The sequence below is a fragment of the Clostridiisalibacter paucivorans DSM 22131 genome (assembly GCF_000620125.1).
In the GTDB taxonomy this organism is placed as follows: Bacteria; Bacillota; Clostridia; order Tissierellales; family Clostridiisalibacteraceae; genus Clostridiisalibacter; species Clostridiisalibacter paucivorans.
In genome coordinates, this window is the sequence record NZ_JHVL01000009.1 from 1 (window position 1) to 57,671 (window position 57,671).

Genomic DNA, 57,671 nt, shown 5'->3' on the forward strand with positions numbered 1-57,671 from the left:
CAATATCAATTCCTAAATATAACATAAAGAGCACCTCGTAGAGAAATATTTTAGATTGTGAGCCCACTCTACTAATAAGCGTTACCACCTTGTTGTATATTCGGAGAGAAGCTAAAAAGCAACCAACATCCAACTCATTCGTAAACTGCTTATTAGAGAGAGGTATCAGTCTTTCAAGTACGAGTTCAAAGACTCAAGGAGAGATCGATAATCCTCTCAATCTAATAATACAATTATCTCTGATTTTGAGAGATAAATAAAGAAGGTTTTATAGGTTTCCCTATTTGATAACCTAAATATATTATACAAGGAGAGAGATGGATGGCGTGGATAGGTTTTACTACAGCAGTATCGGGTCTTTTGTCTAGTCAAAAGAGCCTATATACAACAAATCACAATATATCTAATATGAATACTGAAGGTTATTCTAGGCAAAAGGCAGCACAAAATGCTACAAATCCTTTGAAATTACCAGGTATAGGCATGTTGGGAACAGGAACTACTATAACAGAGATAAATAGAGTAAGGGATTCATATATAAATTCTAAATATTGGGGAGAAAATGGACCTTCAGGAGAATGGAAAGTGAAACAAGAGACATTGGGTGAAATAGAGAAGGTATTTAATGAACCCTCTGAAAGTGCCATAAGAAAAAATATGGATGAATTTTTCAATGCCTTGGAGGATTTAAGTAAAAATCCTTCAGATAATGCATATAGACAGGCTGTTATGGAAAAGGCTGTTACATTGACAGAACATATAAATGAAACGGCCAATAAGCTATACAATGTACAAAAAGAATTAAATTTTGCCATATCGACCCAAGTTAAACAGGTAAATGACATGGCAGAACAGATACAGAGATTAAACAAACAAATATTTAATATGGAGATAGATGGTTCAAATGCAAATGACTTAAGGGATAGAAGAGATTATATAGTAGATAAACTATCGGAGATAGTAAATGTGCAGGTTGATGAGTCAACTGATGGTAAGTATAGAGTAAGTATAGGTGGGATGTCCTTAGTAGACCATACAGAGGTAAGTAAACTAAAATATCCTCCTAATATAAAAGAAAACCCTCTAAACCCCACAGAAAAATTAGTACAAGTACAATGGGAAACAGGAAACCAACCAGTAAACCTTAAAGGTGGAGAGATGAAGGGTTTATTGGAAATTAGAGATGGAGACGGCTTAAATGGAGAGTATAGGGGTATTCCTTTTTATATAAATAGATTAAATGAATTTTCTCAAAAGATATTCGAAAAAATAAATGAACAACATTATCAGGGACAAGGTTTAAATGGTAAAAGCAAAAAGTTCTTTTTTACTATAAATGATAAAATGACATCAGATTTAGGAGTAACAGATCCCAATGATTCAAATTATAAAGATTGGATAAAAGAGAATGTAAAAGCTGACAATATTTCATTATCGGGAGATATATTGGGAGATTTGGACAATATAGCGGCTGCTTCAACGGATCAAGGAGTCGAAGATAATGGGAATATAAAGGCTATAATAGAATTGAGGGAAAATAAAACATTTTTCGATGATACAATTCCCCAAGGAACACCAGAAGATTTTGTAAAATCTATATTATCCAATGTAGCAGTAGATGGTCAACAGGCAAAGAGGATGTATGATAATCAACGGGCTATAGTAGAAAATATAGTGATAAGAAGAGAGGCGGAATCAGGCGTGTCTCTAAATGAAGAAGTGGGAGATATGATAAGATTTCAGCAATCATATAATGCATCAGCAAGAATGATAACAACAATAGATGCCATATACGATGTGACTATAAATAGGTTAGGATTAGTGGGAAGGTAGGATATAGTTAGTAGTTAGTAGTAAAGAAACTTTGTTTCTTATCATTGTGCTACGGACTACAGGCTACGAACTACGGACCATATTTCTGAATTAATTTTTTTTGAGAAGGGAGATCTATTATGCGAATAACTAATAATATGCTTGTTAGAAATATGATGAGCAATTTAAATACAAATCTTAGAAGGATGAATAGAGTCCAAAAGCAATATCAGACAGGAAAAAAGTTTCAAGTGCCTTCTGATGACCCCATAGGAGTATCCAAGAGCTTAAAACTTAGTACAGATGTATCTAAGGTGGAGCAATATAAAAGAAATCTAGACGATGCTATGTCATGGCTAGACATAACAGAGGATGCAATGAATCAAATGGGAGAAGTAATTCAAAGGGCCAGAGAATTAACAGTAAAGGCATCAAATGGAACCAATGAAGATACAGACTTAAAAGCTATAGAGGCAGAAATTGGACAACTTAAAGAACAGATTGTAAAGATAGCAAATACTACTTATGCAGGAAGGAATATATTTACAGGATATAAAACTGATTCTAAATTATTAGATGATGATGGTAAATACATACCCAATACTTTAAATGCTGATGAAATATCTAGATACAATATAGGGGTATCTGAAGACATACCTATAAATACTGTGGGGATAGCTATATTTGGTAATGGAGATGCTACTAGTGGTGGAAACTTTGATGCTACTAGTGTAAATAATGGCGATAAGAGTTATGCAATAGCAGTATTTGATAATCTTCAGGATGCCCTCAAAAATGGCAATACAGAAGAAATAGATGATAATATAGAGAGAATGGATACTATAATGAATAATCTACTGTCTAAGAGGGCCCAAGTTGGAGCAAAGACCAATAGATTAGAACTTACAAAAAATAGGTTGGAAAGTGAAGAGTTGAACTTTACAGAACTGTTGTCAAATAATGAAGATGTTGATATGGCAGAAGTAATAATAGATTTTAAGACAGCAGAGAGTGTATATAGGGCATCATTGTCAGCGGGAACAAAAATAATCCAACCATCATTAGTGGACTTTTTAAGATAATGTTAGTCCGTAGTTTATGGCTAAAAAATAGAAATCCATAGGATTTCTACCATCAACTATGGACTATAAAAAAGGATGTGGTTATATGGGTTTTCAAATTAATACAGTTAGAGGTCAAATAGGTATTGAAACTCAAAAAGGACAGATGAATATACAACAGCCTAAAGGTGAACAATCCATAGAACAAATCCCTGCTAAAATGGAGATAGATAGAGAAGCTCCAAAGGTAATAATAGACCAATATCAGTGCTTTGCAGAGGCAGGACTTAAAAATATAGAAGACTTGATGAAGGAACATGTACAGTTATCGAAACAAGCAACCATGAAAGCAATAGCTAGAATAGCAGCTGATGGCAATAGGTTGGCAGAGGTACAGAATGATATGCCTAGTGCTATACCGGAATTGGCAGAAAAAAATTCATGGACAGAACAAAAGCAATTTGGATTTGACCTAATTCCCAAAAGCAGACCTAAAATAGATGTGACAGGTCATCTAAATATACATTGGAACTTAAATGGGGCTAAAATTGATTATAGACCTCAAAAACCCATAGTAGATATACAAAAAAACAAAGTAAATATATATATGAAACAATGGCCCAGTATAGATATTAGATATGTGGATGAGAGGTTGTAGAGACAGTTAGTAGTTGGTAGTTAATGATTTAATGATGAAATCCACAGGATTTCATCATTAAACTAAGAACTAAGAACTAAGAACTAAGAACTAAGAACTAAGAACTACCAACTACGAACTTACACTTTACTATACAATGAATAAATGGAAAGAAGGTGTTAGGGTGGAGTTAAATACTAAATATTTTGGAAAAATAGAAATAGAAGAAGAGAGAATTATTACTTTTCCTGATGGAGTACCAGGTTTTGAAGATTCTAAGGAGTTTGTAATAATAGAAAATCCAGAGGATGATATACCTTTCAATTGGCTCCAGTCAATAGATAATCCCAATCTAGCATTCGTAATAATAAATCCTTTCATATTTAAATCTGATTATGATTTTGAAATTCCCGATTTGGTAGTAAAAAGATTGAAAATAGTAGAACAAAAAGATATATCAGTATATACCATAGTAGTAGTTCCAGAAGATATAAATAAAATGACAGCAAATTTATCTGGCCCTGTGATAATAAATGTGAATAAAAGATTAGGCAAACAGATAATACTAGACGATAACAGGTATCATACAAAGCATTTAATATTGGAAGAATTAAAAAGTAAAGGGCAGGTGAAATAGCCATGCTTGTACTTACTAGAAAAAAGGATGAGAGCATAATAATAGGAGAAAATATAGAAATAGTAATTACTGAAATAGAAGAGGGAAAAGTAAAATTAGGCATAAATGCACCTAGAGATATAAATATATATAGAAAGGAAATATATGAAGATATAAGAACAGAAAATAAAGAAGCAGCCAATAATAGAGATCTAGACATGGATGTTATAAGGAGAATTTTTAACAGGTAAATGCAGTTAGTAGTTCGTAGCTAGTAGTTAGTAGTTGATGGAATAAGCAGAGAACCCAAATCTTTATTATGATTTGGAGTGAATCGCTTAGTGGTAAAGTAAAGAGTCTAAAGAAAGTAAAAAGGAAGTTAGTAGATATTAGTTAGTAGTTAGTAGTTTATGGAATAAGCAGAGAACCCAAATCTTTATTATGATTTGGAGTGAATCGCTTAGTGGTAAAGTAAAGAGTCTAAGGAAAGTAAAAAAGAAAGTTAGTAGTTAGTAGGTAGTAGGTAGTAGTTGATGGTGGAAATCCACAGGATTTCATCATTAGACTACTAACCACTAACCAATAACTACTAACTATTTTATATTTTCATAAAATCTAATTGATTTTACTACGAACTACAGACTACGGACTACTAACTATACTTGTTTTACTTTCTAAATATTGGGTATATTTACTATATTGATGAATGAATCAATATGGGGTGATACTATGTCAAGAAATGAAGAAAGTATATTATTTGCACCAGAAGATGAAGTCCACAGTCTTCCTAAAGACACATGGAAGATAATGATAGTAGACGATGACGAAGGGGTACATGAAATAACTAAAATGGTATTTAAAGACTTTATTTTTAACAATAAGGGTTTGGAAATTATCAGTGCATATTCGGGTGAAGAGGCAAGGGAACTTATATCAAGATATCCTGATATAGCAGTTATCCTTTTAGATGTGGTGATGGAGGAGGATGACTCAGGTCTTAAAGTGGTGGAATATATCAGAAATGTATTAGAAAACAAATATGTGAGGGTTATACTTAGAACTGGCTATCCAGGACAAGCCCCTGAAAAAGATGTAATATTAAAATATGATATAAATGATTACAAAGAGAAGACGGAATTGACAGCTACAAAGCTGTTTACAACTTTGATATCTGCCCTTAGGGGATATAAAGATATAATGGTTATAGAAGAAAATAGAAAGGCATTAAAGAAGATGATAGAGGCATCTCCTAAGATATTTGAATTACAGTCTATGGGAGATTTCATATCTGCGGTTCTTTCTCAAATGATATCATTGATGGATTTAGGCAAGAATGCAATATATTGTAATACTAGGGGATTTGCCGCCACAAAATATCAAAATTCTAATGATTTTTATGTCATGGCTGCTACAGGGGATTTTGGAGATAAAATAAATAAAAATATATTTGAGTTTTTAGATGAAGAAATTCTTTATAGAATAAAGGAAGCTATAAACACAAAAAAGAATATATCCGAGGGAGAGAACTATATAGTATATTTTGAAAACAAAAACCAAATAGAAAACATTATTTATGCTGAATGTAGTCAAAATCTAAAGGAATTTGACCATGAACTTATGCTTTTGTTTTGTAACAATATATCCATAGCATTTGACAATATATATCTAAATAAAGAGATAGAGGACACTCAAAAAGAGATAATATACACTTTGGGAGAGGTTACAGAGGCTCGGTCAGAAGGCATGGGTAACCATGTGAAGAGGGTATCTAAATATTGTGAATTATTAGCAAAAAAGTATGGATTGTCCGAAGAAGAAGTACAGATAATAAAAATGGCAGCCCCTATCCATGATATAGGAAAGGTGGCTATACCTGATAATATATTACATAAACCTGGGAAACTGACATCGGAAGAATTTGAAATTATGAAGACCCATTCAGCATTGGGATATAATATGCTTAAAAACTCCAATAGAAGGGTGTTAAAGGCAGCTTCCATAATAGCCCACCAACATCATGAAAAATATGATGGGACAGGTTATCCACAAGGATTAAAGGGAGAAGATATCCATATATATGGTAGGATATCTTGTATAGCAGATGTATTTGATGCATTGGGCAGTAAAAGAGTATATAAAGACCCTTGGCCATTGGAAAAGATATTAGACTATTTTAAAGAAGAAAGCGGTCATCTTTTTGACCCTAAATTGATAAAGATTTTCTTTGAAAATATAGAGGAGATTATCAGTATAAGAGATAAATTTACTGATGAGGAAAGAAAATGAATAGAAGGTCAAAGATAATATTGTGGCTAATTATATGTTTAAATCTCATAATTTCTCCAAAAGTATGGTCAACATCTATATCTGTTGCTGATGCAATTAAAAAGTTTGATTATAATAATGGTTATGAAAATAAAAAGATAAGGATATTGGCAATCAATTCTTATCATGAGGGATTGCAGTGGACAGATGATATAATGGATGGAATAAAATCGGTATTAGATGGAGATGAAGAATTCCATATAGAGTATTTGGACACTAAAAGGATAAACGATGAAAAATATTATGAAAAAATATATGAACTTTTCAAATATAAATTCCAGAATTCAAATTTTGATGTGATAATAGTGTCAGATTATGATGCATTGAATTTCATGATGAGATATGGTGACGATCTATTTGGAAATATACCTGTGGTGTTTTGTGGAGTAAATGGTACCAGGGATATACTAGATGAATTAAGGCCCAATATGACAGGGGTAGTGGAAAACTTAGACATAATGGAAACATTGGATTTGGCATTTGATTTACACCCAAAAACAAAAAAGGTATTGGTAGTATCAGATGAAAATTCCGCAGGAAGGTTAAATAAAGAAGAAGTAAAATTAGTAGAAGAAAAATACGACTATATAGGTTTTGAAGTAACGGAGGATATGTGCATAGATAGTATTTTAGATACAGCTTCTAAAATGAGTAAAGATGATATTATATTTATGCTTTCCTTTACTAAGGATAAAAAGGGAAATGTATATGGATTTCAAGAGGTATCCAATCTATTAGATGAGGTATCTGATACCCCTATATACGGTACATGGGATTTTTCATTAGGACATGGTATAGTAGGGGGTAAGTTGGCCAGTGGATTTTATCAGGGGAAAAATGCAGGAATATTAGCAAGGAGGATAGTTAGTGGAGAGAGACCAGAAGATATTCCTGCAATAAATGCAAGCCCAAATAAATATATGTTTGATTATGAAGAATTAAATGAATTCAATATAGATATAGAAAAATTGCCGAAAAATTCAATAATCATTAATAGACCATATTCTTTTTATGAAGAGAATAAGATAATCATAAATATTACCATAGCATTTATAGTTTCATTGATACTTATAATACTGTTATTACTTACTAATATAAGAGATAGGAGAATAGCACAGAGGGAAGTAGATAGTGTAAATAAGCATTTAGAAGAGTTGGTATTAGAGAGAACAAAAGAATTAGAAGATACAAATAAAGAATTAAAAACCACCCTTGAAACCTTGAAAATGACCCAAAATCAATTAATAGAATCAGAGAAAATGGCGGCCCTGGGAAATCTAGTAGGGGGAGTAGCCCATGAAATAAATACACCTGTGGGTATAGGAGTAACTGCAATTACCCATTTAGATATTAGAACTAAAGAAATGCTTAAATTATTAGAGACAGGAAAGTTAAAGAAATCAGATTTAGACAAATACCTACAGGACAATAAAGGTTCCGCCAAATTAGTGTTAAATAATTTGAATAGGGCAGCAAGACTAATAAATAGTTTTAAGCAAGTAGCAGTAGACCAAAGTAATAAAGAGTATAGGAAAGTCAATATAAAAAAGTACACTAAAGATATAATACTGAGTTTAAGACCAGAGCTAAAGAAAACAAATATAAAAGTAGAATTAAATGCTCCTAAGGATTTAGAGGTAAAAATGAACCCAGGAAATTATTCTCAAGTTATAACTAATCTAGTGATAAACAGCATAAGACATGGATATAAAAAGGGAGAATATGGTAAAATAGCCATAGATATAGAGGAGAAGGAAGATAAGATAATAATAACCCATACTGACTATGGTAAAGGTATAAGCAAAGACATAATAAAGAAAATATTTGATCCATTTTTCACCACAGCCAGAAATCAAGGAGGCACAGGGTTAGGACTAAATATAATCTATAACATAGTAGTGCAAAAGATGAAAGGAACAATAAGGTGTGAAAGTGAATTAGGAGAATATACAAAGTTTATAGTGGAACTTCGGTAGTCCGTAGTTTGGTAAGTAGCTAATACCTACTAACTTATTACAGATTTTAAATAAAAATTTTGCAAAAAACATTAAAGTCTAGTCGCATCTTGCCGATATATATATTGAGAAGCAAAAGAAAATAAACTCTGGCCAGAGTTTAAAAAATTTAAACGGCATGGATGCCGAAAAAACAAAAATCAAGGAGGAATAAATTATGAGAATTAATAACAACTTAATGGCAATGAATACCCATAGACAATTGAATATTACTAACAATTCAAGTGCTAAGTCTATGGAAAAACTATCTTCAGGATATAGAATTAATAGGGCTGGAGACGATGCAGCAGGTCTTTCAATATCTGAAAAAATGAGAGCACAAATTAGAGGTTTAAATCAAGCTTCAAGAAATGCTGAAGATGGTATTTCTTTAGTACAAACAGCTGAGGGTGCATTAACAGAGACTCATGCAATGTTACAAAGAATGAGAGAATTAGTTGTACAAGGAGCTAATGGTACTAATACTAGTGAAGACAGAGCTAGAATAAAAGATGAACTTAACCAATTGTCAACAGAGATTACTGAAATCACAACAAAAACTGAATTTAACTCTAAGAAACTTTTAAATGGTAGCTTAGTTGCGTCTGACGCAGTATTTCTTCAAGTTGGTGCAAACTCTATGCAATCTATCAAATTTGGAATTGGTACTATGAATGCAGCTGCTCTAGGAGTTGAAGCATCTGCTATAGGTGATGTTGTTGGGGCATCTGCTACAACAGCAGCAAGTATTAGTGCATTAACTACAACAATAGATACAGCATTAGAAACAGTTTCACAAGAAAGGTCTAAACTAGGAGCTATTCAAAACAGATTAGAGCATACTATTAAAAATGTAGATAATACATCAGAAAACTTACAAGCAGCTGAGTCAAGAATTAGAGATGTAGATATGGCTAAAGAAATGATGGAATTTACAAAACAAAATATTCTTCAGCAAGCAGCTCAAGCTATGTTAGCACAAGCTAATCAAGCACCTCAAGGAGTACTTCAATTATTAAGATAGTTTTAAAGGGATAGTTTACTATCCCTTTCAAATTTCTATTTTCAAATAGAAATTTGAAAGGATAAAACTTTTTATATAATTAGGAGAATTAAAATATGAATAAAATGAAAGATATATTATTACAAAGAATTGCAAGTATTGATATAAAATATAGAAATCGAATTTACATAAATCTAGGGTCTATGGATAATGAAAAGTTCAATCTAGAAATAAAAGACACAAAAGATTATAAGAAAACTATATCACTAAAAGTAGAAGATAAAGAAGTTTTTCTTTTTAGCAGGTATAGTATTGATAAAGAGATAGAACGATTTTGTAATGAAATAAGAGAAATTAATACAAAATGTATAATAATAGTATTTGGATTTGGACTAGGTTATCATATAGCTAATCTTTTTGAAAAAATATCTAATGAAAATAAAGTTCTTATTATTGAGCCTAGTGTTAAAATATTTGCCAAAGCTTTTGAAATGATAAAATTTGAAGAAATATTTAAAGGACATACTAATTTCAATATTATTGTTGGCAAAAATATTGAAAAAATTAATGAGTATTTTTATAAAAAAATTAATAGTGATAATTTGAATAATATTTATTTTTGTGAATTTGGACAATATGGAAATGTATTTAATTCTTATATGAATGAAATATATAAAAATTTAAAGGATACTATTATTGATAATGAGGTGAATTTAGCTACAGAATATCGTTTTCAGTATGAATTTTCTAGTAATGTTATTAAAAACATTCCATATTTATTGGAATGTGAATCTGTATCTAAGCTAGAAAATAAATTCAAAGGATATCCTGCAATTGTTGTTTCAGCAGGACCGTCTTTAGATAAAAATATATATAAGCTTAAAGAAGCTCAAGGAAAAGCAATTATCATATCAGGGGGAAGAACTCTAAAGCCATTGCTCAAAAATGGCATAAAACCTAATTTTGTTGTTTCTATTGACCCAGGATATCCTGCCTATAAATTAGTAGAAAATTACTTGCATTGTGAAATACCTTTAGTTTCTATGGTATTAAGTAGCCATGATATAATTAAAAAATATAAGGGTAAGCATTTTATAATTAATAAATATCCTTATTCTAAATTAATAAATAAATTATTACAAAGTGAGATACCAACATTACCTAATGGAGGATCTGTAGCTCATACATCTACAGTTTTAGCTAATTATATGGGGTGTAATCCTATTATTTTGGTAGGACAGGATTTAGCTTTTACTAATGAAAAAATGCATTCAGAGCAAGCAACTGCTGAAGTTGGAAAGAATGAAAGAAAAGAAACAGAAATCTTTGTAGAGGATATATATGGGAATAAAGTGAACACAGGTAAATCACTATTTAGCTTTTTAAAATGGTTTGAAAATTATTTTGCTATTAATAAACATATTAAGTTTATAGATGCGACAGAAGGTGGAGCTAAGATAGAAGGAACAGAGATACATACATTAGATGAAACTATAAAGTTACATTGTACAAAAGATTTATATAATTATAAAGATTTGATAATAGAATCACCAATTTCAGTTAAGTCTTATAAAGAAGCTATTAAATTTATGGAAGAAATATTAGAAAAAATAAATCATATGGAAGATTGTGTTGGTATAGGATTAAAGCTATTAGAAAAAGTATATATCTATTATAAAAGAGAAAATAATTTGAATGTAATCAAAGCATTTGAAAAACTTGATTATATTGATAATGAAATTATAGAAATGAGAGACAGTAGTGTTTTATTAACTAGTATTGTAATACCAGTTATAAGAAGAATAAATTTAAATAAAGGATTCCATGAAAAAATAGAGGAAACAGAGATTGAAAAGGGGTTAAGGATAGTTGAAAAGAATACTTTACTTTATGAAGGGATACTCGATTCTATAGAAGTTATGAGACCTTTAATTGAAGAGGCTATCGATTTTATGAGAAAAAAGGCAGACAAATAATTGTTGTGTCTTTTTTGTTAACAGATAAAAGTCTTATTGAAGTTAGATATTTATTCTAACAATTGCAATCTAATATGTAGAGACACTAAAAAGTAAAAGTATGTTACAAAATGATATAATTTATTATTAATTATAAATTATAAGCTTTGCTGATATTAAATTAGAAAAATTTTTTTAAAATAATATTGTATATATTAACCAATATTATGTGGTTAGATCTAGTTAATATACTATGGATTTTAAGTAAATCCATAGTATATTAACTAGATCTAGTAGCAGAATTAAATAAAAATTTAATTTGTAATAGTATACATTTTATAAATATATTGGAGGTAAAATTAATGGAAATTTATATACTTAATAGAGTTTTAAAATATGAAAATGATAAAAAAATTATTGATGACATGTTTAGTAAAATAAACGAAATTATTTCAAAATCTTCATATACTTTTAGTCATTTTGAAGTGAATGGACATAAGGTATATGAAGATTTTAATAATTATTTTTTTGATAACATAAAAAAAATAGAAGAAGTTAAAGTTATTGTAAAAACTTTTAAACAATTTGCACAGGATATATTTAAAACTACTTATGATTATTTGGATAATGCAATAAGAGAATTGGATATATTATCAAATGAATTTTATAAGTATCCTGGAAAAGAGTCATGGAGAAAATTAGCATATGCACTTGATGGCATTAGCTGGATTATGGATACCTATATGTTGATAGATAAAAGTACTGAACTTAAAACTGTAGTTGAAAGTTATGAAACTTGGAATTTATATAAAGAAGATATAAATTCATTAATAGAACTTTTAAGAGAGTTTGAATATATTATTGAAAGTAAAGATTTTGTTTCTATTGCAGATATTTTATCTTATGAAATAATACCTATATTTGAACATATGAAAGACAAAATATGTATTATATCAGTTGAGGAGGTATTATCAAGTGATATTAACTGAAAATATTAGTATAATTAAAAGTAAAAACTTCAAAATTTTGGAAAACATAAAACATATTGAAAATAAAGATTACTTAAATAATATAAAAATTGAAAAAACTAGGAACGGGCTAAAGACTTTGTATGTTAATAAAGATGATAAAAAAATATACATACATAGCAAATATAATCCTATGAGAGAGGCAGAATCTATAATAAATGAATATAAGGATGTAGAAAAAATAACTGCCGTGGTTTTTTATGGAATAGGTTTAGGATATCATATTAATGTTTTTTTAGAAAAATATCCGAATGTAAATTATTATATATATGAACCAATACAGGAAATGCTTTATACATATTTATCAAATAAGTTTTTGAAAGAGCTTCCTTCAAATAATTTGATAGATATAGTTACTGGTAAGAACGAAGAAACTATAAAAAGTTTTCTAAAGAACTTAATAGATGAGAATATGAATAATATTATTATAGTAGAGCTACCAATGCATAAACAATTGTTTCCTGAAGAACATAAGAAATTTTTGGAACTTTTCAAAAGTGCAATAAAAACTAAAAAGAATAATATCCGTACTGATTATAATTTTAAAAAAAGAGTTAAGGAAATAAATAAGCCTAAATCAGATATTATAGAGTTTAATCCAAGCAATATTTTTTTGGATCCTAATATATATATATCATATGATATGAAGAGTTTACTAACTAATCAATATAATAAGAAAAATGAATTTAACCGTATGGATATTATAGTGAGATATTTAGCTATAGAAGAATACTATGGGAAAAATAAGTATGGATTCAAGTTTTATGAGAAAATGCAAAAAGCTAGAGGTCAAAAGATTCACAATATAGAGAGATTCATAAAAACTATAAAAAGTATAGAAGAAAATGGATTTGATGACGATAGTCCTGTTTTAGTTGATTTAAACCTACAATTAATAGATGGCTCTCATAGATTGGCTTGTGCTTTATATTTTAATTTTAATAAAATTCCTATTAAGATTCAGCCGCAAATGACAAATATTGAATATTCAATTGAATGGTTTAAAAAAGCTGGATTTACAGACATTGAATTAGAAAAAATTAAAGACAAGCAACAAGAAATATTAGAGGAGAAAGGAATGTTTTTTGTAACTATATTATGGCCACCAGTACAAAATTACTTTAATGAAATAACAGAAGAGTTAAAGCAAGAGTATGAATTATTGTCTGTTAAAGATTATACTTTTAGAAATGACTATGATTTTAATGCTACTGTAAGAGGGTTATATGCTATTGATGATATAGAGGTAAATGCAAATAGTACCAATATTTGAAGATTGGAAAGAGGAAATAGATAGAGTTTTGTTGCCTTATATAGTTTCATAGATATGGGGTCAGGCTCACTTTTAAACTTTACAATGATAGGAGATAAGAAAGACAAAAGAATCTAAAAACAAAGTTTGGTGAGATGGAAATACAAGTTCTTAGAGATAGAAATGGAGCATTTGAGTCCATAGCTGTCTCTAAGATGGATTTGAAGATATTTTAGGTATCTAGATATGGGAAAGTGAGTCTTCAATGTTTAATACAATCTCATTTCCTCTAAAGCGATGGCAATATGTCCCATCATTGAGTTGAAATCAAATACAGGAAGGTTTACAGCCTCTCTGATTTTTGCTGCATAAGGCGGCAAATCTGTGCATTCCAAAACGATTGCGCCAATATCAGGATGTTCCTCTATACCTTTTCTGGCAACTCCTATGATTTCCTCTGTTACAACATCAATATCAAATTCCTCGTCTGGCTTTTCGAATATCTTGCTCCATTCCTTTGCATTTTCAAGTCCCATAACCTCTACATTAATATCATCTGTTATACCGCAAGCATGAAAATGTTCTTTTGAAAGAGCCGATTTGTTTGCAGTAATTACTCCGACAATTTTGTTTTTTCCAATTAGATTATAAACAAAAGGTACCTGTAATAGAGCTGATGTGAATACTGGCACATCCAAAGCTTCCGCAAGTTCTTTTTGAAATATAGCATTAAATCCGCAGCTTGTTGAAATAGCCTTGATACCATCTTCATTAACTAATTTTTTTGAGATTTCGATCATATTTGTAAGCAGTTCCCGGCTTGGATGTGTAATTACAGTTTCAACATTCGCACCTTCAACATGAACAAGTTTTACAGGGAAAGGATATGATTTCAAATTGGTGCTGTTACCAGCCATAGCTTCAAGTTGCATCAGACCTTTAGGGACATGCCCTTTTTCCCATCTTAAAATTGCGATTTTTGCATCTCTTTCCATTTTATTCACCTCGAAATTTAAATTGGCAACATATAATTTTTGAATTAACTTGCTTAATCCAATTTTATTTTGTATAATTTATAGTTTTATGTATCTATAATATTATAATATCATATTCATACATATATTGGCATATATTAATGGGGTCAGGCTCACTTTTAAACTTTACAATGATAGGAGGCAATATATTGTATTATTTTATAGCAAATGATATTATAAAGCTATAGAGTCTTAAGGGGTGAATAAAGATGGATAAAGAAATACTATCATTACTTAAAGACATAGACAGAAAAGTTGATGGAAATAGTAAGAAACTAGATAAATATGGCATAAAACTAAATGAATATGGCGAAAAGTTGGATGAACAAGGCAAGAAGCTATATGAATATGGCAAGAGGCTAGATGAACATGGTATAAAACTAGATGAACAAGGCAAAAAGTTGGATGAGCATGGCAGGAAACTAGATGAACAAGGTAAAAAGTTGGATGAGCATGGCAGAAAACTAGATGAACATGGCAGAATTTTGAGGGCATTGGAAGAGGCTAGTCATGTTCATAAAGCAGAGATGGATAATATTAGTTTGGCGGTAAATAGGATAGAAGGTGAAGTCAAGACAATTAGAGAAGATCTCACAGCAGTGGAATTGATGACATCTAAAAATTGGAATGATATAGTTAAACTGAAGGCTATAAAATAAAGGATCTGTTTAAACAGATCCTTTATTTTATAGCCTAATTTTTCATTAATGGTAGTATAGTAGGTAATGTGGTAATGTAAAAAAGTACTTTTCTAGTTTAATTATTATTCTAATTATTGCTAGAAAGGAGTAGTTTTTTTTACAAAAGCATAGATTTTCTATATTACTTTATTTTTTATGTTAGATAAAGTTTCTCTAATACTAAAGAGAGCATAATATCTATTTATTGTTTGTAAATCCTTGTTCTTTTAGAGAGGGGTATACTTTTGGGAAATATACCTTATCATATACAGAGCTAATTCCTTGGCTCCAAGTCCTTACATCTTTTCCTTGTGTTCTGGTATCCATATATTCTTTGATAGTCTTATCATATTGATTTACTAAATCTTGTAAATTTCTGTTGTATTTTTCATTGTGGATTACTGCTTCTTCTGGGAGTCTAGGTTTTTTCATTGGTTTTTCATCTGGAATGCCAATGCACATACCCAATACGGGATATACATATTTTGGTAAGTCTAATAATTTTACAATTTCCATGGGTTCTCTCCTAACGGCACCGATGGGGACAATACCATATCCCATAGATTCAGCAACATTCATTGCATTTGAAAAGGCTATACCTATATCCACACTTGATACCATTGTGGCCTCTATGGATTCAATATTTTTGAATTCTTTATTTTCTTTATTCAATGCTAATGCAGTTCTATAGTAATCTGCTACAAACACTAAAAAGACTGGTGCCTCTGCAATCCACCTTTGTCCTCCAGTCAAATCTGCAATCTTTTTCTTAGTTTCTTTGTTTTTTATAACGATAACACTCCATTGCTGTCCATTTATAGAAGATGGAGCAAATTGAGTACTTTTAAGGATTTTATTTAAATCTCCTTCTCTTATATCTTCGTCTTTATACTTTCTGATAGACACATGATTTGAAATAACTTCATAAATGTGATTCATAACATTCTTCCTTTCTATTTATTAATATTTTATATAGCTGATTTCACAGTCTCTTATATATTTATACACATATTTATATTATTTTAATCTTTTTACATGTTTAATTTTAAAGGATAAAATGAAAGATTGATTAAAATTAAAGTAATAGTGTATATATAATTTGTAAAGAGTTAAAGGGTGGATATACTGGATGGAAAATTAATAAAATATAATTATGGGAGATGGAGAAGTATGAAAGGGCAAATGATAGAAAATATTAAAGATAAATTATCTACTATAGGAATAATAGGTCTAGGTTATGTGGGATTGCCGTTGGCATTGGCATTTACTGAATCTAATTATAGGGTGATTGGATTTGATCGTGAACAGGACAAGGTAGACAGGATTTTAAGAGATAAAACAAGCTATATTAAACATATTTCTGCACAGAGGATAAAATCCAGCGTAGAAAATGGGAAATTAGATGTCACATCGGATTTATCTAGAATATCTGAGGTAGATGTTATAATACTATGTTTGCCTACACCATTGAATCAATATAGGGAGCCTGACTTGTCATATGTAACTAATACAATGGATAAAATTTTACCCTATCTGAAAAAAGGACAATTGCTAAGTTTAGAGAGTACGACTTATCCAGGCACTACTGAGGAAGAATTAAAATCTAGAATTGAAAGTAAAGGATTTGTAGTGGGAGAAGATTTCTTTTTAGTATATTCTCCAGAGAGGGAAGATCCAGGAAACCCAAATTTTAGCACAAGTACAATCCCAAAAGTAGTGGGGGGAATTACTAAAAATTGTCTTGATATAGGAGTCATTTTATATGAAAATATAGTTTCTCAGGTAATCCCAGTTAGCTCAACTAGGGCTGCCGAGCTCACAAAATTATTAGAAAATATCTATAGGGCAGTAAATATAGGGTTAGTAAATGAAATGAAAATGGTTGCTGACAAAATGAATATTGATATATGGGAGGTAATCAATGCGGCAGCTTCAAAGCCCTTTGGATTTACGCCATTTTATCCAGGACCAGGATTAGGAGGGCATTGTATACCTATTGATCCATTTTATCTAACATGGAAGGCTAAAGAATATGATGTAAATACAAGATTTATTGAACTTTCTGGTGAAATAAATACCATGATGCCAGAATGGGTAGTACATAAAGTAATGGAAGGATTAAATGAACAAGAAAAAGCACTGAAAAATGCCAATATATTAGTTCTAGGATTGGCCTATAAAAAGAATGTTGATGATACAAGGGAATCTCCATCGGCAAAGCTAATGGATTTATTAATAAAAAGAGGAGCAAATGTCTTTTATTCAGATCCTTATATAGCTGAATTTCCTAAGATGAGGGATTATTACTTTGATATTGAATCTATGGAAATAAATAAAGAAAATTTGGAGACGATGGATTGTGTGTTGATTAGCACAGATCACGATGAGTTTGATTATGAATTTATTTTACAGCATAGCAATCTAATTGTTGATACAAGGGGGAGATACAAAGGGACACATGAAAAGATAATAAAGGCATAAAGTGACAGAGAAAAATATTCCTCTGTCTTTTTTAATATATTAATATAATCGACAATATATGACAATATTTACAATTGATTCATGATATCATATTGTGACAGCTCATAATTTTAGAGCATAAACAAATATAAATTAAAAAGAAAGGGGATTGGAATGACTAAGAAAAAAAGATTATTGATCTTTGCTTTACTGTCTATGGTGCTGATGGTATCAACTCTGATTGGCTGTGGTAATGAAACAGCCACTGATTCTTCTTCTGTTGAAGAGGAAAATCAAGATTTAAATGATGGCATATATGAGGGGATAGGTCAAGGATATGGTGGAGAGTTAAAGCTTGAGGTCAGTGTAGAGAACAATGAGATAAAGGATATGGAGATTATCTCCCATAGAGAGACTTCGCCTGTATTTACTAGAACCTTACCCATTGCTAAACAACGAATCCTTGAAGCACAAAGTCCAATTGTTGACAATGTTTCAGGTGCCACATATAGTTCATATGCTATTAAAAGTGCAGTGGGCGAAGCCATGAAAAAGGCAGGAAAAGATTTTGGAGAGATCAGAATTGATACACAGGGTCCTGAGGTTCAGTCTAAAGAATTAGAAAATGAAACTACTCAACTTGTTATAGTAGGGGCTGGTCCAGCAGGTATTTCATCTGCTATAGAGGCAGCAGAGTCAGGAGTTGAAGATGTAATTCTTTTAGAAAAGTTAGACATCCTTAGTGGAAATGGTAAATTTGATATGCTTATTTTTGATTTGATTAATTCCAAGGTACAGAGGGAAGATGGTCTAGAATTTACCGTTGAAGATTTTATAAAATCAAAGGAAGGCAAAGTAATGGATTCCCCAGAACGTATAGAAGCTTGGGCAAAGGGCGCCTATGAGCTAGATGAATGGTTTAGAGACATGGGTATAAATCTAAACTATTATTATGATGAAAAGACCCATATGGCTGAAGAGGATGAGTATGCAGGGGAACATATCCATGATAAATTGGAGGAGAAAATAAAAGAATTAGATATAGATGTAAGGACTGGAAATAAGGGTACAGATTTGATTATTGAAGATGGAAAGGCTACTGGGGTAAAGGTGCAGTGTAAAGAGGGGACATATGATATTTATGCAGATGCAGTGGTTATTGCAACTGGTGGATTTTCCAATAATAAAGAGCTCCTAGCAAAATACAAGCCAGGTGTAGAGAATCTAATGACATCTAATCAAATGGGTACAACAGGAGATTTTATTCCTGTTTTTGAGAAGTATAATTTCAAAATCGCAAATATGGATGATATGAAAATATTTAATCCAGCTATGGTTAAAAACAGGGAGTTAACTGGGGCTCGTGGTGATGGATTTTTATTTGTCAATGAAGAAGGAGATAGATTTATTGCGGAAAATGAAAAGGATGAACTGAAATTGGGTCTAGAAATTCTTAGACAACCAAATAAAAAAGTATTTTATATATATGATCAACCATTGGCAGAGTCTTTTTATCGTCTAGAAAAGCATAATAAATTGGATTATCATATTAAAGCAGACACTTTGGAAGAATTAGCGGAAAAACTTGAAATTAATAGCGAAAATTTACTTGATACTGTAGAAATGTATAACAAGGCTGTCGCAGGGGAAATTGAAGATTCCTTTAGAGATGAACCATGTGAAAGGCCATTTGCAGCTGAAGGTCCATACTATGGTGTACAGATTCAGTCAGCAATTCATATGACAAAGGGTGGAGTGGTAGCAAATGAAAAAACTCAAGTACTAGACACCAATAATCAAGTTATTGAAGGATTATATGCGGCAGGAGAAGTCACAGCTACATCTGGTATATTCAAGGAAGCATTTATATTTGGTAGAATTTCAGGTCAAGAAGCGGCTAAATATATTGTTGATAAATAATAAAAGGAATTGGTCTATATTGGCCAATTCCTTTTAAAATATGATTTTATTTTATTATATATTTGATATAATAATAACATCTAAAAATAAATCAAATTACTTTATAAAATAATATATGGGGTTATTTATGAAGGATACGAGGAAGTTTGTAGTTATTTCCATGGCGTTTATGACTCTTATTATTGCCAGTACCATAGGATACAAACGTCTATTAGGGGTAAATATTATTGATGCATTATACATGACTATAATCACTATTTCTACAGTGGGATACAGTGAAGTAGCAGATATGACCACTGATGCCAAGCTGTTTTCAATATTTGTTATTTTTTCTGGCTTAGGTATTGCAGGTTATACATTTACCAGTATTGTATCGTTATTTCTAGAGGGAGAATTCAAAAATGCTTGGAGGAGAAAGAGGATGGAATCTAAAATATCAAGATTAAATAATCATTATATTTTGTGTGGAGCTGGGGAGACTGGACATAGTGTTATACAGCAGTTTTTAAAGAGTGATGTTTCCTTCATAGTGATAGAAAAGAATGAAGATAAGGTTAGAGAATTGATGGAAAATGGAATATTAGCTGTACAAGGGGATGCTACACAGGAGGATGTATTAGAAAAGGCAAACATAAAAACTGCCAAGGGTCTTATAAGTAGTTTGTCCAGTGATGCAGATAATGTATTTACTGTGCTTACAGCAAGACAAATAAATAAAAGGCTTTACATAGTTTCCAGGGCAATAGAAAAAAATTCTCCAGAAAAGTTGAAAAAGGCAGGGGCAAATAATACCATATCACCTAATGAAATCGGGGGCAGAAGGATGGCAGCCATAGTCCTTAGACCATCTATTATTTCATTTTTAGATGTAATAACCCATGCTGGAGATGTGATTCTTGATTTAGAGGATGTAGTGGTATGCAAAGGCTCTGATATGTTGGGGAAGTCTCTAAAGGAAGTGAAAATACCAGAAAAGATAGGACTTATAGTATTGGCTATGAGGAAGAATGGACAGGAAAGGTTAATGTTTAATCCCAGTTCTGACGAAGTGTTGGAACTTGATGATGTAATGATAGTATTAGGTACAGAAGAACAGGTAAACGATCTCAGAAGATTGGCCTGTGATAATGGAGAAAGGGAATTATTGTTTTAAATTAATATGAGAAGTATAAAACGTGTTAGTTTGAAGAGAAGGTGTTTTTATATGAGGGGAATAATATTAGCAGGTGGAAAGGGTACAAGACTGTATCCCATAACTAAGGCAATAAGCAAACAGCTTATACCTATATATGATAAGCCTATGATATATTATCCATTGTCTGTATTGATGTTGGCAGGTATAAGGGAGGTACTTATTATATCTACTGAAAGGGACTTGCCTTTGTATAAGGAGCTTTTAGACGATGGACGGCATTTAGGTATGAATATTGAGTATGCAGAACAATATGAGCCAAGGGGAATAGCAGAGGCTTTTTTAATAGGACGGAAATTTATAGGCAATGATACAGTATCTCTTATATTGGGTGATAATGTGTTTTATGGCCAAGGTTTTTCTCCTATACTTGAAGATTCAGCAGATATTAAAAATGGGGCCAATATATTTGCGTATTATGTAAAAAATCCTAAGGAATATGGAATAATAAATTTTGATGATAATTGGAGACCTTTGTCTATAGACGAAAAACCCAAAAATCCCAAGAGTAATTATGCCATACCTGGTCTATACTTTTATGATAATGATGTGATAAATATAGCAAAGGATATAAGACCATCTAGTAGAGGAGAACTGGAAATATCTCGAATAAATAGGGCCTACCTAATACAAAAAAGGTTAAATGTGAATCTATTGGGACGTGGATTTGCATGGCTAGATACGGGAACACATGAGTCCCTATTGGAAGCAAATAATTTTGTTCATGCAGTACAAAAGAGACAGGGGCTTTATATCGCATGTATAGAAGAGATAGCCTATAGAAAGGGATATATAAATGAAAATCAGTTGTTAGATTTGGCAAAACCACTATTACATACTGACTATGGAAAATATTTAGTTAGTCTATTATAAAGGAAAGAAGGATGAACTAATGAAGACATATCTTATAACTGGTGGAGCAGGATTTATAGGGTCTAATTTTATAAACTATATATTGGAGAGGTATAAAAATAGTATAACTATAGTAAATTTAGATAAGCTTACATATGCTGCAGATTTAACCAATATAACTGAGGCTGCAGATAATGCTAATTATTATTTTATACAGGGAGATATCTGCAATAGGGAGTTGGTAGATAATATTTTTAAAACATATGATATAGATTATGTGGTGAATTTTGCTGCGGAATCCCATGTGGATAGAAGTATCATAAATCCTGATATTTTTTTGAAAAGTAATGTATTTGGCACTCAAGTATTGATAGATTGTGCTAGAGAACATTGGGAGGTAGAAGAGGATAGATATGTGTATGGAAAGAAATTTCTTCAGATTTCTACTGACGAAGTATATGGTACTTTAGATGATAGGGGATATTTTACAGAGGAAACGCCATTAAGGCCACGAAGTCCATATTCTGCCAGTAAGGCATCGGCAGATATGTTGGTCCAATCTTATAAATATACGTACAATATGCCTATAAATATAACTAGATGCTCCAATAATTATGGGCCAAATCAATTCCCAGAAAAGTTGATTCCGTTAGCCATTAAAAAAGCTATAAATGGAGAAGAGATACCTATATATGGAGATGGGAAACATATAAGGGATTGGCTATATGTGAGGGATCATTGTGTTGCTATAGATATGGTTCTCAGAAAGGGTAAAGTAGGGGAAATTTATAATATTGGAGGAAACAATGAACAAGAGAATATTAATTGTATCAAAAATATCATAGGTATATTGAAGAAAATATTTCCTGAAAACACATATATCAATGAAAATTTGATCACATATGTTAAAGATAGAAGGGGCCATGACAGGAGGTATGGAATAGATTTTTCCAAAATAAAAAATGAATTGGGATGGTATCCAAAGGTGAGATTTGATGAGGGAATAATGGCTACTATTTATAATGTATATAATAAGAATAAAATAAATAGAGTATAATTTAAACTGATGTCAAAGATATATGAATAGTTAGTGGTTCATAGGGTTGTCAACAATTTGAGTTTAAAAAAATATGCAACAAAATATTACATTGTAATATTTTGTTGCATATTTTTTTAAAACGGTATAGATAATTTTAGAAGACTAAAAATATATTTTCAAATGAACTCTGTATATTAGCATGATTTTAGATAGAAGAGGGTTGTGTGATATTAATATTGGCATGGAAATTGCTCTATTAATAGTATCTAAAAGTATGATTCAAAAATCAAAATTAGGAGGAAAATATTTATGATGGCTAGAATAAATGGAATCAATATATACTATGAGGATATAGGAGAAGGGCCAGTATTGATGTTTATTCACGGATTAGGAGAAAATGCAGAGTCTTGGAGATATCAGATAGATGTATTTAGTAAAAGCTTTAGGGTGATAGCTATGGATTTGAGGGGTCACCATAGAAGTGAGGATGGTAATGAAGAGATAAGTATACCATTATTTGCAACGGATATAATATCATTAATGAATTATCTAGATATATACAATGCCCATTTTATAGGACTTTCCATGGGAGGATTGATTTGTCAAGAACTTACGATAAATAATCAAGACCGTATGTTGAGTATGACATTAAGTGATTCTGCAGGTTATTATCCAAAGCCTATGAGTACAGTTGGATTGAAAAAAAGATTACAGAGAATAGACAGTATGTCTATGGAAGAATTGGGTGAATTAATTGCAAGGACTGCATGCAAACCCAATGTGGATAAAGATATCTTACAAAAGGCTACAGGAATATTTGGATTAAATAGATATAGACCTTACAGACAGGCTACATATGCCACATTGAAATCAGACTATAGAAAATATCATAAGGATATATTCATACCTACATTTATATCTGTAGGAGAAAAAGACCCTGTAACACCTATTGAATTTTCCCAATATTTAAATGAGAATATTGTAGGGTCAAAAATGCAAATCATACCCGATGCATCACATTTGTCTAAAATGGACAATGCTCCAAAATATAATTTAGCTTTGGCTGAATTCTTAGCTCCCTTTGAGCCAGAATCATCAATTAAAATTTTAGACATATTAAAACAAAACAAGGGATAATATAAAGGACTAGATTTGATTTTCTAGTCCTTATCTTATTCTATAATTTAAGATTATCTTCGTCGGTTAATAAATCCGATGTATTAGCTATTATTTCTTGAATTTTTATTTCATCTAGCTCTAATGTTTCCAATGCGAAAGGAGACATATAGTATGCCATGCCATCATATCCCATACTTATGCCCATTGTCATAACTAGGGCATCTGCAACATGTATAAGAGATACCAAATCTTTATTTACATTTGATTGTGCAGGTGTGTGATGATTTTCTATGGCATCTATCAAATCTTGAGGAAAATTCCATTTTTCTGCTATTTTAGCACCGATTTGGGCATGGTCAAACCCTAATACTTCTTTTTCAGCATCTTGGAAGGAACGACCACTGCTACCTACCTTTTCTACTATTAAGTTGTATTCTTTTTTAACATAGTAACTCAATATTACTTTACCTATATCCCTTAAGAGTCCCGCTATGTAGGCCTGTTCTGGATCAGATTTTCTCGTCTTCTTAGCCAATTGACGGGCTATTATAGCACAGGTTTGTGATTGCTCCCATAACATATCCTTTTCAAGACCATATCCTGGTAGTTCTTGCATTAGAACTTTACTAACGGAGGATGCCAGTGTTATACTTCTTATAGTTTTAAAACCTAGAAGTACTGTGGCCTCGGTTATGGTGCTTATTCTTCTAGAATATCCATAATGTGTAGAATTAGCTAATTTAAGTACTTTTGCAGTAAGACTTTGATCTTTCAATATTTCTGTCTCTATATCATGTACTGTAGAATTGGGGTCTTCTGTAAGTTTCAATATCTTATTTATCCTATTGGGGAACACAGGCATATCATCTACTAATTGGATGAGTTTGTCTAAGGATAACTTATTGTTCATAACACAACTCCTTTAATAAATATTTGGCATAATATATACCTTTGTATTAATTATATACCCTATTCTGAATTTTTCATATAGATTTAGGGTATCAATTTACTAAGAGTGAAATGGAGGGATTACGTGGGGAATATTATATATTGGTTTAGACGAGACTTAAGAATATCTGATAATGTAGGTTTTTTTAATGCATGTAATAATGGTAAATCTATAATACCAGTTTTTATATTAGATGACAATATACTGATGGACCCAGATGTGGGAAAAAGAAGGGTCCAGTTTATGTATAGCTGTGTAAAGAATTTGGACAAGGAGTTAGAAAAAATAGGAGGCAGACTGATTTTAAGGAGGGGCAAAGCCCTTCAAGAATTAAAAAAACTAGTTAACCAATATGATGTTGAGTCCATATATTTTAACAGAGATTATACTCCTTATGCTAGAATCAGGGACAAAGAAATATGGGAATATTTTAGAAAAGAGGGCATTGAGGTTAAAAGCTTTAAAGATACCGTGCTCCATGAAAAGAGAGAGATAGTTAAGGGAGATGGGAATCCATATATTGTTTTTACATATTATTATAAAAAATGGATTAATAAAATCAAGGACAATATTTTACCAGAGATAAAAAAGATAGAAATAGTAGAAGGGGTAGATGCTTTAGATATAGCTAAATTAGATTCTGATGATATAGAATTTGATTATAAAAATACATATAGAGATTTAGTATATAAAACAGTATATAGATATATAGAGGACAGAGACATACCCTATAAAGATGGCACATCAAGGATTTCTCCATATCTGAGGTTTGGGGTACTATCCATAAGGAAAATATATAATGATATGATATCTCTAATGGGAGAATTGGAGGATCATAAAAAGAGAGAAAGTATACAGGGATTCATTAGACAACTGGCCTGGAGAGATTTTTATTTTCAGATATTATATAATTTTCCTTATGTGGACAAGGAATCATTTTTGACAAAGTATAGAGATTTAAACTGGGAAAATGATGAAAAATTATATAATACTTGGTGTGAGGGCAGGACGGGATATCCTCTAGTAGATGCAGGTATGAGACAGCTACTTAAAGAGGGATGGATGCATAATAGACTTAGAATGATAGTCGCATCATTTTTGACTAAAGATTTACTTATAGATTGGAGATGGGGAGAGAGGCATTTCAAAAGATATTTAATAGATTATGACCTACCTCTGAACAATGGAGGATGGCAATGGGCTGCTTCTACTGGTACCGATGCACAGCCATATTTTAGGATATTTAATCCTATATCTCAATCTAAGAGATATGATCCAGAGGGAATATATATAAAGAGATATGTAGACGAACTAAGGGATATACCTATTAAATATATACATGAACCTCATAAGATGCCTAATAAGGCATTAGATTACCCCAGTCCCATAGTAGACCACAAGAGACAAAGGGAAAGGGCATTGGAATTATATCAAATTTAAAAATGAAATGAAAAACTTACAATATATAGAGACTGATTAAAGTTTTTGAATTTTGTTGCCGATATTAAAGTTAGAGAAGTTATGGTAAAGGAGGAAAAATTCTATGAGAGTAGAAGGTGGGATATCGGTAGCGGGGTTTCAACATAATGGAACAGGTCAAAACACTAATAATACAGTGGAAAACAGCAATATGAGCCCTAACAGGGGAGAAGGTAATGTAGAAGCAATAAATGATGTTAATTTAAAAAGAAATATGGATCAAAAAGATTTACAGCAAGCTATAAATGATGTTAATAAAAGTGTAAAGGCATATAATAGGAGACTTCAATACTCTGTCCATGAAAAGACAAATACTATAATGGTAAAAGTAATAGATACCAGTGAAGGTAGGGATGAGGTTATAAGGGAGCTACCTCCAGAGAAAATACTGGATATGGTAGCCAAGATGTGGGAAATGGCAGGTATTATAGTAGATGAAAGAGTATGATTTAAAAATATATAGGTGGTGATATTATGGATACTTCTAGAATAAGTGGTATTGCATCGGGAATGGATACAGAACAAATGGTAAAGGATCTTATGAAGGCACAGAGGGTAAAGGTAGATAGACTTTATCAACAGAAACAAATACATGAGTGGCGACAAAATATGTATAATGATATAAATAAATCCTTTGCAAATTTTATACTTGATACAAAGAAGGAATTTGGACTTACTACTACAACATCTACGGGGCTCATGTTGAATAAGTCTTTAGACAGCCTTCCGTGGGTTAAACAAGCTACATCTAGCAATGAAAGCATAGCTTCAGTAACTGCTAGAGCCAGTGCAGTAAATGGAAGCTATGATGTAGATGTAAAAAGATTGGCAGATGGGGTTTCCATGGCCAGTGGAAGCAATATATCTGTTGGAGATAAGGGAAATGTTGCAGAGCAATTTGGATTAGCAAGTGGAGATACGATAGAGTTTACTATAACAACAGATGCAGGAAGTAAGACATTTAAATTTGGAAATGTGGATGGAGCAGATATAAAGAAAGACTTAAGTGATATAGGTTTAAAGGATATAGTTAAAACAGTTAATTCTGCTACTATTACAAAGGACGGTAAAGAGATAGATTTAGGGGTTAAGGCATCCTATGACAGCAATATAGATAGATTCTTTTTACAAACTGATGGCACAGGAAAAGATAGTAGTATTAAGATAGATGATACTAGTGGATTTGTGGATAAATTAAAATTAAATGTTACCCACTATGATGCCAGTGGTGTTAAACAAGAGGCTCAGCTTTTTGTATCTGGACAAGAATATACTGGAGTAAATGCAAAATTGGATTTTGCAGGAGCAATAGGAGTAGAGCAATCTTCTAATCAATTTAATATAAATGGTATATCCTTTGACCTAAACGCAACAGGTTCATTTTCTGTAAAAGTAGATACTGATGTAGATAATGTATATGACAAAATTAAGGGATTTATAGAAAAATACAATGAAATAGTAGATGCAATGGGAGAGAAATTAGGCGAAGAGAAATATAGAAGTTATAAACCATTGACCGATGAGCAAAAGGAATCTATGAAAGAGAAAGATATTGAGCTTTGGGAAAAAAAGGCCAAAAGTGGTCTATTGAGAAATGATATGCTAATATCTAGGACTATGCAAAGGGTAAGAAGTGGACTTTATGATTCAGTAGAAGGAGTAAAAGGTACGTTTGACCATCTTACTGAGTTGGGTATAACTACTCAAAAATATGTAAGTGGAGAAGTAGGTGGAAAACTTCAAATAGATGAAACTAAACTTAAAGAGGCTATACAGAAAGATGCTCAAGGAGTATTGGAGGTATTGTTTAAGCAACCTGATAGTGATTTGACTGATGACAAAGAGATAGCCAAGAATAGTGGTATAATTACAAGGGTATATAATAATATGATGTATGGTATGAAGGAAATAGTGAATAAATCTGGAACAGGAGAAGATGCCAATTTACTTAGAAATGTAGAATCCAATTTATTAATAGACTTTGTAACAGAACATGGAAGTATAAGTATGCTAGATGAAGAAATAAATGACCTAGACGATAAGATATATGATATGAACAGATATCTTTATAGAAAAGAAGAGAGTTATTGGCAAAGATTCACTGCTATGGAAAAGGCAATAGCTAGAATGAACAGTCAGAGTTCATGGTTGACGCAACAAATGGGATAATGGTAGATTTACAATAGAGAAGAAAATTATAAAAGAAAGGTGATAACATGGCTATAGGGAATCCATATGCACAATATCAACAGAATTCAGTAATGACAGCATCACCAGAAGAGTTAACTCTTATGCTTTATAATGGAGCGATAAAATTTATAAAACAGGCTAAAATATTTATAAATGAAAAACAGATGGAAAATGCTCATAAATCCATAGTAAGGGCGGAAGATATTATCGCAGAACTTAATATAACCTTAAATATGGACTATGAGATTTCTGAAAATTTGAGGAGTTTATATACATTTATATTGGACAGGCTCACTGATGCCAATGTGCAAAAGTCTACTGATGTGTTAAATGAAATACTGCCTCTAGTAGAAGATTTAAGGGATACTTGGCAACAGGCCATGAAACAAGCTAAGATCAATAAAAAGACGGCAAGATAAATTGGGGGATGGAGAAATGCCCATGAATAGTTTAGAGAATATGATAAAATTGCTAAAAAAGAAAATAGAGTATTTGAATAGTATATATGAAAAGACTGAGACACAGTATGATGTTATACTTAAAGAAGATATGGAAAAATTATTTGGTCTTATAAAAGAAAAGCAGGTGAGTATTGACAGTATAGATAAATTAGATGAAGTATTTTTAGATCAATACACAGTATTTAAAAATGATAATCAAGTAGAAAATATATCAGAATTAGATAGTCAAAAATATCCTCAAATAAAGGAGTTAAAAGATAATATAGAAACTATCAACAAACTTTTAAATGACATAAAGGAACAAGAGATGAAAAATAATGTGGAATTAAATAAGAGGTTTCAATCAGTCAAAAATAAATTAAAATCTGTAAAAAAGGGTAAGAAGATGGTAAAAGGTTATGATAGCTATAAAAATTTAGCAGGGTCTGCCTTTATTGATGTAAATAAATAGGGGGGATATTATGGAGATAAGTTCAATGAATGCCCAATATGTATATAGTTTGAAACAGGCATTAGGTATGGCGAATATGAGAAGGGCTATGAATCAAGATGCCCAGGGAGTAAAGAATTTGATGGAGTCTATGGAGGCTACAAATAGAGCTATAGCTAAAGCGGCAGAACCACATAAAGGTGGGAGTGTGGACATAAAAGTCTAAAAAGAAGGATTCTTCCTTCTTTTTTTGATATCGTAAATTGTTGATTTTTAATATTTTATTAACAAATTAATCAAACAATACTAACAGGCTTTTCCACATTTAAATATATAGAAAACAACAGTTTTCCACAGACTTATACACATTATCCACAGAAATCCCTAGAAGATATCCACATAATAACAACAACTATGATGTGGAAAAAATAATTAATGAAATAAATAGTTGTCAATGTAAAATAAATGTTAAATAACTTTTATAGTGGGTATCATAATAATAAACATTTATAAATATCAATTAAGTAATAGGCTACATATATCTTTTATTGATTGATAGTAGTTTACAATTAAAACTTCATTTATTGAAGGGAGCTGAAGTATATGAAAATGATAATTAGTGGTAAGAACATGGAAGTTACAGATGCATTAAGGGACACTACAGAGAAGAAATTAGGAAAATTGGATAAGTATTTTTTTAAAGATGCTGAAGCATATGTGACATTTAGTGTAGAAAAAGATAGACAAATAATAGAAGTAACCATTCCTTTTGCAGGTGCTATTATAAGAGCCGAGGAGTTTACAGATGATATGTATACATCCATAGATAAGGCAGTAGATGTATTGGAAAGGCAAGTTAAAAAGCATAAAACTAAGCTGCAAAGAAGGAAACATAATGGAAAGACTATAAGATTTGAGAATATCCCTTCTCTAGATACTCAAGAAAGAGATAATGAACCTAAAATAGTAAAAACTAAGAGATTTGCCATAAAACCTATGGATGAAGAAGAAGCGGTACTTCAGATGGATCTTTTGGGACATAATTTCTTTGTATTTAGAAATGCTGATAGTGATGAAGTCAATGTAGTTTATAAGAGGAAAGATGGAAATTATGGGTTGATTGAACCTGAATATTAAAAATGAGGCGAAGGAGAGATCCTTCGCTTTTAAACTGCTTTTAAATAATATATATTGATGGTATTATTTAACTAGGTGATAAAATGGAAAAGACAAAGGAAATACATAAAAATATAGAAGATATAATAGAAAGTGCTATGGATGTAGAGAGAACTGATCCTAAAAAAGTCATATTTTTGGGGAAAAAGGCATATAAGCTATCCAATGAATATAAATATGAACTGGGTATGGCTAGATCACTTCTTACTATTGCATATGGTTGTAGAAGATTATCATATCATTATAAATCTATATACTGTCTTTATAAATGTATTAAGGTCTTTAAAAAGTTCAAAGATTATGATGGACAGCTCAAATCATTGATTCTATTAAGTATAAACTATTTTTATTTTGGAAGATATAAAGAGTCTTTAGATATAAATAAAAAGGCTGTTAAAATGTGTAGAAAAATGAAAAGAAGAGATTTAGAGGCCAGTATACTAAATAATATTGGAGAAATTTTAAAGGAGCAGTATAGATACAAAGATGCATTAAAATGGTACATGGCTTCACTAAAAATAGCTGAAGATATGGATAATAAGTACCATAAAGCAGTAATAATAATGAATATGGGATTTTGTTATTATAATATGGGAGAAGATGAAAAGGCATTAAGCTACTATAATAGGTGTCTAAAATATTTTGTAGAATTATCAGAAGGTATATATGAGGCGGATACACTCAATAAAATTGGAGAGATATATGGGAGAAAAGAGGAATATGATAAGGCCTTAGAATATTATTATAAGAGTATTGATATATTCAATAAGCAAGGAAATAAATTCTATATGGTAGATGTATTGATGAATTTGGGGAGTACATTTTTAAATACTGGAGAATATGACAAGGCATATAGGTATATATATAGTGCATTGACAAATTCAGAATATATAGATGCAAAAAAGAAGATTACTCAGTGGAGGTTATTGTTATCTGATTACTATAATAAGACTAAGGATTTTAAAAGGTCATTAGAAGAATATAAATTATATCATAGATTGGAAAAAGAGGTAGCAGATGAAAAATTGGAAAGGGAATTAAAATATATAACTAGTAAATTTGAGAAAGATAGATCTAAAGATAGGGCACAAATATATAAACTCAAAAATATAGAGTTAAAAAGAACAAAAGATGAGTTGGAGAGGGCAGAAATTGCTAGAAGGAGGCTATTTTCTAACATATCTCATGAATTAAAGACTCCCATAACTTCTATTCAAGGATATATTGAGGCAATTATTGATGGCGTTATACCTAATAAAGATATGACTAAGTATTTATTTCGTATGAAGTCAAGGGCTGAAACATTAAATAGGATTATAGATGACCTTTTTCAATTGGCAAAACTAGAGATGGGTCAATATGAATTTGAGTTTAAAAAGATGGATATATCATTTTTATTGGAAAGTTTATACGAAAAGTTTCAAATAGATGTAAATGCTGAAAATAGAAAAATTGTACTAGATATTGACAAAACTCAATTGGAGGGATTACAGGTCAATATAGATGTAAATAGATTGGACCAAGTATTTGGAAATATAATATACAATAGTATAAAGTATACAGATGATATGGGGGAAATTGTTATAGGATGCAATATTGATGGAGATAAAGCCATTATAAGTATAGCAGATGATGGGATAGGCATATCTAATGAAGATATATATAATATTTTTGAGAGGTTTTATAAAGGGAATAATTATAAACATATCAATAAGGGTAGTGGACTGGGGTTGTCTATAGCTAAAGAGATTATAAATAGCCATCAAGGGACAATATGGATGAAGAAGAGATATCCTAAAGGTGTAATTGTGAGCTTTACCCTTCCTGTGGAACATTATTAAACATGTATCCTTGTCCCCTTACTGTAGTTATATATTTAGGATTAGATGGGTCTTTTTCTATTTTCTTTCGTATATTGCTTATATGTACCATGATAGTACTATTATCACCTAGACTTATGTCTTTCCATACATTTTCGTATATTTCAGACATGGTAAATAGTTTTCCAGGATTTTTGATAAGCAATGTAAGTATTTTATACTCCTTTGCTGATAAATTTATATAGGTATTATCCACCCATACTTTATGGTTTTTCAGATTTATAAATATATTATCATAAGCTATAAAATCAGTAGTAGGGTGTTTTTTATTATAGTTATATCTTCTTAGATGGGCGTTTACCCTTGCAACTAATTCATTGGGATTGAAGGGCTTAGTGATATAGTCATCTCCACCTGTATTTAATCCCATTATTTTTTCGCAATCTTCATCTTTACATGTAAGGAATATTATGGGATTGAGTGAATATCTTCTTATGGATTTGCATACTTCTATTCCATCTGTATCAGGGAGGAGTCTATCCAGTATAATGAGGTGAGGATCTATATCTATGACTAATTGGATAGCTTTTTTACCGTGATCAGCAGTAATTACTTTATAACCTTCTTTTTTTAGATACATTGATATAATTTGGATTATATCCCAGTCATCATCGACTACTAAAATAATATGATCATATTTTGACATAATATCACCTTCAAAGTGGTTTTAGTATTTATTTTCTACGAAAAAGGATAAAATCCTTTTTTCTTCACAGATTATTCATAAATGGAAGTTATAATAAAATAGAGAAATATTTTAATGGGAGTGATTTCAAGATGTTCGATATTATGCATAGTGGGTTTAACTTTAAATATGTTTGGCCATGGATGATAGGCATGGGCATATTAAAGATTATAGTTGTTGGATTAGTAATTTATCTAGTAGTAAAATTAATAGTAAACTCTATAAATAATGATAAAAATTATTCTAACAATAGTTATCACCATAATGGAACAAATAGGGCATTAGAAATATTAAAGGAGAGATATGCCAATGGAGAAATTGGCGATGAAGAATATGAACAGAAGAAAAAGAAATTAATGGAGTAATAGCAAGGGGGGATTAATTTGAATGAAAAACAAAGGGTGCTGGTAGTAGATGATGAAGAAGAGATAGTAAAGGTAATAAAGGCATATCTTGAGAAGGATGGATATGATGTATTGGTAGCATATGATGGATATGAAGCAATAGATAAATTTGAGAAAAATCAAGTGAATTTTGTAGTTTTAGATTTGATGATCCCTGGATTATCAGGAGAAGATGTATGTAAAAAGATAAGGATTAAATCATCTGTACCAGTACTTATGCTTACTGCCAAAGTAGAAGAAGGAGATAGAATCTACGGGCTGGACTTAGGGGCAGATGATTATTTGACTAAACCCTTTAGCCCAAAGGAACTATTGGCTAGGATTAGGGCCATACTTCGCAGAACTAATAGAGATAGTACAATAAAAGCTCAAATAATAGAAATTAATAATGGAGATTTGATTATAGATACTAATAAAAGGGATGTCATAAAAAAAGAAAAATTATTAGATATAACTCCCACAGAGTTTGATATATTACAGCTTATGGCACAGAATATAGGAAAGGTATTTTCAAGAGAGGAATTGGTGATTAAGGTATTGGGATATGATTATGAGGGATACGATAGGACAATAGATGCCCATATAAAAAATTTAAGGAAAAAAATTGAAGATAAAGATAATAAATACATCATAACTGTATATGGAATCGGATACAAATTCATGGGGGAATAGCTATGTTCCAAAGATTAAAAGCAAGGACTACTATTATGTTTTTGGCCACAACTTTGGTGGCGATTTTCTTGGTAAGCATTATTGCAAATATAACTATATTCCAAAAATTTAATATGTATATGGAAGAGGAACAGGAAGACAAGATTAAATCTATAATAGAACTTGTTGAATATGCATATTCTCTAGATAAACAATGGAATAGAAGGGTGTTGGAGAATATAGATGTATCTCCCGTTATAAATGGATTTGATATAGTTATTCGTGATATAAGAGGGGATGTTATATATAATCAAGATATGACAAATTCCATGATGGAAATGCATAGGAGAATGATGGGCGGAATGGGACATGGAATGATGGATGATACAAATACAACAGATGATTATAGAACAGAAATTCATAAGGTGTTTTTTAATGATAAGAAGATAGGTACAATAGAGATAGGGTATGAAGGGCCTTTTATGATATCCGAGAGGGAAGTAGATTTTACGAAGGGAATAAATATGTCTATATTATATGGAGCACTTTTTTCCATAGCGGTTGCAGTTATTATGGGTATATATTTTTCAGATATATTATCTAAACCAATAATTAATATTACTAAGGCATCTAATAAAATAAGAAATGGAAATTTGAATATAAAACTGAAGGAAGAGAATAAAATAATTGAATTTAAGGAATTGACCTATTCCATAAACCATTTAGCAAAATCCTTAGAAGAACAAAATATGTTTAGAAAACAACTCACCTCTGATATATCCCATGAACTTAGGACTCCACTATCTATTTTACAGAGTCATACTGAAGCCTTAGCAGATGGTATATGGGAGCCTAATATTGAAAGAATGGAAGTAATAAGAAATGAAGTATATAGGCTAAATAAGCTAGTGGAGCAGTTAAAGTATGTAGCAGATATAGAAAATCATAAATTTGAGATCACTAAGGAATCAGTAAATCTATCTAAGCTATTGATGGATATAGTTGAAAACTTCAGATATCAGTTTGTTAGAAGTAATGTTGAATTAAAAACTGATATAGATGAAGAAATATATATTATGGGCGATAGGGATAAATTGAGTCAAGTATTTATAAATATTATTTCTAATGGTTTGAAATTTTCCAAGGAAGGAGGGTTTGTATATATAGAATTAAAAGATAAAAAAAATTATATTCTGGTTACAATAGAAGATAATGGTATAGGTATACCAGAAGAAGACATTGATTATATATTTGAACGATTCTATAGGAGTGAAAAGTCTAGAAATAGGAAAACAGGAGGATCTGGAGTAGGGCTTACAATAGTTAAGACTATAGTTGAGGCCCATGGAGGCACTATAGATGTAGAGAGTAAAGAAGGACAAGGAAGTAAATTTATGATAAAATATTATGATAGATAAATATCATAATACTTTAGAAGGTGGTATATATATATGAAGAAATTTTTTGAAAAGGTATTTGGTACCTATAGTCAAAGGGAAATAAAAAGAATGGAACCAACCATAGATAAAATAGAGAGCTTAGATGAAGAAATGCAAGCATTAACAGATGAACAATTGAAGGAAAAAACTCAATATTTTAAGGAAAGATTAAAGGGTGGAGATACCCTCGATGATATATTGCCAGAGGCATTTGCAGTTGTTAGAGAGGCAGCATATAGGGTATTGGGTATGAAACACTATAGGGTACAGCTTATAGGTGGTATGGTATTGCACCAAGGAAGTATAGCTGAGATGAAAACAGGTGAAGGTAAGACATTGGTTGCAACATTACCGGTATATTTAAATGCCCTAGAAGGCAAAGGAGTACATGTCATAACAGTAAATGACTATCTAGCTCAAAGAGATAAGGAATGGATGGGTAAATTATACGAATTTTTAGGTCTTACTGTGGGATGTATAAGTCATGATATGGATAGTAGTGAGAGAAAAGATGCATATAATAGGGATATCACATATGGAACAAATAATGAATTTGGATTTGATTATCTAAGGGATAATATGGTCATATATAAAAAAGAAATGGTTCAAAGGGAGTTAAATTATGCCATTATAGATGAGGTAGATAGTATACTTATAGATGAAGCCAGAACTCCCCTTATTATATCAGGAGCAGGGGATAAATCTACCAGTCTCTATATGGCTGCAAATTCCTTTGTACAAACTCTAAAGGGAAGAAAAATTGATCCTAATGAAAAAAATGATAGATTTAGTAGAGAGATAAAAGAAGAGACTGTAGATTTTACCATAGATGAAAAGTCTAAGATAGTAAACTTAACAGAAAAGGGTATAAAAAAAGCAGAGAACTTTTTTAGTGTAGAAAATCTGGCTGACACTAAAAATATGGAGTTATCTCATCATATTAATCAGGCATTAAAGGCACATAATCTTATGTTTAGGGATAAGGATTATGTGGTTAAAGATGGAGAGGTAGTTATAGTAGATGACTTTACTGGAAGACTTATGTTTGGTAGGAGATATAGTGATGGACTACATCAAGCAATAGAAGCCAAAGAGGGGCTAGATGTAAAAAGAGAATCAAAGACATTGGCAACTATAACATTTCAAAATTACTTTAGGATGTATGAAAAGCTTTCAGGTATGACAGGTACAGCTAAAACTGAGGAAGAAGAATTTAAACATATATACGGAATGGATGTAATAGAGATACCTACTAATAAACCTGTTATAAGGGCAGATTATCCAGATACGGTATATAAAAGTGAAGAGGCTAAATTTGATGCAGTGATTGAGGAAATTAAAGAGAAACATAGCAAAGGTCAACCAGTACTTGTTGGTACCATATCTATAGAAAATTCAGAAACACTTAGTAAAATGCTTAAAAAGGCTAGGATACCCCATGAGGTATTAAATGCAAAGCATCATGAAAGGGAAGCAGATATAGTTGCACAGGCAGGACGTTTTGGAGCTGTTACTATAGCTACAAATATGGCAGGTAGAGGTACAGATATTGTGTTGGGAGGAAATCCTGAATTTATGGCTAAGTCTGAAATGAAGAAAAGAGGCTATAGTGAGCATATGATAGCATTGGCAGATAGTCATACAAGCACAGAGGATAAAGAAATAATAGATGCCAAAGATACATTAAATAAATTGGTACAGAAGTATAAAGATGATACTAAAGATGAAGAACAGAAAGTAATAGAAGCTGGTGGACTTCATATTATAGGTACTGAAAGGCATGAGTCTAGAAGGATAGATAATCAGTTAAGAGGACGTGCAGGTAGACAGGGAGATCCTGGTTCCTCTAGGTTTTTCATATCCCTTGAAGATGACTTAATGAGACTTTTCGGTAGTGAAAAAATAATGGGAATGGTAAATAGTTTGGGTATGCCAGATGACGAACCTTTGGAGCATAAATTATTGTCAAAATCTATAGAGGGTGCCCAAAGAAGAGTGGAAGGCAGAAACTTTGGCATAAGGAAACATGTTCTTCAATATGACGATGTAATGAATAAACAAAGAGAAGTAATATATGAACAGAGAAAGATGGTACTAGAAGGAGAAGATTTAAAGGCATATATTGCTTCTATGGTTGAAGATATAGTGGTCGATGCAGTTAATGTATATACAGCTGAAGCCAAATATCCTGAAGACTGGGATTTAACTGGTCTTGAAGAATATTTAGGTAATATATTCTTGCCTAAAAACAGCCTACAATTTGAAGATATAGAAGATTTGACTACTGATGATTTGAAGAACAGAATAATGGATATAGCTAAAAAACTCTATGAAGAGAAGGAAGAAGAAATAGGGCAAGAACAGATAAGGGAAATAGAAAGGGTAATTCTCCTTAGAGTTGTAGATAGTAAGTGGATGGATCATATAGATGCTATGGATCAATTGAGACAAGGTATAGGTCTTAGAGCATTAGGAAATGAAGACCCTGTTAGGGCATATCAGATGGAAGGGTTTGATATGTTTGAGGCTATGGTGCATAATATAAAAATAGACACAGTAAAGTATCTATATAATTTAAGAGCAGAAGAAAAGGTTGAAAGAAAGAAGGTAGCTAAAGTAACAGGTGCTAGTCATGGGGGAGAATCTCCTAAACAAAAGACAGTGGTAAAGGGCAGAAAAATAGGTAGAAATGAACCCTGTCCCTGTGGTAGTGGTAAAAAGTATAAGAAATGTTGTGGAAGATAAAGATTTAGTTAGTAGTTATTAGTTCGTAGTTTGAAGTAAAACTAATGTATAGGAGTTGATAGTGTGATAATTGAGCTTGATGAATTCAAATCCAATATTGAATCATTAAAAGAAACTATAAAAGAAATAGGTGTTTCACTTTGACCCAGCTAGTATTGAGTCTAAGATAAAAGATTTGGAAAAAGAAATGACGGATCCTGAATTCTGGAATGATAATGAAAGGGCACAGAAGGTAAGTCAGGATGCTAATGATTTGAAGGAAAAATTAAATCAATATAAGGGTATAGTAAGGGATAGTGATGAAATATTATTATTAATAGATATGGTACAAGAAGAAAATGACCCTTCTATGGTTTCAGATATAAAAAATAGCGTAAAAGACTTGGAAAAGAGAGTAGAGGATTTAAGGCTGAGCACCCTTTTGAAAGGGGAATATGATAAGAACAATGCTATACTTTCTATTCACTCAGGGGCAGGAGGATTAGAGGCACAGGATTGGGCGGAGATGCTTCTAAGGATGTATACAAGGTGGAGTGAAAGAAAGGGATATAAACTAGAAACTTTAGATATACTCCCCGATACAGAGGCAGGAATAAAAAGTGTGACTCTTTTGATTAAGGGAGTTAATGCCTATGGATATTTAAAATGTGAAAAAGGGGTCCATAGATTAGTGAGGATATCACCCTTTGATTCATCAGGTAGAAGACATACATCCTTTGCTTCAGTAGATGTAATGCCTGAAATCGATGATAATATAGATATTGATATAAACCCCAATGATTTAAAGGTAGATACCTACAGGGCCAGTGGAGCAGGGGGCCAGCATGTAAATAAAACTGATTCAGCGGTAAGGATAACTCATATTCCCACTGGCATAGTGGTACAGTGTCAAAATGAGAGGTCACAACATAGCAATAGGGCAACGGCAATGAAGATGCTCACATCAAAACTTATAGAATTAAAAGAGCAGGAGCAAAAAGAAAAAATTGAAGATTTACAAGGAAATTATAATCAAATTGCATGGGGGTCACAGATAAGATCCTATGTATTTCATCCATATAATTTAGTAAAAGACCATAGAACTAATGCAGAAAAAGGAAATACCACAGCAGTTATGGATGGAGATATAGATATATTTATAAATGAATATTTGAAAAAGAATAGTTAGCAGCTATTAGCTAGTAGTTAGTAGTTTATGGTGGAAGTCCTATGGATTTCAAATCATAACTTTACTAACTATTAGCTAAGGCTAAATAAAGGAGTGGAATAATGGATATTATTTCAATATTAGTAAATGAATTCAAGCTCAAGAAATTTCAAGTTGAAAATACCATAAAACTTATAGATGAAGGAAATACTATTCCCTTTATTGCTCGATATAGAAAGGAAAAGACTGGGGAATTAAGTGATGTGGTTTTAAGGGACTTAAATGACAGACTTACATATTTAAGAAATTTAGAAAGTAGAAAAGAAGAAGTAATAAGGCTTATATCGGATCAGGACAAGCTTACAGATAAACTTCAGAATGAAATAATTGAGGCAAAGACACTACAGAGAGTAGAGGATTTGTACAGGCCTTATAAACAGAAACGTAGAACTAGAGCTACTAAGGCCAAAGAAAAGGGATTAGAGCCATTGGCCAATATTATATTGAGTCAAGATGTATTGACAGGAGATATAGAGACTATTGTATCTCCATATATAGATGAAGAAAAAGAGGTTAATACTGTAGAAGATGCTTTACAGGGAGCAATGGATATAATAGCAGAAACAGTATCTGATAATGCAGATTTTAGAAAAATAATAAGAAGAAAGACATATAATGAAGGTATATTGGTGACAACTGCCACAGATAAGGAAGCTAAATCTGTATATGAGATGTACTATGATTATAGAGAACCAGTAAAGAAAGTTGCAAATCATAGGGTGTTAGCCATAAATAGAGCAGAGAAGGAAAAGGTTGTAAGGGCAAAGATAGAATCACCAGAGCATGAAATAATAGATGATTTAAAAAATAGAATGTTAAAAAATAGGGAAGCTATAACAACACCTTATTTAGAGGCGGCAGTGGAAGATGGATATAAAAGACTTATATCTCCATCTATAGAAAGAGATATAAGGAGTAGCCTTACAGAAGTAGCAGAGGATGAAGGAATAAAAATATTTGCTAAAAACTTAAAGCCCTTATTGATGCAACCACCGATGAATAATATAGTAGTTATGGGGTTTGATCCCGCATATAGAACTGGATGTAAAATAGCAGTAGTAGACGAAACAGGAAAACTATTGGACTATACTACAGTATACCCAACAGAACCTCAAAACAAGGTAGAGGAAGCAAAAAAAGAATTAAAAGACCTTATTTTAAAATATGGTGTGGACATTATAGCCATAGGCAATGGTACAGCATCACGGGAGTCTGAGAGTATAGTAGCAGATATGATAAAGGAAATCGACAAAAAGGTATATTATGTTATAGTTAGTGAAGCGGGAGCATCTGTATATTCGGCATCTAAGATAGCCAATGAAGAGTATCCTGATATAAATGTATCTATTAGAGGTGCCATATCCATAGCAAAAAGATTGCAAGATCCATTGGCTGAATTGGTAAAAATAGATCCTAAGCATGTGGGTGTAGGACAGTATCAGCATGATTTAAATCAAGGTAAATTAGATGAGGCATTGAAGGCGGTAGTAGAAGATTGTGTAAATACTGTGGGGGTAGACCTAAATACAGCATCTCCATCATTGTTACAATACGTTTCAGGTATATCTAAATCTGTAGCAAATAATATAGTTAGACATAGAGAAGAGATAGGACGATTTACCAACAGGAATCAGCTATTGGATGTGAAGCGACTAGGCAACCAGACATTTGTACAATGTGCAGGATTTTTGAGGATTTCTGGAGGAGACAATGTCTTAGATAATACATCAGTACATCCTGAATCTTATGATGTAGCTGATAAACTCATAGATAGACTTAATATAGATATAAATGATAAAAACAGTACAGCTGTAGTAGATTTATTAGTAAAAAACAAGGGGTTAGATGTACTAGCTGAAGAACTAGATGTTGGGATACCAACTTTGAATGATATTATAACAGAGCTTAAAAAGCCAGGCAGAGATCCCAGGGAAGAAATGCCAAAACCTATATTTAGAACTGATGTATTGAAGATAGAAGATTTAAAGGAAAATATGGTATTAACGGGAACTGTAAGAAATGTAGTAGACTTTGGAGCATTTGTAGATATTGGTGTAAAACAAGATGGATTGGTACATATATCCCAAATTAGTGATAGATTTATAAAACATCCTATGGAGGTCTTATCAGTGGGAGATGTTGTGAATGCAAAAATTATAGGGATAGATAAGGATAGGGGAAAGATATCTTTGAGTATAAGAGAAGTATAAAAAATGCCTGTGTAGGTGTGATCACACCTACACAGGCATTTTTTCATATTTTGATAAACTTATAGTATCTTTTTAGATACTATGATACAAAAATGATACTATAATACAAATATTATATAATATCACATAAAAGTGCGTACTTGTACAATAGAAATATATTGGTTAAAATTGTGTCAGATAATGAAAGTATACAATAAAAATTTAATTATAAAATTTAGGAGGAGAGGCAATGAACTTTGAATTAAGTAAAGAGCAAAAGTTAGTTGTTCAATCAGTTAGGGATTTTGCACAGAATGAAGTGAAACCTATAGCAGCAGAAGCTGACCAGACAGGGATTTTTCCTATGGAACAATATAAAAAAATGGGGAAAATGGGATTGATAGGTCTGCCTTATTCCACAGATTATGAAGGGGCAGGAGGAGATTATTTGTCATATATCCTTGCTGTAGAAGAGATTTCAAAGGTAGATGGCTCATTGGGCATATCATATTCAGTACAGACATCTCTTTGTATGGGAGCATTGAATGCCTTTGGTACTGAAGAACAAAAGAAAAAATATCTTCCAGATTTATGCTCTGGTAGAAAAATAGGTTCATTTGGCTTGACAGAACCAAATGCAGGAACTGATGCTTCAGGACAACAGACAATTGCAGTGAAAGATGGAGAGCATTATATATTAAACGGACAAAAATGTTTTATAACAAATAGCCCTATTGCAGATACTTTTGTAATATTTGCCATGACAGATAGAAGTAAAGGTACTAAGGGAATTTCAGCATTTATAGTGGAAAAAGAATATGATGGGATATCAATTGGAAAAATTGAAGATAAGATGGGAATCAGATCATCTCAAGTTGGTGAAGTTGTTTTAGAAGATTGTAGAGTACCAGCAGAAAACTTACTTGGTAAAGAGGGCAGAGGATTTGGTATCGCAATGAAGACCCTTGATGGGGGAAGAATAGGTGTAGCTGCTCAAGCATTGGGTATTGCTGAAGGGGCATTAGAAGAGACTATAGAATACATGAAAGAAAGAAAGCAATTTGGGAAACCACTTCATAAATTCCAATATCTATCATTTAGAATGGCGGATTTAAAGGCAAGGATAGAGCAAGCTAGATATCTAGTATATAAAGCTGCAATGGATAAAAATGATGGAAAATCATATTCAGTATCAGCAGCATTGGCTAAAATGACAGCATCAGATTGTGCTATGTATGTAACAACAAATTGTGTTCAAATGTTAGGTGGATATGGATTTATTAAAGATTATCCATTGGAAAGAATGATGAGAGATGCTAAGATAACTCAAATATATGAGGGAACTAATGAAGTTCAAAGAATGGTTATTTCAGGGGCAATGTTCAGATAGTATAAAAAACATTTAAGGAGGTAGGAGATATGAATATAGTTGTTTGTGTAAAACAAGTTCCAGATACAAATGAAGTTAAAATAGATCCAAAAAAAGGAACCCTTATAAGAGAAGGAGTTCCATCAATTATGAATCCCGATGATAAAAATGCTTTAGAAGAAGCATTGAGATTAAAGGATGAAAATGGAGCAAGGGTTACTGTAATTACTATGGGACCTCCACAGGCAGAAGCTGTATTAAGGGAAGCTATTGCCATGGGTGCAGATGATACAGTGTTAATTACAGATAGAGCATTTGCAGGAGCAGATACATTGGCTACTTCAAATGCATTGGCAGGAGCATTAAGAAAATTAGATTACGATATAATTTTTGCAGGTAGACAAGCTATAGATGGTGATACTGCACAGGTTGGACCTGGAATAGCGGAACATTTAGGCATTGCTCAAGTAACCTATGTTGAAGAAGTAAAAGTTGAAGGAGATTTTCTAAAAGTAAGAAGGGCATTGGAAGATGGTTATGAGATGTTAGAAGTGAAAACACCATGCTTACTCACAGCTATAGATACATTAAATGAACCAAGGTATATGAATATGGGAGAGATATTTAATACATTTGAAAAAGAAGTAAAGGTATGGAATGCAGATGATATAGATGTGGACAAGTCAGTTTTAGGATTGAAGGGATCGCCAACTAAAGTAAAAAGATCATGGCCTAAAGAGACAAAGGGAAAAGGAGAAATAGTTGAATTGCCAACAAAAGAGGCAGCGGCATTGGCTCTTTCAAAACTAAAGGAAAAACACTATATTTAATAGAATAGGAGGGAAACGGAATGAATATATCAGAGTATAAAGGTGTTTGGGTATTTGCGGAACAAAGGGATGGAGAATTACAAAAGGTAGCATTGGAATTATTAGGAAATGGAAGGAATATAGCTGACAAATTAGGAGTGGAATTGACAGCGGTTTTATTGGGAGATAAAGTTGATGATCTTGCAAAGGAATTATTAGCATATGGAGCAGATAATGTGATATATGTAGAAGACGAGAAATTAGCTCACTATACTACAGATGGTTACACGAAGGCTATATGTGAATTAGTTAATGAAAGAAAGCCAGAGGCCATGTTTATAGGCGCAACATTTGTTGGAAGGGATTTAGGACCAAGATTGGCAGCAAGACTTTCAACAGGATTAACAGCAGATTGTACAGCATTAGATGTGGAGGAAGAGACAGGTCACTTAATGATGACAAGACCAGCATTTGGTGGGAACTTAATGGCTACTATCATGTGTACAGAACATAGACCTCAAATGTCCACTGTAAGACCTGGAGTTTTCACCAAGTTACAGAGAGATGAATCTAGGATAGATGATAATAAAATAGAAAAAGTATCTTCTAAGTTGACAGAAGATGATTTAAAGGTAAAAATACTGGAAGTTATAAAGGAATCTAAAGACTTAGTAGACATAAGTGAAGCTCAAATAATAGTAGCTGGTGGTAGAGGCGTAGGTAGTAAAGAAAACTTTAAAATATTAGAAGATCTTGCAGATGCAATGGGTGGAACAGTAGCAGGTTCAAGGGCAGCTATAGATAATGGTTGGATAGATCATGAATTACAAGTAGGACAAACAGGAAAGACTGTGAGACCAGTGGTATATATTGCATGTGGTATTTCAGGAGCAATTCAACATTTAGCTGGTATGCAGGATAGTGACTATATAATAGCTATTAATAAAGATTCAGGGGCATCTATCATGTCTGTTGCAGATGTTGGATTAGTTGGAGACTTAAATAAAATAGTTCCAGAAATGACAGCTCAATTTAAAGATAATTATGTAGAGTAATAATATAGATCCCATTTATTATATTTTAAAATATATACAATATGCGAAAAATAGAGACGGCATGCCGTCTCTATTTTTATTTCTATGATTAGACGATTAAAATATGTGCCAATAAATTTGTTTAGCTATATTTTAGGTTGAAATGGAGGAATTTTATAGAAAAAATAGAATAATAAACTATGGAGAATTTGTAGTGCTTACGTTTCTTAAGGGGTGAGACATAATGGATAATAATTGCATTTGTAATGATTTAGTACAAAATACATCCACATATAAAAAGGGTATATATTGTGGTATAATAAGTACCGACTCTAACAGTAAAAATTTATATTTCCTTAAAGAGTTTTGTAAAAATGTTTTTGATAATAATGGATGCATGATATTTGAGTATACAAAAATTGAATCCTTAGAGACTTTAGAAAAGTTTCTTAAATCTATTGGTTATCAGATTGATATATTAATAGAACAAAAGCATATAATACCTATATTTGTAGAAGATAATTTTATAAATAATGACAATATAGTAGTTAAAGATATAATTAATATATACAGAAATATCATTAAGGATTTAAAATCTAAAGGAAAAGAAAATATAGTATTGTTTTGTGTAAGAGAAGGCATATATAGAAAGTATTTATATAATAGTGAAATATATGAATTACATAGAAGTTTGTTAGATTTAACTATAGATGAAGGAATAATGGCTTTCATAAAATATAATGTACATGGATTTATAAAAGAGATATTTTTAGACTTGTTTTATCTTCACAATGTATTTATATTGGGGGATGATTATAAAATATATACCTATGGAGAAGAAGACTTTGAGAAGATAGAGATATTATTGAAATATATAGTAAAAATACATAATACTAATGAAGAAATGATAAAAGAAAGGGAGAAGAATCTAAAAGTTGAGAAATTAAAGATGTTGGGAGAACTAGCAGGGGGTATAACCCATGACTTTAATAATATATTGACATCTATATTGGGATTTTCTCAATTAGGGCTAAAGAAAACAACAGATATTAAAGCTAGAAGATATCTAGACTTAATATATAAGTCATCATTGGATGGAAAAGATATGGTAAAAAAAATACAGACATTGACTATAAAAAAGGGAGAGAGAATAAAAAAGAAGGCTAATTTAAATAAATTGGTTAAAACCGCTATAGATATTTGCAAACCACGATGGAAGAATGACTTTGAAAGAAGACATATAGATTTTAAAGTAATTACAGATTTAAAGTCTAAAAATGCTATTATTTGTGTAGAACATGAAATAAGGGAAGTCATATTAAATATAGTATTGAATGCTATTGATGCTATGGAAAAAGGGGGCAAATTATTTATAAATACTTATGATAGCGGCTGTAAAACGTATTTAGAGATAAAGGATACTGGTATAGGAATGAGAAAGGAACTTATAGATAAGATATTTGAGCCTTTTTACAGTACTAAAGAATGTAAAGGTTCTGGTTTAGGGCTTAGCATAGTTAAGAAAATAATAGATGAGCACAATGGAGATATAGCGGTTAAAAGCACTCCAGGTTATGGAACTGAGTTCATCATATCCTTTGATTCTTTTAGTGACGATATAGTATGTGAAAGTGAACCAATACAAAAATATGGTGAGAAAAGCTTTCGAATATCTAAAGTTTTAGTATTAGATGATAAAAAGTATGTAGCTAAATCCATATCAGAATTATTGGAATCACTGGGAGTAGAAACAGATATAGAAATTGACAGTAGTAATATTAACAGTATAATAAAAGAGAAGGATTATGATGCTATATTTTGTGATTTGGCTATGCCTAATTTCAATGGAATTGAAGTGTCTAAGATTGTAAAAAAACATAATCCCAATACTAAGGTTGTTCTAATGACAGGGTGGACAGGAGAAATAGAAGATAGTGAAATAAAAGAAATAGATTATATTCTAGGAAAGCCTTGTACTTTAGAGGATATTAGTTATGCTTTAGAGAAAGTGACTATGGAGGGTTTAGTTGCTAGTTTATAGATAATATTTCATGAAAATTTCTATGAGCAAATAAAAGGAGATGATTTTGTGATAGTAATTAAGGGTGGAAATATACTAACAATGGCTGGAGATATTATTGAAAATGGTAGTATATTAATTGAAAATGGAAAGATTAAAGAAGTGGGAAAGAATATAGTAGCACCGTTGGATGCAGAGATAATTGATGCAGATGGAAAATTAGTATTCCCAGGATTTATTGATGCCCATTGTCATATAGGGTTATTTGAAGACGGCATAGGATTTGAAGGAGAAGATGGTAATGAAAGGGTAGAACCAGTAACTCCCCATTTACGGGCAATAGATGGCATAAACCCTATGGATGTAACATTTAAAGAGGCATATGAAGGAGGAGTAACTTGTGTAGCTACAGGTCCTGGCAGTGCAAATGTTATAGGAGGAGAATTTGCTGTAATAAAGACATATGGAAATAGAGTAGACGACATGTTGGTTAAAGCCCCTGTGGCTATGAAAATTGCCTTTGGAGAAAATCCTAAGAGGGTATATAATGAACAAAAAAAATCTCCAGTTACTAGAATGGCAACCGCTGGGATATTAAGAGAAACTTTATTTAAAGCTAAACTTTATATGGAAAAACAGCAGATGGCAGAGGGAGATATAAGTAAGATGCCAGAATATGATATAAAAATGGAATCTATGGCAAAGGTATTGAGGAAGGAAATACCTCTAAAGGCCCATGCCCATAGAGCAGATGACATACTTACAGCCATAAGGATAGCTAAAGAATTTGATGTGGACATAACATTGGACCATTGTACTGAAGGACATTTAATAGTAGATCATTTGATAAAGGAACAAAAGCCTGCTATAATTGGTCCTAGTCTAACCGATAGAAGCAAATATGAGTTGAGAAATTTAACATTTGAAACTCCAGGAATATTACAGAAAGCAGGAATGAAGATAGCTATTATGACTGATTCACCCGTTATTCCCCAATATTATTTGCCGTTATGTGCAGGATTAGCTGTGAAATCAGGCATGGACGAAATGGAAGCTTTAAAGGCAATAACAATAAATCCAGCAGAAATTTTAGGCATTGATGATAGAGTAGGAAGTATTGAAGTTGGAAAAGATGCTGATATAGTAATAACTGAAGGACATCCGCTAAAAGATGTAAACTTTAAAGTTGTAAAGACTATAATAAACGGTAATGTTGTATTAAATAATAATTGATAAAAGGATAACAAAAATATTTAAAAATTATTGACATATGTCATATTATATGCAATAATAAAGGTGTAAAATAATAAAATATGAAGCCTAATCTTCAGGGCAGGGTTGAATTCCCGACCGGCGGTTAAAGCCCGCGAACTCTTAAAGGAGTTGACTTGGTGTAAGTCCAAGGCCGACAGTATAGTCTGGATGGAAGAAGGTTAGTATAGTGCTGGTTTCTAATGCCAGTTTATATACGATATGAGCCCTTGAAGAAGTTTCTTCAAGGGTTTTTTGATATATACTAACTCTGAAGGTTTCAGGCACGAATGGAGGTATATATTATGTTAACATTAAGAGAAAAATTGACCACAAGAATGCTCACAAAAACAGCAGTTTTATCAGTAATAGCTTTTTTAGTTATGTATATAGAAGTACCCCTTTGGTTTGCACCACCGTTTTTAAAAATAGATTTAAGTGATATACCAGCACTTATAGGTGCATTTGCATTGGGCCCAATGGCTGGAGTTGTAATAGAGATGTTAAAGAATATATTGCATATGGCTATAAAGGGAACAGTAACTATGGGGGTTGGAGAACTGGCAAACTTTGTAGTAGGCAGTGCCTTTGTATATACAGCTGCTTTGGTATATTATAGAAAGAAAAGTTTTAAAACAGCAATTATTGGAATGATTTTAGGGACTTTAGTAATGACAGGAATTGCAGCAATAGCAAACTATTATGTACTTATTCCTTTTTATGCTAAGCTATTTGGAGCTCCTATAGAGGCGTATGTAGAAATGGGAGCAGCTGTTAATAAATTTGTAGCAGATTTTAAGACATTTATACTATTTGTAATAATACCTTTTAACCTATTTAAAGGTGTTATGATGTCTGTAATAACAATACCACTATATAAGAAGATATCACATATACTTCATAGATAAATGCCATAAAGGGTGCATTATAGACTGTTGAGAGACATAAAATTATGATAAAGATATAAAAAAGTTAGTAGCTGATGGTAGAAATCCTGTGGATTTCATCATTAAACTACTAACTTTTTTTACAAAATTAGTGACTGTTTTTATGCCTTTGTTATTATTCTGAAATGCCCTAAGGGGCGTTTTTTATATGAAAAGATATCATTAATTGTAAATTTTAGTACAAAATAATATAATAGTTAAGTAGTAATCCGTATTGTAGAAAGGAAGAATAATATGATTAATATAATTAGTGATAGTGTAGATAAAACAGAGAATTTGGGATATGAATTGGGTAAGTCTTTGAGTAGAGGAGATGTGGTATGTCTTATGGGAGATCTAGGCGCAGGTAAAACTACTATTACTCAGAGTATTTGTAGAGGATTAGAAGTAGATGATTATGTAACCAGTCCCACATTTACTATAGTTAATGAATATATAGGTAGATGGGATGTATATCATTTTGATGTATATAGGATAGAAGATGAAGAAGAGATGTATGATATAGGGTATGATGAGTATATATATGGAGATGGAGTTAGTATAATAGAATGGGCAGATAAGATTAGAGATATACTACCTAAAGAGAGGATAGAGATAAATATAGAGAGAATATCGGATAATAAAAGAAAAATAATTATAAATCCTATAGGTGAAAAATATGAAAAGATGATTGAGAATATTTTAAATAATAATTAAAAGGATGAGGAGGAACACAAATGAAGATTTTTGCCATAGATACATCTAGTATAGTAGCTACATGTGCTGTAATGGATGATGAAAAATTGATAGGGGAGTATACAATTAATCATAAAAGAACACATTCTCAAAAGTTAATGCCTATGATAAAGGAGCTTATGGAGAGTTGTGAGCTTAAGATTGATGATATAGATGTATTTGCTGCATCGGTAGGTCCTGGATCATTTACAGGACTTAGAATAGGCATAGCTACAATAAAGGCATTGGCCCATACTGTCGATAAGCCTGTGGTTGGAGTTCCAACTATCGATGCATTGGCATATAATATTCCCTATTTTGATGGACTTATTGTACCTATAATGGATGCTAGAAGAAATAGGGTATATACAGGCATTTATCATTGGGAAAGGAACAAATTTATAATAGATAAAAATCAAGATGTATTAGAAATAGATGAGTTGATAGATATACTCAAAAAGAGAAAAGAATTTATAATACTAAGTGGAGATGCAGTACATATTTATAGAGATAAAATAATTGAAGTATTAGGTCAAAAAGTAATTTTTGCACCTAAACATTTAAATATGCCAAGGTCTTCTTCAGTGGCAGAATTGGCTATGGAAAAATATAGACAAGGAGAGTATCAAAGTTTTTATGATCTTGTGCCAGAATATCTGAGAAAATCTCAAGCGGAAAGAGAATATGATAAAAAGAATTCTTTAGGTGAGTGTAATGGATAATGTAGTAGTAAGAAATATGACTTTAGCAGATATTGATCAGGTATTAGAAATAGAAAAAGAGTGTTTTTCTATTCCGTGGTCTAAGGAATCCTTTATAACTGAGGTTGAAAAAAATATATTGGCTGAATATATTGTAGTAGAAATAGCAAATAAAGTAGTAGGATATGGTGGGATATGGTTGATAATGGACGAAGGTCATATAACTAATATAGGAGTGTCTAAGTCTCATAGGGGATATAGAGTAGGTAGTATAATCCTTGAGAAGATAATAGATATATGCAAAGAAAAGGGCATACCTAGAATTACATTGGAAGTAAGGGAACATAATTATGTGGCACAAGGATTATATGAAAAATATGATTTTAAGGTTTTTGGTATAAGGCCTAATTATTACTCTGATAATAATGAAAATGCACTTATAATGTGGAAAAACATAGAGAAATAAATGACATTAATGCCCAAATTTGAAACAATCCTGGGATTATGATATAATATATATATGGAAAAAAATTGAAAACAAGGAGTGTGATGCATGGAAACAACATTAGAAGAAGTAGCGTCGTTACCAAAAAAAATATTAGGGAATTTAGATGGTGTAGGAAATTTAAATGTATATGCTGTTCAAGACTTCAATCTCAAACTGTTAAATAGGATTGTAAATTTTGGATTAGATATCTTTGGAGAAGCTGGCATGGATGAATGGGGACTGGTGCCACAAATAAGCCACGGCAATGTATTTATAATTAAAGAGGAGAATGAAAAATATATTGGTGGATTGGCCATATTCATGAGAGATTGGGAAGAAAAAGACAAATGCTATCTGTATGATTTAGCTATAAGAGAAGAATTTCAGGGAAATAGCTTAGGATATCATTTTTTGAAGATAATATGCGAAGAACTGAAAGAACATGGATTTGAATATATAACACTGACTGTAGATGTGGACAATGATCCAGCCATAAGGCTTTACAGAGACAAATTAGGTTTTGAGATAGTTGCTGAAAAGGAAGATTATTATGGTAAAGACGAACACAGGTATATAATGGAACTTGACATAAATAAAGTTTTAAATTCATAGCATAAAGAGTAGTGGGATATCCCACTACTCTTTATGTTTTGGTGTATATATAAAATATAATTGAATTATCAGAAATTTATGATATAATAAGTACATGATATGTTCATATGTTTAAACATAATAAAATGTACTTTGGAGGAATACTTATGAAAGGAAAAATTCCCAACTCATATGTACTACTATTTTTTATAATTATAATTCTAGGATTAGCATCTTATGTAATTCCTGCTGGTAATTTTGCTAGACAAATAGATGTAGATACAGGAATAAGTTATGTGATACCAGATAGTTATAGACTTGTGGAAAGAACCCCCGTATCTATTTTTGATTTGTTTAAGGCAATTCCTGATGGTATGATACAGGCAGGGGATATTATTATATTTGTATTGATAACAGGAGGTAGCTTTGGGATAATACAAGCTACAGGTACTATAAATGCAATTATTAGCAATGTAGTTAAAAAATATGTAGGTAAAGAGAAAAAAGTAATTCCCATAGTTATGATTATATTTTCTATAGCTGGAGCAGTTTTTGGTACAGCAGAAGAGGCATTACCATTATATCCAATGTTGGTAGCCTTATCGTTGGCATTAGGATTTGATAGAATGACAGGGGTGGCTATGGGCTTATTAGGGGCTGGGGCTGGATTTGTTGCAGGATTTTTGAATCCATTCACGACTGGAATAGCTCAAGGGGTGTCGGAGTTACCACTGTTTTCAGGCATGTTTTTAAGGGGAATAGCTTATGTGATATTCTTATCAACAGCAATAATCTTTGTATATAATCATGCTAATAGTCTAAGGAATAATGAGTGTTTAGACAATCCCAATGAAATAGGTTATAGTAGTGATTTTAATTTTAACAAGATACCTTCTATTTCAAGAAAGCATATAAAAGTAATATGTGTATTAATTTTATCTTTTGTTTTTTTATCTATTGGTATAATAAAGATGAAATTTCACATATTAGAAATATCTACTACTTTTTTAATAATGGGTTTATTATGTGGTATAGTTGGAGGAATAAATTCTGGAAGATTAGTAAGTGAATTTATGAAGGGAGCTTCAAATCTTATATATGGTGCGTTAATAATAGGAGTTGCCAAAGGTGTAATGGTAGTAATGGAATATGGTAATATAATGGACACTGTTATATATCAATTGTCTAAAATAGTAATGGGGGTATCTCCAGTAATTAATGCAATATCTATGTTTATTGTACAAAGCATAATAAACTTATTTATATCTTCGGGTAGTGGACAGGCAGCTGTAACTATGCCTATAATGAAGACATTGGCAGATATGTCAGGAATAAGTAGGCAGACAGCGGTCTTAGCTTTTCAATTTGGAGATGGATTTTCTAATATAATAAGTCCTACGTCAGGTTATTTTATGGCTGCATTGGCTATTGCGAGAGTAGATTGGAGGAAATGGGCCAAGTGGTCATGGCCGTTATTTATAATATGGTGTATAGAGGGATGTGTTATTATATCCATAGCTGTTGCAATAAAATATGGACCTTTCTAAATTTATTGGAATATTTAACATATAGATAGTAGGTGTTTTTATGGCAGGAATTAATCAATATAATATAGATATAGAGGTATTAAAGGCGTTAGCTGATGAGACTAGATTGGAGATTTTAGAAATGTTAGGTAGTAAAGAAATGAATGTAAATGAAATTGCATCTAACAGTAGTGTATCTAGACCTACAATTTCTCATCATTTACAAATATTAAAGCGGGCAGGGGTTTTAATATCTAGAAAAGAAGGTAAAGAAGTATATTACTCTGTAAATATGTATACACTGACTTCTTTATCTGAATCTTTACTTGAATTTGTAAGCTTCGGCTCATTTTAAAATCGTTTATTTTTTAATTTGATATAGTTCAAAGAATATGTTTATGTTTTTAAACATATAAACATATTTAGATGATGCATTATTAGTGCATCTTAATTTTAAGGTTTATATGTTTATGATTTTAAACATATAAACCTATTTTGGAGGTGTTAATATGAAGAGTAAATTTCCATGATATTTAATCAATAACGAATCTATATATTTTTACAATAATTATGTTTATATGTTTAATCATATAAACATATAATTTAATTTTACAATGGAGGGATATTAAATGAATTTATTAGATTTTATTAGCAAAGAAGAAATTTTGAGTTTAATAACAGATTTAATCAGAGTTGAAGGACATAAGGATACGGAAAAAAGGGAGTCTGATGTTGCACGTTTTATAAAAAACTATTTTGAAAAAGAGGGCATTAGTACTGAGATTGACATAATAGAAGAAAATAGGCCTAATGTATATGGTTATTTAAAAGGCAAAACTGATGGAATTAATTTGATGTTTAATGGACATATAGATACTATTCCTGGTTTTACTATGGACTATCCTCCATTTCAACCTTTTGTGAAAGATGGGAAGATATATGGAAGAGGTTCTGCTGATATGAAAGGTGGAATTACTGCAATGTTATCCGCTATGACTGCAATAAAAAGAGCTGGAGTAGACTTAGATGAAACAGTTATGTTTGCTGGAGTTATAGGGGAAGAAGAGAGGTCTAAGGGAACAGAACATTTACTTAAAATTAATATAATTCCTAAGAATGTAGTTATAGGTGAGCCTACTGATTTAGAAGTGTCTATAGCACATAAAGGAATGGAATGGATAGAAGTAAAATTTAATGGAAAATCTACCCATGGTAGTAGGCCTCATGAAGGAATAAATGCTGTATATGCTGCATCAGAATTTTGCAAATTGGTTCGAGAAGAATTACAGCCTAAGGTAGAAAAACAAGAGTTTCCATTATTAGGACATGGAACAATAAATGTAGGACTAATAAAGGGAGGAGATGATCCTAATATAGTACCTGACACATGTTTAGTACAAATAGACAGAAGATGGCTTCCTAATCAAACCCTAGATGGTATTCATAATGAAATCAAGGAAGTAGCACAAAAAGCAGTAAATATAATAGGTGGAACTTTTGAAGTTAGGGCTATGAGAGAATTTACCGCGTCTATGATAAATGCACCCCACAGCATAAAAGAAGATGATGAATTAGTTGAGAACTTATTAGATATAACGGAAGATGTTACTGGAAAGCCCAAAAATCCAGTTGCATTTCCAGCATGGAGTGATGCAGGGTTATTGGGAAATCATTCTGATGCAAAGTGTGTAGTATTAGGCCCAGGAAATATTGTTCAAGCTCATGCTAATGATGAATTCTGTGATATAGAACAAATTTGCCAAGCGACTGAAATATACTTTAATTTAATATTAAAAATGTGTAAATAGGGGGAAAATAGATATGAAAAAGATAAAGATACCACATACTTATGCACTTTTATTTTTTATAATTATTTTAGCTACAGTTATGACATATATAGTGCCAGCTGGTGCATTTGATAGAGCAGAAGATCCTGATACAGGTAGAATATTTGTTGTTGCAGATAGTTTTCATGAAGTAGAAAAGAGTCCAGTAACACCATTTGGATTATTTAAAGCAATACCTAAAGGGATGGAGAAGTCAGGATATATTATATTCTTTGTTTTAATGATAGGTGGATCTTTTGGTATATTACAAAAAACAGGGGCTATAGATGCAGGAATTGCAGGAGTAGTCAGAAAAATGGAAGGGAAAGAAAGGTTAGTAATACCTGTAACTATGTTTATATTTTCTCTAGCTGGAGCTATGTTGGGATCGGCAGAAGAGATGTTGCCTTTCTATCCAATAGTAATATCATTAGCTTTAGCATTGGGTTTTGATACTATAACAGGAACAGCGATGGTATTATTGGGAGCAGGAGCAGGATTTGCAGGGGCATTTTTGAATCCATTTACTATAGGTATAGCTCAAGGTATAGCTGGGTTACCTTTATTTTCGGGAATTGGATTTAGATTATTAGCATATGTCATCATATTGGGGATTACGATAACATACGTGATGAGATATGCAGGTAAAATACAGAAGAATCCTGAATCAAGTTTAACATATGAAGAAGATAAGGCCTACCATAAAGAATTTACTATTGATGATATGCCTGAGTTTACTACAAAACACAAAATGGTTTTAGTAGTATTGGTAATAGGACTGACAATATTAGCATTTGGTGTAGTAAAACTAGGGTTTTATGTAACTGAATTAACAGCTATGTTTTTAATTATAGGTGTATTAGCTGGTATATTAGGTGGTTTGAGTATAAATAATATAGCTGAAGCGTTTGTAGATGGGGCTAAGGACTTAGTGTACGGCGCATTAGTTATTGGATTGGCAACCTCTATAATGGTTGTTATGGAAGAAGGAAATATAATGGATACTATAATATATAGTATGGCAAACATAGTAAAGGGATTACCACCAGCATTAAGTGGCATAGGGATGTTTGTTGTACAGAGTTTAATGAATTTATTTGTTCCATCAGGTAGCGGCCAGGCAGCTGTTTCAATGCCTATTATGGCACCTATGGCTGATGTTGTGGGTATAACTAGACAGACTTCAGTGCTTGCTTTTCAATTTGGAGATGGATTTTCCAATGTTATTTCACCTACATCGGGTTATTTTATGGCGGCATTAGCAATAGGTGGAATAAAATGGGACAAATGGGCTAAATGGATGTTACCGTTATTTGTTGTATGGACAGTAATTGGTGCAACATTAGTAGCAATATCTGTAATAATGGGATATGGTCCATTTTAGAATGCAAATAAGTTAGTAGTTATAGTTAACTACTGACTTATTTTATATTCTCATAAACTATGTGAAATGTTCCTTTATTTTTTTATGAAAACCTCTGAAGTATAAATTTTATTGCAATACAAATAATATATGTATAATACATGAAATGGAGGGATTTGTGTGGCTAATGAAACCCAGTTAAGGCAAGTAGCATTGAGATGTAGCCAATATGAACTAAATGCTAGGGGAAGTATTGAATCATCTATTGGCGTTATGGGAGAGGAAGTTAGGAGCTGTGAAAACTGTAAACACTTTACTGAGGATAAAAAATGTGATATAAATCTTGTAGATGAAATAATATCAAATATGGATGTAAAGGGCGACTCTTAGTAAGAGTAGTTCCTAGTTCTTAGCTCTTAGTTGTTAGGAAAGAAGGGGGCTAGCGGCCCCCTAAGAACCAAGAGCTAAGAACCAAGAACCAAGAACTAAGAGCCAAGAACCAAGAACTAAGAGCCAAGAACCAAGAAAGGGAGGTTTTCACATGGGCAATGACATATTGACCATGGCCATTGAGACTTCTTGTGATGAGACATCAGTGGCTATTGTTAAAAATGGTAGAAATATATTATCTAATATAATATCTTCTCAAATAGAATTGCATAAAAAATTTGGTGGAGTAGTGCCGGAAGTGGCATCGAGGAAACATATAGAAAATATAGATATGATAGTACAACAGGCTTTAGATAAGGCAAAGATTACCTTCAAAGATATAGATCACATAGCTGTAACTTATGGGCCTGGTCTAGTAGGGGCTCTATTAGTAGGACTTTCTACTGCCAAGGCATTGGCTTATGGACTCAATATACCATTAGTAGGTACTAATCATATAGAGGGCCATATATCGGCTAATTTTATAGAACATAAAGACCTTGAACCTCCTTTTACATGTCTTATAGTGTCTGGTGGACATACCCATTTAGTTTATGTAGAAGATTATGGAAGCTATAAGATATTAGGAAGAACTAGAGATGATGCAGCAGGAGAGGCATTTGATAAGGTGTCTAGATCTCTAGGATTAGGGTATCCTGGAGGACCTATTATAGACAAGCTATCGACCAAGGGAAACAGCAATGCCATAGATTTCCCCAGGGCATATTTAGAAGAAGACA

At 31.8% G+C, this 57,671-nt stretch carries 52 protein-coding genes and 1 riboswitch (1 of these 53 running past the window's edge); of the genes, 48 read left to right on the plus strand and 4 right to left on the minus strand.

The window, feature by feature from the left end; all coding sequences use genetic code 11:
• Nucleotides 1–321 precede the first annotated feature (321 nt).
• From flgK to Q326_RS0105425, 11 genes are all read left to right on the plus strand, one after another.
• A complete protein-coding gene (gene flgK, locus Q326_RS0105375; RefSeq protein WP_034601246.1) occupies nt 322–1,833 on the plus strand; it encodes a flagellar hook-associated protein FlgK in 1,512 nt (503 codons plus the stop codon).
• A 119-nt stretch (nt 1,834–1,952) separates the two neighbouring features.
• Nucleotides 1,953–2,894: a flagellar hook-associated protein FlgL gene (gene flgL, locus Q326_RS0105380; protein ID WP_026894434.1), complete on the plus strand. Its 942-nt coding sequence runs from the start codon at nt 1,953–1,955 to the stop codon at nt 2,892–2,894.
• 85 nt (nt 2,895–2,979) lie between these two features.
• Nucleotides 2,980–3,531 carry a DUF6470 family protein gene (locus Q326_RS0105385; RefSeq protein ID WP_026894435.1) on the plus strand — a complete coding sequence of 184 codons (552 nt, stop codon included), beginning with the start codon at nt 2,980–2,982 and terminating at the stop codon, nt 3,529–3,531.
• A gap of 163 nt (nt 3,532–3,694) precedes the next feature.
• The gene (gene fliW, locus Q326_RS0105390; RefSeq protein ID WP_026894436.1) at nt 3,695–4,147 is read left to right on the plus strand and encodes a flagellar assembly protein FliW; all 453 of its coding nucleotides are present in this window, start codon (nt 3,695–3,697) and stop codon (nt 4,145–4,147) included.
• Between the two features lie 2 nt (nt 4,148–4,149).
• Nucleotides 4,150–4,377, plus strand: coding sequence for a carbon storage regulator CsrA (gene csrA / locus Q326_RS0105395; RefSeq protein WP_026894437.1), 228 nt, complete (start codon nt 4,150–4,152; stop codon nt 4,375–4,377).
• Nucleotides 4,378–4,855: 478 nt separating this feature from the next.
• Entirely contained in the window at nt 4,856–6,412 is a 1,557-nt protein-coding gene (locus Q326_RS0105400; protein ID WP_026894438.1) for a DUF3369 domain-containing protein, read from the plus strand.
• Nucleotides 6,409–8,427: a sensor histidine kinase gene (locus Q326_RS17895; RefSeq protein WP_026894439.1), complete on the plus strand. Its 2,019-nt coding sequence runs from the start codon at nt 6,409–6,411 to the stop codon at nt 8,425–8,427. Before Q326_RS0105400 ends, Q326_RS17895 begins: the two co-directional genes overlap by 4 nt.
• A 196-nt stretch (nt 8,428–8,623) precedes the next feature.
• Nucleotides 8,624–9,469, plus strand: a complete 846-nt coding sequence (locus Q326_RS0105410; protein WP_026894440.1) for a flagellin N-terminal helical domain-containing protein — start codon at nt 8,624–8,626, stop codon at nt 9,467–9,469.
• A 95-nt stretch (nt 9,470–9,564) separates the two neighbouring features.
• Nucleotides 9,565–11,424, plus strand: coding sequence for a motility associated factor glycosyltransferase family protein (locus Q326_RS0105415; protein ID WP_026894441.1), 1,860 nt, complete (start codon nt 9,565–9,567; stop codon nt 11,422–11,424).
• Nucleotides 11,425–11,765: 341 nt separating this feature from the next.
• Entirely contained in the window at nt 11,766–12,392 is a 627-nt protein-coding gene (locus tag Q326_RS0105420) for a DUF8042 domain-containing protein (protein WP_026894442.1), read from the plus strand.
• Nucleotides 12,379–13,704 carry a hypothetical protein gene (locus Q326_RS0105425; protein WP_026894443.1) on the plus strand — a complete coding sequence of 442 codons (1,326 nt, stop codon included), beginning with the start codon at nt 12,379–12,381 and terminating at the stop codon, nt 13,702–13,704. Before Q326_RS0105420 ends, Q326_RS0105425 begins: the two co-directional genes overlap by 14 nt.
• 248 nt (nt 13,705–13,952) lie before the next feature.
• Here Q326_RS0105425 and Q326_RS0105430 read toward each other — a convergent pair whose 3' ends face one another.
• A complete protein-coding gene (locus tag Q326_RS0105430) occupies nt 13,953–14,678 on the minus strand; it encodes an aspartate/glutamate racemase family protein (RefSeq protein ID WP_034601262.1) in 726 nt (241 codons plus the stop codon).
• 248 nt (nt 14,679–14,926) lie between these two features.
• Between Q326_RS0105430 and Q326_RS17900 the strand changes: the two genes are divergently transcribed.
• Complete coding sequence (locus Q326_RS17900; protein ID WP_051531196.1) at nt 14,927–15,376, plus strand: hypothetical protein; 450 nt, start codon at nt 14,927–14,929, stop codon at nt 15,374–15,376.
• A gap of 219 nt (nt 15,377–15,595) precedes the next feature.
• On the opposite strand, the gene Q326_RS0105440 is transcribed toward Q326_RS17900, so the two are convergent.
• Nucleotides 15,596–16,336 carry an NADPH-dependent oxidoreductase gene (locus Q326_RS0105440; RefSeq protein ID WP_026894445.1) on the minus strand — a complete coding sequence of 247 codons (741 nt, stop codon included), beginning with the start codon at nt 16,334–16,336 and terminating at the stop codon, nt 15,596–15,598.
• Between the two features lie 231 nt (nt 16,337–16,567).
• Here Q326_RS0105440 and Q326_RS0105445 point away from each other — a divergent pair, with 231 nt between their 5' ends.
• From Q326_RS0105445 to Q326_RS0105470, 6 genes are all read left to right on the plus strand, one after another.
• The gene (locus Q326_RS0105445) at nt 16,568–17,878 is read left to right on the plus strand and encodes a nucleotide sugar dehydrogenase (protein WP_026894446.1); all 1,311 of its coding nucleotides are present in this window, start codon (nt 16,568–16,570) and stop codon (nt 17,876–17,878) included.
• Between the two features lie 153 nt (nt 17,879–18,031).
• Entirely contained in the window at nt 18,032–19,777 is a 1,746-nt protein-coding gene (locus Q326_RS0105450; protein WP_034601283.1) for an FAD-binding protein, read from the plus strand.
• Between the two features lie 127 nt (nt 19,778–19,904).
• Nucleotides 19,905–20,930 carry a potassium channel family protein gene (locus Q326_RS0105455; RefSeq protein ID WP_026894448.1) on the plus strand — a complete coding sequence of 342 codons (1,026 nt, stop codon included), beginning with the start codon at nt 19,905–19,907 and terminating at the stop codon, nt 20,928–20,930.
• 51 nt (nt 20,931–20,981) lie between these two features.
• Nucleotides 20,982–21,842: a glucose-1-phosphate thymidylyltransferase RfbA gene (gene rfbA / locus Q326_RS0105460; RefSeq protein ID WP_026894449.1), complete on the plus strand. Its 861-nt coding sequence runs from the start codon at nt 20,982–20,984 to the stop codon at nt 21,840–21,842.
• A 19-nt stretch (nt 21,843–21,861) separates the two neighbouring features.
• Entirely contained in the window at nt 21,862–22,878 is a 1,017-nt protein-coding gene (gene rfbB / locus Q326_RS16810; RefSeq protein ID WP_051531198.1) for a dTDP-glucose 4,6-dehydratase, read from the plus strand.
• A 291-nt stretch (nt 22,879–23,169) separates the two neighbouring features.
• Entirely contained in the window at nt 23,170–23,997 is an 828-nt protein-coding gene (locus Q326_RS0105470) for an alpha/beta fold hydrolase (RefSeq protein WP_026894450.1), read from the plus strand.
• Nucleotides 23,998–24,037: 40 nt separating this feature from the next.
• Here the strand turns inward: Q326_RS0105470 and Q326_RS0105475 are convergent, their stop codons facing one another.
• Nucleotides 24,038–24,889 (minus strand): HDOD domain-containing protein, encoded by an 852-nt coding sequence (locus tag Q326_RS0105475; protein WP_026894451.1) that lies wholly within the window; start codon nt 24,887–24,889, stop codon nt 24,038–24,040.
• Nucleotides 24,890–25,012: 123 nt separating this feature from the next.
• Between Q326_RS0105475 and Q326_RS0105480 the strand changes: the two genes are divergently transcribed.
• The 8 genes from Q326_RS0105480 (at nt 25,013) to Q326_RS0105515 (ending at nt 32,505) form a co-directional block, all read left to right on the plus strand.
• Complete coding sequence (locus Q326_RS0105480) at nt 25,013–26,368, plus strand: cryptochrome/photolyase family protein (protein ID WP_156936254.1); 1,356 nt, start codon at nt 25,013–25,015, stop codon at nt 26,366–26,368.
• A gap of 103 nt (nt 26,369–26,471) precedes the next feature.
• On the plus strand, nt 26,472–26,855 hold the full coding sequence (locus tag Q326_RS0105485) for a flagellar protein FlaG (protein WP_026894453.1): 384 nt from the start codon (nt 26,472–26,474) through the stop codon (nt 26,853–26,855).
• A 26-nt stretch (nt 26,856–26,881) separates the two neighbouring features.
• On the plus strand, nt 26,882–28,576 hold the full coding sequence (gene fliD, locus Q326_RS0105490; protein ID WP_026894454.1) for a flagellar filament capping protein FliD: 1,695 nt from the start codon (nt 26,882–26,884) through the stop codon (nt 28,574–28,576).
• 47 nt (nt 28,577–28,623) lie between these two features.
• Nucleotides 28,624–29,016, plus strand: a complete 393-nt coding sequence (fliS, locus tag Q326_RS0105495; RefSeq protein ID WP_026894455.1) for a flagellar export chaperone FliS — start codon at nt 28,624–28,626, stop codon at nt 29,014–29,016.
• A 16-nt stretch (nt 29,017–29,032) separates the two neighbouring features.
• Nucleotides 29,033–29,509 carry a flagellar export chaperone FlgN gene (gene flgN / locus Q326_RS0105500; protein ID WP_026894456.1) on the plus strand — a complete coding sequence of 159 codons (477 nt, stop codon included), beginning with the start codon at nt 29,033–29,035 and terminating at the stop codon, nt 29,507–29,509.
• A 10-nt stretch (nt 29,510–29,519) separates the two neighbouring features.
• Entirely contained in the window at nt 29,520–29,714 is a 195-nt protein-coding gene (locus Q326_RS0105505) for a putative motility protein (RefSeq protein ID WP_026894457.1), read from the plus strand.
• Between the two features lie 377 nt (nt 29,715–30,091).
• Complete coding sequence (gene hpf / locus Q326_RS0105510; protein ID WP_026894458.1) at nt 30,092–30,625, plus strand: ribosome hibernation-promoting factor, HPF/YfiA family; 534 nt, start codon at nt 30,092–30,094, stop codon at nt 30,623–30,625.
• An 83-nt stretch (nt 30,626–30,708) separates the two neighbouring features.
• Nucleotides 30,709–32,505: a tetratricopeptide repeat-containing sensor histidine kinase gene (locus Q326_RS0105515; protein ID WP_026894459.1), complete on the plus strand. Its 1,797-nt coding sequence runs from the start codon at nt 30,709–30,711 to the stop codon at nt 32,503–32,505.
• Here the strand turns inward: Q326_RS0105515 and Q326_RS0105520 are convergent.
• Nucleotides 32,480–33,190 carry a response regulator transcription factor gene (locus tag Q326_RS0105520; protein WP_034601286.1) on the minus strand — a complete coding sequence of 237 codons (711 nt, stop codon included), beginning with the start codon at nt 33,188–33,190 and terminating at the stop codon, nt 32,480–32,482. The two genes, Q326_RS0105515 and Q326_RS0105520, sit on opposite strands and share 26 nt — an antisense overlap.
• A gap of 131 nt (nt 33,191–33,321) precedes the next feature.
• Between Q326_RS0105520 and Q326_RS0105525 the strand changes: the two genes are divergently transcribed.
• From Q326_RS0105525 to tsaD, 22 genes are all read left to right on the plus strand, one after another.
• Nucleotides 33,322–33,594, plus strand: coding sequence for an SHOCT domain-containing protein (locus Q326_RS0105525; protein WP_051531200.1), 273 nt, complete (start codon nt 33,322–33,324; stop codon nt 33,592–33,594).
• Nucleotides 33,595–33,612: 18 nt separating this feature from the next.
• Nucleotides 33,613–34,305: a response regulator transcription factor gene (locus Q326_RS0105530; RefSeq protein WP_026894462.1), complete on the plus strand. Its 693-nt coding sequence runs from the start codon at nt 33,613–33,615 to the stop codon at nt 34,303–34,305.
• Between the two features lie 2 nt (nt 34,306–34,307).
• Nucleotides 34,308–35,702 (plus strand): sensor histidine kinase, encoded by a 1,395-nt coding sequence (locus Q326_RS0105535; RefSeq protein WP_026894463.1) that lies wholly within the window; start codon nt 34,308–34,310, stop codon nt 35,700–35,702.
• A gap of 33 nt (nt 35,703–35,735) precedes the next feature.
• The gene (secA, locus tag Q326_RS0105540; RefSeq protein WP_026894464.1) at nt 35,736–38,468 is read left to right on the plus strand and encodes a preprotein translocase subunit SecA; all 2,733 of its coding nucleotides are present in this window, start codon (nt 35,736–35,738) and stop codon (nt 38,466–38,468) included.
• Between the two features lie 66 nt (nt 38,469–38,534).
• Nucleotides 38,535–39,636, plus strand: a protein-coding gene (prfB, locus tag Q326_RS0105550) for a peptide chain release factor 2 (protein WP_156936255.1) whose coding sequence is annotated in 2 segments (ribosomal slippage) — nt 38,535–38,609 and nt 38,611–39,636 — 1,101 coding nt in all. Because the reading frame shifts where the segments join, the coding sequence is not laid out codon by codon here.
• A gap of 101 nt (nt 39,637–39,737) precedes the next feature.
• Nucleotides 39,738–41,885 carry a Tex family protein gene (locus tag Q326_RS0105555; RefSeq protein WP_205687646.1) on the plus strand — a complete coding sequence of 716 codons (2,148 nt, stop codon included), beginning with the start codon at nt 39,738–39,740 and terminating at the stop codon, nt 41,883–41,885.
• 229 nt (nt 41,886–42,114) lie between these two features.
• Nucleotides 42,115–43,254: an acyl-CoA dehydrogenase gene (locus Q326_RS0105560; RefSeq protein ID WP_026894467.1), complete on the plus strand. Its 1,140-nt coding sequence runs from the start codon at nt 42,115–42,117 to the stop codon at nt 43,252–43,254.
• Nucleotides 43,255–43,283: 29 nt separating this feature from the next.
• Nucleotides 43,284–44,063 (plus strand): electron transfer flavoprotein subunit beta/FixA family protein, encoded by a 780-nt coding sequence (locus Q326_RS0105565; RefSeq protein WP_026894468.1) that lies wholly within the window; start codon nt 43,284–43,286, stop codon nt 44,061–44,063.
• A 20-nt stretch (nt 44,064–44,083) separates the two neighbouring features.
• Nucleotides 44,084–45,097: an electron transfer flavoprotein subunit alpha/FixB family protein gene (locus Q326_RS0105570; protein ID WP_026894469.1), complete on the plus strand. Its 1,014-nt coding sequence runs from the start codon at nt 44,084–44,086 to the stop codon at nt 45,095–45,097.
• A gap of 223 nt (nt 45,098–45,320) precedes the next feature.
• A complete protein-coding gene (locus tag Q326_RS0105575) occupies nt 45,321–47,117 on the plus strand; it encodes a hybrid sensor histidine kinase/response regulator (RefSeq protein ID WP_026894470.1) in 1,797 nt (598 codons plus the stop codon).
• A gap of 48 nt (nt 47,118–47,165) precedes the next feature.
• Nucleotides 47,166–48,329 (plus strand): amidohydrolase, encoded by a 1,164-nt coding sequence (locus Q326_RS0105580; RefSeq protein WP_026894471.1) that lies wholly within the window; start codon nt 47,166–47,168, stop codon nt 48,327–48,329.
• An 86-nt stretch (nt 48,330–48,415) separates the two neighbouring features.
• Nucleotides 48,416–48,534: riboswitch (FMN riboswitch) on the plus strand.
• A gap of 118 nt (nt 48,535–48,652) precedes the next feature.
• Entirely contained in the window at nt 48,653–49,255 is a 603-nt protein-coding gene (locus Q326_RS0105585) for an ECF transporter S component (protein WP_026894472.1), read from the plus strand.
• Between the two features lie 273 nt (nt 49,256–49,528).
• Entirely contained in the window at nt 49,529–49,990 is a 462-nt protein-coding gene (gene tsaE / locus Q326_RS0105590) for a tRNA (adenosine(37)-N6)-threonylcarbamoyltransferase complex ATPase subunit type 1 TsaE (RefSeq protein ID WP_026894473.1), read from the plus strand.
• A gap of 20 nt (nt 49,991–50,010) precedes the next feature.
• Nucleotides 50,011–50,730: a tRNA (adenosine(37)-N6)-threonylcarbamoyltransferase complex dimerization subunit type 1 TsaB gene (gene tsaB / locus Q326_RS0105595; RefSeq protein WP_026894474.1), complete on the plus strand. Its 720-nt coding sequence runs from the start codon at nt 50,011–50,013 to the stop codon at nt 50,728–50,730.
• On the plus strand, nt 50,723–51,175 hold the full coding sequence (gene rimI, locus Q326_RS0105600; RefSeq protein ID WP_026894475.1) for a ribosomal protein S18-alanine N-acetyltransferase: 453 nt from the start codon (nt 50,723–50,725) through the stop codon (nt 51,173–51,175). Before tsaB ends, rimI begins: the two co-directional genes overlap by 8 nt.
• 87 nt (nt 51,176–51,262) lie before the next feature.
• Nucleotides 51,263–51,808 carry a GNAT family N-acetyltransferase gene (locus Q326_RS0105605; RefSeq protein WP_026894476.1) on the plus strand — a complete coding sequence of 182 codons (546 nt, stop codon included), beginning with the start codon at nt 51,263–51,265 and terminating at the stop codon, nt 51,806–51,808.
• A 146-nt stretch (nt 51,809–51,954) separates the two neighbouring features.
• Nucleotides 51,955–53,334: a YfcC family protein gene (locus Q326_RS0105610; RefSeq protein ID WP_026894477.1), complete on the plus strand. Its 1,380-nt coding sequence runs from the start codon at nt 51,955–51,957 to the stop codon at nt 53,332–53,334.
• A gap of 40 nt (nt 53,335–53,374) precedes the next feature.
• Nucleotides 53,375–53,668, plus strand: coding sequence for an ArsR/SmtB family transcription factor (locus Q326_RS16815; protein WP_051531202.1), 294 nt, complete (start codon nt 53,375–53,377; stop codon nt 53,666–53,668).
• 274 nt (nt 53,669–53,942) lie between these two features.
• Entirely contained in the window at nt 53,943–55,121 is a 1,179-nt protein-coding gene (locus Q326_RS0105620) for a M20 family metallopeptidase (protein ID WP_026894478.1), read from the plus strand.
• Between the two features lie 13 nt (nt 55,122–55,134).
• Nucleotides 55,135–56,523, plus strand: a complete 1,389-nt coding sequence (locus tag Q326_RS0105625; protein ID WP_026894479.1) for a YfcC family protein — start codon at nt 55,135–55,137, stop codon at nt 56,521–56,523.
• A gap of 159 nt (nt 56,524–56,682) precedes the next feature.
• Nucleotides 56,683–56,892, plus strand: a complete 210-nt coding sequence (locus tag Q326_RS0105630; protein ID WP_026894480.1) for a hypothetical protein — start codon at nt 56,683–56,685, stop codon at nt 56,890–56,892.
• Nucleotides 56,893–57,043: 151 nt separating this feature from the next.
• Nucleotides 57,044–57,671, plus strand: partial view of a tRNA (adenosine(37)-N6)-threonylcarbamoyltransferase complex transferase subunit TsaD gene (gene tsaD / locus Q326_RS0105635; RefSeq protein ID WP_026894481.1) — the 5' portion only. The gene runs 389 nt beyond the window's last position; only the first 628 of its 1,017 coding nucleotides appear in the window; the start codon lies at nt 57,044–57,046; its stop codon lies off the right edge, out of view.

Bases quoted from the DNA above. Each gene is read 5' to 3' on its own strand.
- flgK (WP_034601246.1), top strand. From the start codon at position 322: ATGGCGTGGATAGGTTTTACTACAGCAGTATCGGGTCTTTTGTCTAGT.
- flgL (WP_026894434.1), top strand. From the start codon at position 1,953: ATGCGAATAACTAATAATATGCTTGTTAGAAATATGATGAGCAATTTA.
- Q326_RS0105385 (WP_026894435.1), top strand. From the start codon at position 2,980: ATGGGTTTTCAAATTAATACAGTTAGAGGTCAAATAGGTATTGAAACT.
- csrA (WP_026894437.1), top strand. From the start codon at position 4,150: ATGCTTGTACTTACTAGAAAAAAGGATGAGAGCATAATAATAGGAGAA.
- Q326_RS0105400 (WP_026894438.1), top strand. From the start codon at position 4,856: ATGTCAAGAAATGAAGAAAGTATATTATTTGCACCAGAAGATGAAGTC.
- Q326_RS17895 (WP_026894439.1), top strand. From the start codon at position 6,409: ATGAATAGAAGGTCAAAGATAATATTGTGGCTAATTATATGTTTAAAT.
- Q326_RS0105410 (WP_026894440.1), top strand. From the start codon at position 8,624: ATGAGAATTAATAACAACTTAATGGCAATGAATACCCATAGACAATTG.
- Q326_RS0105415 (WP_026894441.1), top strand. From the start codon at position 9,565: ATGAATAAAATGAAAGATATATTATTACAAAGAATTGCAAGTATTGAT.
- Q326_RS0105420 (WP_026894442.1), top strand. From the start codon at position 11,766: ATGGAAATTTATATACTTAATAGAGTTTTAAAATATGAAAATGATAAA.
- Q326_RS0105430 (WP_034601262.1), bottom strand. From the start codon at position 14,678: ATGGAAAGAGATGCAAAAATCGCAATTTTAAGATGGGAAAAAGGGCAT.
- Q326_RS17900 (WP_051531196.1), top strand. From the start codon at position 14,927: ATGGATAAAGAAATACTATCATTACTTAAAGACATAGACAGAAAAGTT.
- Q326_RS0105440 (WP_026894445.1), bottom strand. From the start codon at position 16,336: ATGAATCACATTTATGAAGTTATTTCAAATCATGTGTCTATCAGAAAG.
- Q326_RS0105445 (WP_026894446.1), top strand. From the start codon at position 16,568: ATGAAAGGGCAAATGATAGAAAATATTAAAGATAAATTATCTACTATA.
- Q326_RS0105450 (WP_034601283.1), top strand. From the start codon at position 18,032: ATGACTAAGAAAAAAAGATTATTGATCTTTGCTTTACTGTCTATGGTG.
- Q326_RS0105455 (WP_026894448.1), top strand. From the start codon at position 19,905: ATGAAGGATACGAGGAAGTTTGTAGTTATTTCCATGGCGTTTATGACT.
- rfbA (WP_026894449.1), top strand. From the start codon at position 20,982: ATGAGGGGAATAATATTAGCAGGTGGAAAGGGTACAAGACTGTATCCC.
- rfbB (WP_051531198.1), top strand. From the start codon at position 21,862: ATGAAGACATATCTTATAACTGGTGGAGCAGGATTTATAGGGTCTAAT.
- Q326_RS0105470 (WP_026894450.1), top strand. From the start codon at position 23,170: ATGATGGCTAGAATAAATGGAATCAATATATACTATGAGGATATAGGA.
- Q326_RS0105475 (WP_026894451.1), bottom strand. From the start codon at position 24,889: ATGAACAATAAGTTATCCTTAGACAAACTCATCCAATTAGTAGATGAT.
- Q326_RS0105485 (WP_026894453.1), top strand. From the start codon at position 26,472: ATGAGAGTAGAAGGTGGGATATCGGTAGCGGGGTTTCAACATAATGGA.
- fliD (WP_026894454.1), top strand. From the start codon at position 26,882: ATGGATACTTCTAGAATAAGTGGTATTGCATCGGGAATGGATACAGAA.
- fliS (WP_026894455.1), top strand. From the start codon at position 28,624: ATGGCTATAGGGAATCCATATGCACAATATCAACAGAATTCAGTAATG.
- flgN (WP_026894456.1), top strand. From the start codon at position 29,033: ATGCCCATGAATAGTTTAGAGAATATGATAAAATTGCTAAAAAAGAAA.
- Q326_RS0105505 (WP_026894457.1), top strand. From the start codon at position 29,520: ATGGAGATAAGTTCAATGAATGCCCAATATGTATATAGTTTGAAACAG.
- hpf (WP_026894458.1), top strand. From the start codon at position 30,092: ATGAAAATGATAATTAGTGGTAAGAACATGGAAGTTACAGATGCATTA.
- Q326_RS0105515 (WP_026894459.1), top strand. From the start codon at position 30,709: ATGGAAAAGACAAAGGAAATACATAAAAATATAGAAGATATAATAGAA.
- Q326_RS0105520 (WP_034601286.1), bottom strand. From the start codon at position 33,190: ATGTCAAAATATGATCATATTATTTTAGTAGTCGATGATGACTGGGAT.
- Q326_RS0105525 (WP_051531200.1), top strand. From the start codon at position 33,322: ATGTTCGATATTATGCATAGTGGGTTTAACTTTAAATATGTTTGGCCA.
- Q326_RS0105535 (WP_026894463.1), top strand. From the start codon at position 34,308: ATGTTCCAAAGATTAAAAGCAAGGACTACTATTATGTTTTTGGCCACA.
- secA (WP_026894464.1), top strand. From the start codon at position 35,736: ATGAAGAAATTTTTTGAAAAGGTATTTGGTACCTATAGTCAAAGGGAA.
- Q326_RS0105555 (WP_205687646.1), top strand. From the start codon at position 39,738: ATGGATATTATTTCAATATTAGTAAATGAATTCAAGCTCAAGAAATTT.
- Q326_RS0105560 (WP_026894467.1), top strand. From the start codon at position 42,115: ATGAACTTTGAATTAAGTAAAGAGCAAAAGTTAGTTGTTCAATCAGTT.
- Q326_RS0105565 (WP_026894468.1), top strand. From the start codon at position 43,284: ATGAATATAGTTGTTTGTGTAAAACAAGTTCCAGATACAAATGAAGTT.
- Q326_RS0105570 (WP_026894469.1), top strand. From the start codon at position 44,084: ATGAATATATCAGAGTATAAAGGTGTTTGGGTATTTGCGGAACAAAGG.
- Q326_RS0105575 (WP_026894470.1), top strand. From the start codon at position 45,321: ATGGATAATAATTGCATTTGTAATGATTTAGTACAAAATACATCCACA.
- Q326_RS0105585 (WP_026894472.1), top strand. From the start codon at position 48,653: ATGTTAACATTAAGAGAAAAATTGACCACAAGAATGCTCACAAAAACA.
- tsaE (WP_026894473.1), top strand. From the start codon at position 49,529: ATGATTAATATAATTAGTGATAGTGTAGATAAAACAGAGAATTTGGGA.
- tsaB (WP_026894474.1), top strand. From the start codon at position 50,011: ATGAAGATTTTTGCCATAGATACATCTAGTATAGTAGCTACATGTGCT.
- rimI (WP_026894475.1), top strand. From the start codon at position 50,723: ATGGATAATGTAGTAGTAAGAAATATGACTTTAGCAGATATTGATCAG.
- Q326_RS0105605 (WP_026894476.1), top strand. From the start codon at position 51,263: ATGGAAACAACATTAGAAGAAGTAGCGTCGTTACCAAAAAAAATATTA.
- Q326_RS0105610 (WP_026894477.1), top strand. From the start codon at position 51,955: ATGAAAGGAAAAATTCCCAACTCATATGTACTACTATTTTTTATAATT.
- Q326_RS16815 (WP_051531202.1), top strand. From the start codon at position 53,375: ATGGCAGGAATTAATCAATATAATATAGATATAGAGGTATTAAAGGCG.
- Q326_RS0105620 (WP_026894478.1), top strand. From the start codon at position 53,943: ATGAATTTATTAGATTTTATTAGCAAAGAAGAAATTTTGAGTTTAATA.
- Q326_RS0105625 (WP_026894479.1), top strand. From the start codon at position 55,135: ATGAAAAAGATAAAGATACCACATACTTATGCACTTTTATTTTTTATA.